Here is a 55,214-nt window from a genome sequence, read left to right as displayed (position 1 = left end):
GGAGCCAGCTACACAAGTGACGGTTACCGCCAGTCACTCCAGTCCGCACTGGACTCCGCGGGACTCTGAACGCACAGGCGCAACGGCACGTACTTCAGGGCCAAGGGACCAGCCCACCCCCCTTGCCCCGTCCACGGAGGAACCGTGACCACCACGCTCGCAGGCGGACGTGCCGCCCGCCGACAGACGATGCGCCGCATCCGCCCGCGCCGCTCCCCAGCGACCCTGCTGCTGCTCGCCGTCTGGGCGGGCGCGGTCGGGGTGCTGTGGATGTGGTGGCACAACACGCCGTCCATCGCCGACCAGAACGGCAAGATCCTCAACGCGGGCCGTATCACCGGTCTGTTGGCCGGATATCTGATGGCACTGGTCGTGCTCCAGATGGCCCGCGTGCCCGCCCTGGAGCGGCGGGTCGGCTCAGACCGGGTCGCCCGCTGGCACGCGATGAGCGGCCGCTACACGCTCTGCCTGGTCTTCGCCCACGTCTTCCTCATCATGTGGGGCTACGCCCTCCAGGCGGGCAAGACGCTGAACGACATCGTCCAGCAGACCATCGACTCGGTGAACCAGCTGCCCGACATGGGCAAGGCCGCCATCGGGACCGGCCTGTTCCTCCTCATCGGCCTCTCGTCGATCGGCGCCGTCCGCCGCAGGCTGCCGTACGACACCTGGTACCACGTACATCTGCTGACGTACGCGGCCGTGTTCCTGACGTTCTGGCACCAGATCACCACCGGCAACGACTTCGCGCTGACGCCGATCGCCAAGACCGTCTGGTACGGGCTGTACGGCACGGTGACCGCGCTGGTGGTCTGGTACCGGATCCTCACCCCGATCCGCCTCAACCTGCGGCACCGGATGTACGTCGAGGCGGTCATCGAGGAGACGCCCGGCATCGTGTCCGTGCTGATCGGCGGGCGCAAGCTGCACCGGATGGGCGCGGAGGCCGGGCAGTTCTTCCGGTGGCGGTTCCTGGCGCCGGGCATGCGGCTCAGCTCGCACCCGTACTCGCTGTCGGCTGCGCCCCGCCCGAACATGCTGCGGATCACGGTCAAGGCGATCGGCGACCACAGCGCCCAGCTGCGCGAACTGCGGCCCGGCACCAAGGTGTGGGCCGAGGGCCCGTACGGCGCGCTGACCTCGCAGCGGCGCACCCGCGGCAAGGTGCTGCTGGTCGCGGGCGGCGTCGGCATCACACCGATGCGGGCACTGTTCGAGACGCTGCCGGGAGCGGCCGGTGACATCACGCTGCTCTACCGGGCCAACACCACCCAGGACCTGGCACTGTGGGACGAGTTGGCGAAGATCGCCGACGAGCGCGGCGCCCGCCTGATGTACGCGGTCAACAGCCCCGACGGGGAACGCCCCGACATCTCGGCGGACTCCCTGCGCCGGAAGCTGCCCGACATCGACAACCACGACGTCTTCATGTGCGGGCCGCCCGGCTTCGCGCAGTCGGTCTACGAAGCACTGCGCGGCGCGGGGGTCCCCGCCCGCCGTATCCATCACGAGTCGTTCGAGATGTGAGCGACGGGAGTCAGGAGCAATGAAGAAGAGCCACCCCATCCGGCGTGTTCTGCTCGCGAGCGCCGCCACCGTGTCCGGGATCGTTCTGCTGCTCTCCCTGAAGCCGGCGACCGACTCCTCCTCGGCGTCCGCGCAGGGAGCGGCGGCCCAGCAGACCGCCGCCGCGCAGGAGTCGCCCCAGGGCGGTGCCGCGGCGGCCGGGACCTCGACGGTCACGGGCGCCGCCACCCAGACCGAGTACGGGGTCGTCCAGGTGCGCCTGACGGTCGCGAACGGGAAGATCACCAAGGCCGAGGCCGTGCAGGCGCCGCACGGCGGCACCAGCGACCAGAAGACCGCGCTGTCCGTGCCCAAGCTCAACCAGGAAGCGGTCGCCACCCAGAGCGCGGACATCACGTCCGTGTCCGGGGCGACCTACACCAGCGGCGGCTACAAGAAGTCCCTGCAGTCGGCCATCGACAAGATGAAGACCGCCGGTGCCAACACGGCGGCCCCGTCCCAGAGTTCGGCCGCCGCGGCGCCCGCCGCGCAGGCCAAGACCGTCACCGGTGATGTCGTGACGACCGAGTACGGGCCCGTCCAGGTCCGGATCACGGTCGCGGGCGGCAAGATCACCAAGGCCGAGGCGGTGCAGGCCCCGAGTGGCGGGACCAGCGACCAGAAGACGGCACTGTCGATCCCCAAGCTCAACCAGGAGGCCGTGGCGGCCGGGAGCGCGAGCATCGACTCCGTGTCGGGTGCGTCGTACACGAGCGGCGGTTACAAGAAGTCCCTTCAGTCCGCGCTGGACAAGGCCGGTGTCTGACACGGTGACCGATCCCGCGGAGGCTCCCGCCGCGTTGCGGCACGCCGAGGAGGTCATGGGGACGGTGTTCTCCTTCGACATCCGCGGCGGGGAGCCCGAGGCCGTCCGGACCGCGCTGGACCAGGCGGTGGCCCAACTGCACCGCGTGAACGAGGTGTTCAGCACCTACCGCGACGACAGTCAGGTCTCCCGGCTGGCCCGCGGCGAGCTGACCGTGGCCGAGTGCGACGCCGAGGTCGCCGAGGTGCTGGAGCTGGGCGCCGAGGCGGAGCGGGTGAGTGCCGGCTGGTTCAGCACCAAGTACGAGGGACAGCTCGACCCCACCGGGATCGTGAAGGGCTGGGCCGCCGAGCGTGCGGCCGAGCTGATCGCGGCGGCGGCCGGGGTGAGCGGGGTCAGTGTGAACGGCGGCGGCGACGTCCAGATGTTCGGTACGCCGGGAGCGCACCGCCCCTGGCGGGTCGGCGTCTCCGATCCCCTCCGCCCGGGCGGTCTCGCGGCCGTGATCTCCGCCGCGGGCGCCGACGAACTGGCCGTGGCCACCTCCGGTACGGCGGAGCGCGGGGCGCACATCGTGGACCCGTCGACCGGCAAGTCCGCGGTGACGGACCTGGTCGCCGTCACCGTGGTGGCTCCTCGTCTGACCTGGGCCGACTGCTGGGCCACGGCCGCGTTCGCGATGGGTTCGCGGGAGGGTCTGGGCTGGCTGGAGTCGCTGCCGGACGTGGAGGCGCTGCTCATCACGGCGGGCGACGAGGTCCGCTGCACGGGCGGCCTGGCGGCCAGACTCGGCTGAAGCCGAAGCCCCATGCGAGTCGGGGGTGCACCGGAATCTTCCGGTGCACCCCCGACTCGTTGTATGCGCGGGTACGGGTACGTCAGTGGTCGTTCTGCGCCAGCCGCAGCAGATGGTCCGCGAGGGCCTGCCCACCGAGCGGGTCCCGGCTGATCAGCAGCAGCGTGTCGTCGCCGGCGATGGTGCCGAGGATGTCCTGGAGCTCCGCCTGGTCGATCGCCGAGGCGAGGAACTGGGCGGCGCCCGGCGGGGTGCGCAGGACCACGAGGTTGGCGGAGGCCTCCGCGGAGATCAGCAGCTCCGCCGAGAGCCGCCGCATCCGCTCCTCCTTCGCCGACTCCCCCAGCGGCACGCGCGGGGTGCGGAAGCCGCCCTCGCTCGGTACCGCGTAGATGAGGTCGCCGTCGTTGTTGCGGATCTTCACCGCGTTCAGCTCGTCCAGGTCCCGGGAGAGCGTCGCCTGGGTGACACTCAGCCCGTCGTCGGACAGCAGCTTCGCCAACTGGCTCTGGGAACGCACCGGTTGCCGGTTGAGGATGTCCACGATCCGGCGGTGGCGGGCGGTGCGGGTCTGCGGCACGGCCGGCCCCGCGGGGTGCTCGTGCTCCTGCGCCTGACTCATCGTCGACTCATTCTCCGGATCATCCGTCCCCCTTGGCCACGTCCAGGACACCGGGCAGCGCCCGGAGGAACGCGTCCGCCTCGTCGTCGCCGAGGTTCAGCGGTGGCATCAGCCGTACGACATCGGGGGCGGGCGCGTTGACCAGGAAACCGGCGTCCTGAGCCGCCTGTTGCACCTGGGGCGCGAGCGGCTCGGTGAGCACGATACCCAGGAGGAGGCCCGCACCCCGGACATAATCGATCAACGGGTGGCCCAGCGACTCGATTCCGTCACGGATCTTCTCGCTCTGCCGCTTCACGTTCTCCAGCAGACCCTCGGCCTCGATGGTGTCGAGTACGGCGAGTCCGGCGGCGCAGGCGACCGGATTGCCGCCGAACGTCGTGCCGTGCTGGCCCGGCTGGAGCAACTCGGCAGCGCGCCCGAAGGCGACGGTGGCGCCGAGCGGCAGCCCGCCGCCGAGCCCCTTCGCGAGGGTCACGACATCGGGCAGGACACCTTCGTGGGCCTGGTACTCGAACCAGTGCCCGGTACGGCCGATCCCGGTCTGCACCTCGTCCAGGACCAGCAGCGCCCCGTGGGCCGCGGTGATCGCACGGGCGGCCTTCAGATACCCGGCAGGCGGTACGACGACCCCGTTCTCGCCCTGGATCGGCTCGATGATGACGAGCGCGGTGTCCTCGGTGACGGCGGCGGCGAGTGCCTGCGCGTCGCCGTAGGGCACATGCGTCACATCACCGGGCAGCGGCAGGAACGGTGCCTGCTTGGCGGGCTGGCCGGTGAGGGCGAGGGAGCCCATCGTCCGGCCGTGGAAGGCGCCCGTGGTGGCGACCATGTGCTGACGGCCCGTCAACCGGCCGATCTTGAAGGCGCCTTCGTTGGCCTCGGCGCCCGAGTTGCAGAAGAACACCTTGCCGTCCCGGCCGAAGCGCTCAAGGAGCCGTTCGGCGAGGGCGACGGGCGGTTCGGCGATGAACAGGTTGGAGACATGGCCGAGTTCGGCGATCTGCTTGCTGACGGCCTCGACGATCGCCGGGTGGGCGTGACCGAGCGCGTTGACCGCGATACCGCCGACGAAGTCGACGTACTCGTTGCCGTCGGCGTCCCACAGCCTGGCGCCCGCACCGCGGACGAGGGGAAGCGTCGGGGTGCCGTAGTTGTTCATGAGCGACCCCTGCCACCGCTGGGTCAGCTCCTCATTGGCGGTCATACGGCATTCCCCTGCTTCTTGCCGGACTTCTTGGCGGACTTCTTCTTTGCTGACTTCGGGTCGGGCAGCTCGTCCGGCACGACCATCGTGCCGATGCCCTCGTCGGTGAAGATCTCCAGCAGGATCGAGTGCTGGACCCGGCCGTCGATGACCCGGGCGGTGGTCACACCGTTGCGCACGGCGTGCAGACAGCCCTCCATCTTCGGCACCATTCCGGAGCTCAACTCCGGGAGCAGCTTTTCGAGTTCGGTGGCCGTGAGGCGGCTGATCACCTCGTCGCTGTGGGGCCAGTCCTCGTAGAGACCCTCGACGTCCGTGAGGACCATGAGGGTTTCGGCCCCAAGCGCCGCAGCGAGTGCCGCAGCCGCCGTATCAGCATTGACGTTGTAGACATGTCCGTCGTCCTCGCTCCTCGCGATCGACGAGACGACCGGGATACGGCCGTCGGCGAGCAGAGCCTCGATCGCGCCCGTGTCGATCGCGGTGATCTCACCCACCCGCCCGATGTCGACCAACTCCCCGTCGATCTCGGGCAGATGCTTGGTGGCGGTGATGGTGTGCGCGTCCTCGCCGGTCAACCCGACGGCGAGCGGCCCGTGTTGGTTGAGCAGCCCGACCAACTCGCGCTGCACCTGCCCGGCAAGCACCATCCGTACGACGTCCATGGCGTCCTCGGTGGTGACGCGCAGGCCGGCCTTGAACTCGCTGACGATGCCGTGCCGGTCGAGGGCGGCGCTGATCTGCGGGCCGCCGCCGTGCACGACGACGGGCTTGAGCCCCGCGTGGTGCAGGAACACGACGTCCTGGGCGAACGCGGCCTTCAGGTCCTCGTCGATCATGGCGTTGCCGCCGAACTTGATGACGACGGTCTTTCCGTTGTGCCGGGTCAGCCAGGGCAGCGCCTCGATGAGGATCTGCGCCTTGGGCAGCGCGGTGTGCTTGCGAGTAGTGCTCATGACGAGTACGCGCTGTTCTCGTGGACGTAGTCGGCGGTGAGGTCGTTGGTCCAGATCGTCGCGGTCTCGGACCCGGCGGCGAGGTCGGCGACGATGTGCACCTCGCGGTAGCGCATGTCGACCTTGTCGCGGTCCTCGCCGACACCGCCGTTCTTGCAGACCCACACACCATTGATGGCGACGTTGAGCTGGTCGGGTTCGAAGGCGGCCTGGGTCGTGCCGATCGCGGACAACACCCGGCCCCAGTTGGGGTCTTCGCCGTGGATCGCGCACTTGAGGAGGTTGTTGCGGGCGATGGAGCGACCCACCTCGACGGCGTCGTCCTCGCTCGCGGCGTTGACGACCTCGACCTTGATGTCCTTGCTGGCGCCCTCGGCGTCCCGGATCAGCTGCTGGCCGAGGTCGTCGCAGACAGCACGGACGGCCTCGGCGAACTCCTCGTACTCCGGGGTGACTTGGGAGGCGCCGGAGGCGAGCAGCAGCACGGTGTCGTTGGTGGACATGCAGCCGTCGGAGTCGACGCGGTCGAAGGTCGTGCGGGTGGCGGCCCGAAGTGCCTTGTCCAGTACGTCGCTCTCGACGTCGGCGTCGGTGGTGAGGACGACGAGCATGGTGGCGAGGCCGGGGGCGAGCATGCCCGCGCCCTTGGCCATGCCGCCGACGGTCCAGCCGTCCTTGGTGGTCACGACGGCGGTCTTGTGGACGGAGTCCGTGGTCTTGATGGCGATGGCGGCCTTCTCGCCGCCGTGTGGGGAGAGTTGACCGGCAGCGGCCTCGACTCCCGGCAGTAGCTTGTCCATCGGGAGCAACAGCCCGATGAGCCCGGTGGAGGCGACGGCCACCTCGGCGGCGTTCAGGCCCAGCGTGTCGGCGACCTTCTCGGCGGTGGCGTGGGTGTCCTGGAAGCCCTTCGGCCCCGTACAGGCGTTGGCGCCACCGGAGTTGAGGACGACGGCGGATACCTGACCGCCCTTCAGTACCTGTTCCGACCACAACACCGGTGCGGCTTTGACGCGGTTGGAGGTGAAGACGCCCGCGGCGGCGAGGCGGGGCCCGTTGTTGACCACGAGGGCCAGGTCCGGGTTGCCGTTCTCCTTGATCCCGGCCGCGATGCCCGCGGCCGTGAATCCCTGTGCTGCCGTCACACTCACGGCGCGACTCCGATCGTAGAAAGCCCGGTGGTCTCGTCGAGCCCGAGGGCGAGGTTCATGCTCTGGACGGCACCGCCCGCGGTGCCCTTGGTCAGGTTGTCGATGGCGCTGATCGCGATGATGCGGCCCGCGGCCTCGTCGTACGCGACCTGCACCTGAACGGCGTTGGAACCGTAGACGGACGCCGTCGCCGGCCACTGCCCCTCGGGGAGCAGGAACACGAAGGGTTCGTCGGCGAAGGCCTTCTCGTAGGCGGCACGCACGGACTCGCCGGTGACACCGGGCCTGGCCTTGGCGCTGCAGGTGGCGAGGATGCCGCGGGGCATCGGCGCGAGGGTGGGCGTGAAGGAGACGGTGACGGTCTCACCGGCCGCGTCACCCAGATTCTGAATGATCTCGGGGGTGTGCCGGTGGCCGCCGCCGACGCCGTACGGCGACATGGAGCCCATGACCTCGGAGCCCAGGAGGTGAGCCTTGGGCGCCTTACCGGCACCCGAGGTCCCGGAGGCGGCGACGATCACGGCCTCGTTCTCGGCGAGCCCGGCGGCGTACGCCGGGAAGAGCGCGAGGGAGGCTGCCGTCGGATAGCAACCGGGCACGGCGATGCGCTTGGACCCCTCCAACGCGGCGCGGGCACCCGGGAGTTCGGGCAGGCCGTAGGGCCAGGTGCCGGCGTGTGCGGAGCCGTAGAAGCGCTCCCAGTCGGCCGCGTCCTTCAGCCGGAAGTCGGCGCCCATGTCGACGACGAGGACGTCCGGGCCGAGCCGCTCGGCGACGGCGGCGGACTGGCCGTGGGGCAGGGCGAGGAAGACGACGTCGTGTCCGGCGAGGACCTCGGGGGTGGTTTCCTGGAGTACACGGTCGGCGAGCGGCAGCAGGTGCGGTTGCAGCGCGCCGAGCTTCTGTCCGGCGTTGGAGTTGCCGGTCAGGGCACCGATCTCGACCTCGGGGTGCGCCAGGAGCAGACGCAGCAGTTCCCCACCCGCGTATCCACTCGCTCCGGCCACTGCCGCACGTACCGCCATGGAACCCTCCTCTTCGATGGCATGACTATACGTTTCGTTGCACGTTTATGCAATCTGGGTGAGTGGGTATGCAGACGGGTCGCCGTGACTGAGACTTTTGGTTGGCGGGTGAGCGCGTCAGTTGGCGGATCTTGATCCCGTAACGCCGTGCGGGCGAAGCAGCGGCATCGCCCCGGACTTGAGGTGATGGCGTCAACGGGCCGGAAGCACGGCTTCGAGTCGCTGGAGGAGATGCGGCTGCTGGTTGCGCTGGATTTCCTGAGTGCATCGGAGGTGCTGGCCCAAGCCGTTCCGGCTGGACTTTGAGTACGAGGGCGGCCAGTCCTGGCACGTCCCGGACTTCCTGGCCGTGATCGGCGGTCAGGAGGGGCGGGTGATGACGCTCTCCGAGTTAGCGGACGCGACCAGCGTGCCTTCCGGTGGACGATCGAAGACGTCCACGGTCAGTTCGGTCGGCTCGTCCTGACGGATGACTGCGGTCGCGCGGAGACCCGCTCGTTCCGTTGGCTCATCAACCATGCTGACCTGCGGCTCCTCCCGAACAAATCTGATCCGACCGCCTCATCGACCGCATCGCGAATGTGGTATCCGCGGGTGGGCGGTTGGCCCTGGCGTTGTTCGCCGATGACGACTGTGCGGAGGTCGCCGCACGGCTGGCCGGCACTCTCATGAGGTGGGGTTGCCGGGATGCCGGCTGGGAGGTGCTGACCTCGGGTGGGATCACCCAGACCCGCCAGCGGCTGGGCGAGGAGCCGTTGCGGCCCTCCGCCACTGATCATCGACCAGCTCGCCCAGCCGATCCGAAGGTCGGGGTGCCCCTCACCCGGCCGAGGCGAGGTGAGGAGCGCCCACACGATGTGCGCCGCCCGGCTCCCTCAGGTCGAGTTCATTACCGGGCCCCGCGCCGGACATCCCCGTCACCGTCCCGTCAGCTGCGGCCGCGCGGCAGCATGAGGGCCGCGGCCGTGGTGGCTGTCAGCATCACAGCCGAGACGCACAAGGCGACCCGCAGACCCACAATGAACTCACCCCGGTCCGCGACCAGGGCTCCGAAGACGGCCACGGCGAGCGCGCCGCCCGTCTGCCGGAAGGAGTTCAGGATCCCGGCGGCCATTCCCGCCCGGTCTGCGGCGATGTCGTTCAGCAGGACGGCGGTGAGGGAAGGTACGAAGAAGCCCAGGCCGAGGCCGACCGGGATGAGCATCGCCGCGATCACTGGTCTGCTGGTGCCCTCGTCGATCCAGAGCAGGCCGAACATCGCCAGCGCGAAGATCGCTTGTCCCGTGGCGATCGGCATCCGCGGCCCAAAGCGTGCCGCAGCCCTGGCCGAGGCCAGGTTGGCTCCGGCGATCACGGCCATCATCGGTAGGAACATCAGCCCCGCGGCCACGGCGGACAGGTTCAGAACGTCCTGAAAGAACAGGCTCAGCATGAACACCAGCCCGTAGAACGCCGCATTGCCGACGAAGCCGATCGCGACCGAAACCGTCACCGTGCGCGAACGGAAGAGGTCGAGCGGGACCAACGGCGCGGCGGTACGCGCCTCGATCATGATGAACGCCGCCGTCGCCACTACGGCGAGCCCCAGGCAGCCCAGTACCACGGGCTCGCCGAAGCCGTTCTCCCCTCCGTCGATCACCGCGAAGGTGAGCGCTGCGAGCGCGACGATCGCCGTGAGCTGGCCGTACGGATCGAGCGGCGTGGCACGGCGCGGCGAGCGCTCCGCGCGGGTCAACACCGCGAGGGTGGCGATGCCGACGGGCAGGTTGACGATGAAGATCGCCCGCCAGCTCAGAGTGCTGGACAGCACCCCGCCGGCCACCGGGCCGGCCGCAACCGCGACGGCTCCGCCGGCGGTCCACAGCGCGATGGCCCGTGCCCGTTCCACTGCGTCCGGGAAGGCCTGCCGGACGAGGGCCAGCGAGGACGGCAGCATGATCGCCGCCGCGCTCCCCTGGATCAGGCGGGCTGCGATCAACTCGCCCAGCCCCGGCGCCAGTCCACAGGCCGCCGAGGCGACCGTGAAGACCGCGACGCCGGCGCCGAACGCGCGGCTCGCCCCGATACGGTCGGAGAGCGTGCCCGCGGAAAGCAGGAGCGCGGCGAACATCAGCGTGTAGGCGTCCACGATCCACTGCAGTCCCGCCGTACTGCCGCCGAAGGTCCGCCCGATCCCGGGCAGCGCCACGTTCATCGCCATGGTGTTGAGGTTGAGCAGAAAGATGCCCATGAACGTGGTCGCCAGGATCAGTTTCGGTGCGGCCGTGCGTTGCCGGGCATCCTGTGACGCGCGGGCTGGTTCAAGAGTGGTCATCCGTCCAGACTGGTGAGGTTCGCTAGGGCGAGGCAGACCGTGATCTTCCGGGGTGCGCCACAGGTGGGTGCAACAGGGCCAGGCTCCAGGCCGGCCCCCTGATCACACGCTGGCAGAATGACGACATGACTGAGTTCGGGAAGTTTCTGCGGGCTCGCCGTGGCGACGTACGCCCTGCAGACGTCGGACTGCCCGCAGGAACCGGCACGCGCCGTACGCCGGGTCTGCGCCGGGAGGAGCTGGCGGCGCTGGCCGGTGTGAGCATCGACTACTACATTCGTCTGGAACGCGGCAAGGAGACCCGTCCGAGCCCCTCCGTGGTCGAGGCGCTGGCCGACGCGCTCCGCCTCAACCCGGAGGAGAGCGGCTTCCTGCACGAGTTGGCGGCGCGGGCGGCGCGGCGTGCGCCCGAGCCCCGTCCCCTGCCGTCACGGCGGGTCCGTCCGACCGTCACACAGCTTCTGGAGACGCTCCGGCCCAACCCTGCGTACGTCGTGAGCCGCACCAACGACCTGCTGGCGGCCAATCCCGGCGGGCTGCGGCTGCTCCACGGCATCGCCGACTGGCCGGAGCGGCAGCGGAACACCGTCCGGTACACCTTCCTGCACCCAGCTGCCCGCGAACTGTGGGCGGACTGGGAACAGAAGGCCAAGGGGTGCGTCGCCCAGTTGCGGGCGATCGCCGGCACCGATCCGGATGCCCCGGATCTCGCCGCACTCGTAGGTGAGCTGATCGTCAAGAGCCCCGACTTCAACCGGCTCTGGGAGCGGTACGAGGTGCACACGATCGGCGACGGCGAGAAGACGCTCCGACACCCGGAGGTCGGCACGATGACGCTCTCGCACGAAGGGCTGTCCCTCAACCGCGCACAAGGCCAGCGCCTCGTCATCTACATGGCGCCGCCCGGCAGCCCGGACCACGACAGGATGACGCTCCTCGACCTCGCCGCCTCCGGCCCGTCCGTCGGTTCCGGCGAGACGGCGCCCGTCTCACCCTCCCGGAGACAGGGCTAGGCGCTCACGAAATCCCGATCGACGAAATGTTGTCCATCCGCAGGCGATGCCCGGTTCGGTGAACACGGCCATCGTCTCCAGGCGGAGGGTCTGGCAGTGCTGGTCGATGGTGGTCCAGGTGGCGGGGGGCCGTCGGCCGTCGGGGTTCGCTGACACCGGCGAGTAGCGGGCTGATGACCTTGTCGCGGAGGGTGGTTGGAGCCGCGATGATGCGGGCGGGTGCCAGGGTCAGGACTCCGGCCGGCTCGGCGCGGATCCGGGGCTTGTTCAGATCGATCCCGCCGACGCGGGTGGCGCCGAGTTGGGAGGACTCGGTTCAGGCAGCGGTCTTCCGGACCGAGCGGGGTCGGGCGCACAGAGCGGGCAGTCGAGCGCACTCTTCGGCGTCAGCCAGGCCCTCCCCCAGTGCCAGGAGCGAGAGGAGCTGTACCGGGCGGCCGGCGGTGGCCGCGGCGTCCAGTTTGTGGTGGCCGTCGAGGAGGAAGTGGGTCAGGCCCCAGTGCCGGGACTGGTCGTCGCCGAAGCCGCCCGCGGGCTCGCACACGTCCAGCGTCGAGACCGCCACAGCCGTCGGGACCGCGCCCCGGCCCATGAGCTCGACGTACTCCTCGACGCGCTCCCGCTCGTTCCACGTCGGGGGAACCATGGGCACGATGAACTCATAGAGGTGGGCGGACGCGTCGACCGCGGTCTCGAAGGTCCGGTAGTAGGGCGTGTGCGGGTACTCCGGGAGGCCCCAGAACTGGTCGATCCCCCACGAGTCCACCTGCTCGCCGCTGAAGTAGTCGCCCTCCCGGCCCGGGATCACCAGGCGGGGCTCCACCCGCAGCAGCACCGGAAGGTACTCGCCCTCCGGCAGCAACGCGCCGAACGCGTCGATCACACCGCCGTCGCCGGGAGCGGCCAGCGTCCCGGTGAGCCGCTCCCGTACGTCGTCCAACGACAACTTCTGCTTCGCGGTCTCCAGCCGACGGAACAGAAACGGGCACGTTCCACACCAGTGGCTGAGCTCGAAGGCGGGCTCCCCGTCGACCACGAGCAACCTGCGCCCCGGCCGACCCCCGCTCTCCCCCTGCTCCGCCTCGAAGCGCAACCTCGCCTCGGGGTCCGGGACGCCGAGCCTCTGCGGCTCACCACACTTGATCATCACGAAGGGACCGTAAACGGACTCGGCGGATCGGCACCACCGCTTAAGGACGCGACGCCCTACCCTCATCGACGTGACGGAGCCAGTGGCAGCGACGGACCCTCCCCAGCCGCCCCTCCCACACGAGAACGCGCCGGGCACGGCACGCCTGCTCGCGCTGTCCGACGGGATATACGCCATCGCAAGGACAACTACCCGGACCGGTATCCGCTGGCCGTCTGGCCGGAGCTCGGCGGTTTCCTGCCCTTCGCGAACTCCTACGACGCGGACCACCTCGGCTGGCTCACCGCGGGCCCGGACCCGGACGCCTGGCCGCTGATCGTCTGGTCCCGCCACGCCGACCAGGAGCCCGCGCCGGAGGGCGGCCTGATCGACACGCTCCTCGCCTGGCAGCGCGGCACCCTGGCCACGGAGGGGCTGGCCGCGCTCGACGAGGAGGACGACCCCGTCGAGCACGACGGTTTCGAGGCGTGGGACGACAGCGCCTACTGGTGAGACGCCCGCAGCCTCAGCCGGCGATCATCCGGTTGCCGCGTCATCCCAAGCGCTCGGTGTCGTGTTCGCGCCGCGTGACCACACCGGCGTTGCCACGCAAGCGAGTTACTCCCCGCTCTCCCCCGCTCTCCCCCGCTTGGCCGCGTACGCCCGGGCCGCCCGCACCCGGTTCCCGCACTTGGTCGTGCACCAGCGCCGGGCTCCGTGCGAGCGCAGGAACCAGCGGGTGCAGCCCTGCGCGGCGCATGCGGTGAGCTGGTCGGCCTCGGGGCCGGTGAGCAGGTCGGTGGCGTCCTCGGCGAGGAGGGAGAGGGCCGCGGCTGCCGGGTTACCGGTGTCGGGTTCGTCGGCCCGGCGCGGGCCGTCGGCGGTCCAGGCGAGTCGGGGTGTCGAAGGGGCCGCCGCCAGCGCGGAGTTGACGGTGGCGAGGCTCTCGGCAGGCGGCGGGCGGCCGTCGCCGTACGCCTCGAAGAGCGTGCGCAGGGCTTCGCGCAGGGCGAGGAGCCGACCGGACTGTCGGCCGTTCAACGCCACCCGGTCGGGCAGCAGTTCATGGCGTACGAGCCACAGGTGGGCGGCCTCGGTGTCGTCGAGCAGGTCGACCGCGCCGTGGCTGAGGGTGAAACGCGTGTTGACCAGCGCCAGGGAGGGATAGCGGTCCTCGCCGGGGACGGCGAGCTGGTACAGGTAGACAGGGGCCTCGTGATCCACAGGTCTCATGGTAATGCTTGCGATTCTCCGTGAGGAGTCCTAGCGTGCCTCACGGAGAATCGACAGTGAAACCGTGAGAGGTGAGACATCGTGGCCTTCGATGTGGACGCGCTGCGCAAGGACTTCCCGATCCTGGAACGGACGATGGACAGCGGCGCCCGTCTCGTCTACCTCGACTCCGGCGCCACCACCCAGAAACCGCTCCAAGTCCTGGACGCCGAGCGGGACTTCTACCTCACTCGCAACGCCGCCGTGCACCGCGGCGCGCACCAGCTGGCAGGCGAGGCGACGGAGGCGTACGAGAGCGCGCGGCATACCGTCGCCCGGTTCGTCGGGGCTCACGACGACGAGATCGTCTTCACCAAGAACACCACCGAGGGCATCAACCTCGTCGCCTACGCACTGGGCAACGCGGGCCGGATCGGCCCCGGCGACCGGATCGTGGTCACGGAGATGGAACACCACGCCAACCTGGTCCCCTGGCAGCAGCTCGCCGAGCGCACGGGTGCGAGCCTCGACTGGTTCGGCCTGACGGACGAGGGCCGCCTGGACCTCACCCGGATCGACGAACTGCTCGACGAGCGCACCAAGGTCCTCGCCGTCGCCCACCAGTCCAACGTCCTCGGAACCATCAATCCCGTACGGCAACTCGCCGACCGCGCACACGAGTTCGGCACCCTGGTCGTGGTCGACGGCGCCCAGTCCGTCCCCCACCGCCCGGTCGACGTACGGGAGTCGGGCGCGGACTTCCTCGCCTTCTCCGGACACAAGATGCTCGGCCCGAACGGCATCGGCGTGCTGTGGGGGAGACGCGAACTCCTTGCCGGACTACCGCCGTTCCTCACCGGCGGTTCGATGATCGAGGTCGTCGAGATGGACCGCACGACCTTCCTGCCGCCGCCGCAGCGCTTCGAGGCGGGCGTCCCGATGACCTCCCAGGCGGTGGGGCTCGCGGCGGCCGTGGAGTACCTGGAGGCGCTGGGGATGGAGGAGGTCGCGGCCCACGAGGACCGGCTCACCGCCCGTGCTCTGTCGTTGCTCCAGGAAGTCCCCGGCGTCCGCGTCGTCGGCCCCCGTGACCTCACCGACCGCGGCTCGGCCGTCTCCTTCACGGTCGACGGCATCCATCCGCACGACGTCGGGCAGATCCTTGACGAACGGGGCGTGGCCGTCCGCGTCGGCCACCACTGCGCCCGCCCGATCGTGCGCCGGTACGGCATCCCGGCGACGACCCGGGCGAGCTTCTACGTCTACAACACTCCGGCCGAGGTCGATGCCCTGGTCGAGGGCGTTCGCGCAGCTCAGGACTACTTCGAAAAGTGATTCACGAGTGATCCTCGGCTGGGCTTGACCTGGAGCGCGCTCCAGGTTTTACCGTAGTGTTCATGACCAGCGGAGAGACCAGCCGCCAGACCGGCGGACAGCCCCTGAAGTCCCGCCCGCAGGACCGGGAACGCACCCTGACCATCGCCCAGGTCGCCGAGCGCACGGGCCTCTCGCACGACACGTTGCGCTACTACGAGAAGGCCGGCCTGATCGAGCGGGTCGGCCGGAGCACCGGCAACCAACGGCGTTACCAGGCAGCGGACTTGGCCTGGCTGGAGTTCCTGCTGCGGCTGCGCGAGACCGGCATGTCGATCGCGGACATGCAGCGGTTCGCGGCGCTGCGGGCGGCGGGGAACATCACGGTCGCCGACCGGCTGGCGATGCTCCGCGAGCACCGCGCCGAACTGGCCGACCGGATCAGGGCGTTGCGCCGCAACGCGTCCGCGCTGGACGAGAAGATCGACCACTACGAAGAGCTGCTCCTCGATGAACATGAACACGAACATGGACACGAGCAAGAGCAGCCGGGATCGGATGATGAGCTGACATGAGCGCTAGCACCACCCGTGAAGAGCGTTTCGCCCACGGCCTGGAGGTCCTCAAGCGGGTCGACGGCGAGGCCGGGCAGCGGGTCGTCGACTCGCTCTCCGACATCAACCCCGAACTGGGTCACCAGGTCGTCGCCTGGGCCTTCGGCGAGATCTACGACCGTCCCGGACTCGCCCCGCGCGACCGCCAGTTGGTGACGCTGGGCATGCTCACCGCGCTCGGCGGCTGCGAGGCCCAGCTCGATGTGCACGTGAACGCGGCCCTGAACGTGGGCCTCACGCCCGAGGAGATCATCGAGGCCCTGACGCACTCCGCGGTGTACTGCGGCATCCCCAAGGCGCTCAACGCCACCTTCGCCGCGAAGAAGGTCTTCGCCGAGCGTGGGCTGCTGCCGCTGGGACAGCAGCCCACGCAAGAGGCCCCGGCTACCTCTGTCTGATCCTCAGGAACGTGACGGAGTTCGCCGGGAAGGTGTAACTGAACTTGTCGGCAACGCCCTTGAAGGTGGACACGACCGGCGCGACCGCGGTGGCCGTCTCGCTGTTCACCGCGTCGGGCGCGGCGGCGAGCGTGGTCACCTTCGCCTTGGACGCGACCTTGGCACCGCCCAGGTCGATCGCCGTACGGGCCGCCGAGGACTGGTCGTTGACGACCTTGACGATCAGGTCACCGGTCTTCGCGTCCCTGGTGACGACCTGACGGAACGGCTCGGCCGGCTTGTCGTCGGCGAAGCTGCCCCACTCCTGCCCGTCGAGGTACAGGGTGACCTGACGGCCCCTCACCTTGATGTCGACGTCGTAGGCGCGGCCTGTCTCGATGGTCCCCGGCTTGGCGATCAGCGTCGACTTGCCGCCGTCCACGGCCTGTTCGACGGCGGTCTGGGTGTTGTTCCAGCCGCCCAGGTTCCACCAGTAGTAGTTGCCGGTGTCCTTGACGCCGAACGCGACGAGGAAGCCTTCCTTCCCGGACCGTTTCGTGGCCTTCACATGCAGGTCGTAGTCGTGCCAGGCCGGGTCGCCCGCCGAGACCATGGTGTTCTCGGCGGCGGTGTCGGTCTGGACGTACTGCCCGTCCTCAAGGCTCCAACTCCCGCCTCCCGTATGGGTCCACTGCGCCGCGTCACCGGAGAAGTCGTCGGAGAGCAGCGCCGAACCGTCCGCCGCCGTCACCTTCACATCGTCGTACGCCGCGCTCGTCGCCCAGGTCGACAGGCCGACCGCGCCGGAGATCGGGGCGACAAGTGACGGTGTGCCGGTGGCTGTTGACGGCACCACGCGGCTGCCGACGTTGTTCATGAACAGCTTCTGGACCTCGTAGTTGGCGGAGCCCCAGGACGCGTGGTTGTTGAACCACACCAGGTCCGGGCGCCACTGGACGTAGTCCTCGTTCGCGAACAGCGGGGCGTAGGAGGCGAGTTTGACGACGTCCGCGTTGCGTTCCAGGCCGGTCATGTACGCCGCTTCGGCGAGGCCGTTCTTGAACGCGTTGCCGCCGGAGGCGTATTCGCCGAGGAAGACCTTCGGGCCGGTGCGGTCGTAGGAGTCGTAGCGGTCGTTGTTCTGGAGGAACCACTGCGGGCTGTTGTAGTAGTGCTCGTCGACCATGTCGACCTTGGCGTCCTTGTTGAGCTGCCAGGCCGTGTCGAAGGTCGAACCGCTGTCGTCCGGGCCCGCGTTGGAGATCACGGTCATGTACGGGTACGCGGCCTGGATCGCCGTACGGAACTGGGTGAAGCGGGCGAAGAACTCGGTGGGGAGGTTCTCCTCGTTGCCGACCTCGATGTGGGTGAGGTGGAAGGGCTTGGGGTGGCCCATCTCTGCGCGCAGCCCGCCCCACTTCGACGTCACCGGTCCGTTGGCGAACTCGATGAGATCCAGGGTGTCTTGGATGTGTCGCTTGAGCAGCGCGGGGTCGTCGACGGCCTTGTTCTGGCCGCAGCCGGTCACCAGGGCCGGTACGACGGGCAGCGGCATCGCGCCGATGTCCTCGGCGAAGCGGAAGTACTCGTAGTAGCCCAGGCCGTAACTCTGGTTGTAGCCCCAGAAGTTGGAGTTCGTGGCGCGCGTCTCGACCGGGCCGATCGTGTCCTTCCACTGGTACGAGCGCTTGCGCTGGTAGCCGGAGGCGGCGCTGTAGTCCTCCATCGAGCCGGTGTTGACCAGGCAGCCGCCGGGGAAGCGCACGAAGCCCGGGTGCAGGGCGGCGATCTTCTCGGCGAGGTCCTTGCGCAGGCCGTTCGGCTCGTGCTTGTAGGTGTCGCGGGGGAAGAGGGACACCATGTCGAGGGCGGTCGCATCGGAGGAGGCGACGGTGAGGCGGCCTGCGGTGCTGGTGCGGGTCGCGGTGAACCTCGCCCGGTACTGGGCCCAGCCGTTCTTCCTCACCTTCACCTGGTGCGCGGTCGCCAGCGTGCCGCCGGTGTCCTGGAGGGCGACGGTGAGCGTGGTGCCGTTGTCGGCGCGGGCCCACACCGAGAAGTCGTACTTCTTGCCGTCCTCGACGGCGATGCCGGTGTTGTAACCGGCGTTCGTGACGGACGAACCGGCCTCCAGGGAAAGGTAGTTGCGGTTGGTCTCGTTGAGGCGGCCGGCGTCGTTCACCACCTGGGCCGTGCCCGCGACCGTCCAGGCGGTCAGCGGGGTGTACGACTTGTTGTCGTCGGTGGAGTACTCGAAGGACCGGTTCTGCACGAGCTCGGCGTACAGGCCGCCGTCGGCCGCGCGGTTGATGTCCTCGAAGAAGACGCCGTACATCGTCTTGTCGATCTTGGCGCCCTGCGTCGACGGGTCGACGGTGATCGCGTAGTCGGTGACGTCCTCGGCGTGGGCGGGCGCGGGGACGACGGCCGTCGCCAGCAGGAAAGCGCTTGCCGCTAAGGCAAGTCTCAGGCGGGTGCGGCTGGTGCGTGACATGGATACTCCGCGGCTCGTATCGGATCGTGCGCGATGCCCGAATGTCCAGTTCGAGATATCGGACGTCGGTCAGCACTTCGAACGGCAAGATAGGCAAGGGTCGTGAGCACGTCAATGGGACCGGCGCGGGCGGGGACGTAGGGTCGAAGGCATGTCCGTGTTGTTGCCGTACCTCGTCCTGCTCGGCTTTCTGGCCGCCACGCTGGGGTTCTTCACCTGGCTGGCCCGGCGGATCCGCCGCCGTGGCACCGCCGGGGGCGGGATCGGCGGCGCGCTGGCCGCGTACGAGGAGGCCTTTCGGGCCACGAGTCACGCGTCGCACTACGAGATCCGGGCACAGGCCGAGCGCAAGGCGCCCACGGACTCGCCGGACGGGTGGCGTCGACGGCGCAGGAAGGGGTGACAGTGGACGAGTTCTGGCCGGTTCCGGATGTGCTGGCGTATCTGTCGGGGAGTTGGCGGGTGCGGCGGTCGGTGCGGGATCTGGCGAGCGGGGACGAGGGCGAGTTCTCGGGTACGACCGTCTTCAGCGCGCTCACCGAAAGGGGCCTGCTGCACGCCGAGTCGGGCACCTTCACCTGGCGGGGCGTGTCCCGTCCCGCCGAGCGGACGCTACGGTTCCTGCCGGGCGCGGCGCCCGGTACGGCCGATGTGCGCTTCGGCGACGGGCGGCCCTTCCACGAGCTGGATCTGACCTCGGGGCACCATGTCGCCGACCATCCCTGCTCGGCGGACCTGTACCGGGGCGAGTTCACGGTCCTGGACCCGGACCGGTGGCGGACCGTGTGGCGGGTGGGCGGGCCTGCGAAGGACCTGGTGCTCAGCACGGACTACGTGCGCGTGGGCTGAACTCGGGCCCCACTCCCCCGAGTTGACCGGTGGCTCACGCCGGCTAGACCCGCCTCGACTGAACCGCCGATCCGTCGAAGCGCAGGTTCCAGCGGCCCGCGCTGCCCGTGACGGTGGTTGTCGACAGGGGGCGTACGTCGATGTTCCAGTAGGTCGAGGGCGGGGCCTTGAGGGCGTAGACCAACGCGGCCCGGATGACGGAGGGTTCGGCGACGGCGACTATCCGGCCGCCGTCCTCGAAGGGCCGGGTGTCCAGCCAGCCGCCCACCCGGGAGATGAAGGCCAGCAGTGATTCGCCGCCGTGCGGGGAGGAACGCGGGTCGGCGAGCCAGGCGTCCACCAGTTGCGGCTCACGGGCCATCGCCTCGCCGAGCGTCAGACCGCGCCAGCGGCCCATGTCGCAGTCCCGCAGGGCGAGTTGCACCAGCGGGGTGTAACCGAGGCCGTCACCGGTCGTCCGGCTGCGCGGGGTCGGCGAGCAGTAGCGCAGTTCCGCCGCCGCCAGCGGCAGCAGAACCGGGGCGGCACGCTGCACCTCGTCCCAGCCTGCCTGGTCAAGCGGGCGATCGTCCTCGAAGCGCTCCGCGAGCAGCGGAGAGCTGCGCGCGGCGGCGACGAACGTGACCCGAAGTTGCATGCGGCGATCGTGATCCCGCTGAAGTGCGCAGGTCAAGGGGGACCGGATGAGAGTTACCCACGGTGGGCGAAACCTTACTTCGCGGTCAGGACCAGGCGGACAAGTCACTCGAAATACAGGGCCATCCACTGGTCGGGCCGTGCGAGTGGCTTGAAACCGAGCTTCTCGTACACCCCGTGGGCGTCGTGCGTGGCGAGCAGGATCCGGCGCAGTCCGAACGGCCGCAGCTCCTCCCGTACGGCGCCGACGAACGCCGTGCCGATGCCCTTGCCGCGCGCCGACGGCGCCACGTACACGTCGCACAGCCACGCGAACAGCGCCCCGTCGGTCACCACGCGCGCGTACGCCACCTGCTCCCCCGAAGCCGTGTCGTACACCCCGTAGTTCCGCGAGGACTCGACCGCGCGCTCGTGCTGCTCGCGGGGCCGGTCCTTCGCCCAGTACGCGTCGGTGGACAGCCAGTGGTAGGTGCGGTCGAGGTCGACGCGGGCGGGATCGGCGGAGAACTCGTAGCCGTCGGGGAGGCTCGGGATGTCGTTCATGGCGGGAGAATCGCAGTTCAGGAGTGCGGGTGTCGAGCGGTTTTGGCCGGTGGCGCGGGCGTTGTCAGTGGCGGGTGGCAGGCTTCGGAACATGACACGGATGACCACCGCCGACGACTACACCTGGCTCCAGAAGCAGCATGCCCCGCTGATGCATGCCTACTGCGTCACGCTGGTCCGGGCGATCACACCGGACCGGCTGCTCCATGAGCTGGGGGCGGAGCCAGACATACGGGTCACCGGTGTCGAGGCTCTGCACGAGCCATCATACGACTCCTGGGACGAGCACTACGGGGACCCGCTGTTCGTCGGTGTCGCCGCGGTCGGTGACTGGTCGCTGATGGTCGAGCACAACGGCTACCTGGGCGTCACCACCGCGGCCATGCTCCCCGTCTCGCGCGGGCGCACAGTGGTCTCCCACTACCGCAACGTGAACGCGGTGGACCACTTCTACTGGTTCGAGGACGGGGACATACGGCTGCACTTCGAACCCCTCTTCGCCTACGCCCGGGACGGCAGCCACGCGGACGAACCCGAACTCCTCGCCGAGATGCGGGAGTCGGGCTTCGATCTGAGGGAGGACAAAGATCGGCACTACGGCCTCCACACCGAGGCCACCTTCGCGCTCGCCCATCGCCTCACGGGCGTCCTTCTGACGCCGGAGCTGTTCGCGTCTCTGGAGTTCACCGGCGCTCTGGTGCCGGTGCCTGAGGATTAGAGCACCTCCGCGTCAGAGCACCTCCTCGCAGGCCGCCCGAAGCCGCCGTACCCCCTCCACGATCTCCCCGGTACCCGCGACCGCCGCGAAGCTCAACCGGACGTGGGCGGCCGGGGGTTCGGCGCTGAAGTAGGGGCGGCCGGGGGTGATGGAGACGCCTGCGCGGAGGGCGGCGATCGTCAGGGACTGTTCTCCCCCAGAGCCGAAAGCCTGGGAGGTGCCCCCAGCGCCCTCGGGGAGGCGGAGCCAGAGGTGGTAGCCGCCGGAGGGGATGTGCGGGAGGGAGAAGGTGGGGAGTTCGAGGCGCAGGGCGGTCGTCATCGTGTCGCGGCGGGTCTTCAACTCGGTGGAGATGGCGCGGAGATGGCGTGGCCAGGCCGGTGAGCCGACGAGTTCCAGGGCCGCTTCCTGGAGCGGGCGGGGGACGAAGAAGGTGTCGACGACCTGGATGGCGCGCAGGCGTTCCAGTACCGGTCCGTGCGCGGCGAGTGCGCTGACCCGGAAGCTGGGTGAGGTCGCCTTGGTGAGCGAGCCTACGTGGACGACGACTCCGTCGGGGTCGTCGGCGGCGAGCGGGCGCGGCAGCGGGCCCGCGTCCTCGTGCACCAGCCGTCGTACGAAGTCGTCCTCGATGACGAACGCGCCCGCGTCGCGGGCGATGCGCAGGACCTCCGGGCGGCGGGCGGGGGCGAGGACCGCGCCGGTCGGGTTCTGGAACAGGGGCTGGCAGACGAAGACGCGGGCGCCGGTCGCGTGGAACGCGTCGGCGAGCAGGGACGGACGGACACCGTCCGCGTCGACCGGTACGGGGACCGGGCGGAGGCCCGCCGCCCTGGCGATCGCCAACATGCCTGGGTAGGTGGGGGATTCGACGAGGACCGGTGCGCCGGGGGGCGCCAGGGCGCGCAATGCCGTCGTCAGCGCGGTCTGGCCGCCCGCGCTGATCAGTACGTCGGCGGCGGTGACGGCTCCGCCGATGCCCCGCGCGAACCACTCGCGCAGTTCCGGCAGACCCTCCAGCGGCGGCCGGCCCCAGGCGCCGGGGCGGCGCCCGGCCCGGGACAGGGCCGCGGCCATCGCCCGCTCGGGCTGCAGGGAGGGGTGCAGATAGCCGCCGTTGAACTCGATCACGCCGGGCGGTGGGACGGCCAGTGTGGCCATGACCGCCGAGGCGTCCACCGTGCGCGGCACGACGTCGGCGGCGCCGTCCGCGCTGAGTGCGACCTCCTGCCAGGAGGTGTCCGCCACGGCGGCGGTCGCGGGGCGGGTCTCGGCCCGGAACGCGCCGGCGCCGGGCCGGGTGACCACCAGCCCCTCGGCGGCCAGCTGCGCGAGGGCGCGCGAGACGGTCACGGGGCTCACCCGGAACCGTTCGACCAGTGCCCGACTCGACGGCAGCTTTCCGCCAACAGAGTAGCGGTTGAGCTCCTGCCGCAGTTGATTCGCCAGTTCTCCGACACTGCTACGCTCTTGCATGAGAGCACACGATAGCGCTACTGCCCCGAGCCCGATAGCGGTCAGCACCTCCCCCGCCACGACGGCCCGGGTCCCCGCCGGTACCGTCCAGGCCGCGCTCGGTGTGATCGCCTTCTCCCTCACCTTCCCCGCCACCGCCTGGGGCCTGGAGGGCTTCGACCCCTGGTCGTTGGTGGCCGTGCGCAGCGTGCTCGCCGCGGTCATCGCGGGCGGCTGTCTGCTGGCGCTGCGCGTGCCCGTGCCCGGCCGCCGGCACTGGGGCGGGCTGGCCGTCGTGGCGGGCGGAGTCGTGGTCGGCTTCCCGATGCTCACCACACTCGCGCTGGAGACGTCGACCACCGCGCACGCCGCGGTCGTCGTCGGCCTGCTGCCGCTGACGACCGCGGCCCTGTCCGCGCTGCGCACCGGCATCCGCCCCTCGCGCACCTTCTGGACGGCCGCGCTCGCGGGCGCCGGTGCGGTGCTCGCCTTCACCGTCCAGCAGAGCGGCGGCGCCCTGACCACCGCCGACCTGTATCTCCTCGCGGCGCTGCTGGTCTGCGCGGCCGGCTACACCGAGGGCGGCCGGCTGGCCCGGCTCATGCCCGGCTGGCAGGTCATCGCCTGGGCGCTGGTCCTGTGCCTGCCACTGAGCGTGCCCGCCGCCGCGGTCGCGCTGTCGTACGACACCCCGCACCTCACCGCGCACAGCGTGACCGGGCTGCTGTGGGTCGCCGCGGGGTCCCAGTTCCTCGGCCTTGTCGTCTGGTACCGCGGCATGGCGGCCATCGGCGTCCCGAAGGCCAGCCAGCTGCAGTTGGCCCAGCCCCTGCTCACGCTGGTGTGGTCGGTGTTCCTGCTGGGCGAGCGGCTGACAGTGGCCGCTCCGCTGACCGCGGCGGCCGTGCTGGTGTGCATCGCCGTCACGCAGCGGGCGCGGAGCTGAAGCACGTGCACGCCCCGGTCCCGGCCGGGCGGGCCGCCGTAGACTCGAAGGGCACGGACCGCTGCTCCCGGACTCGGTGAGGAGGCGCTTCAGATGCGTGCGACCGTGGGCGACCGGCTCGTCCAGCACGGCAGGGTGGTCGGCCGACAGGACCAGGTCTCGGAGGTCGTCGAGGTGATGGGCACGGAGGGCAGTCCGCCCTACCGCGTCCGCTTCCCCGACGGGCACGAGGCCGTGATGTCCCCCGGCCCCGACTGCGAGATCAAGCACGACGACATCAGGCACCGGGACGTCAAGTACCCGGACGCGGAACGGTAGTTCAGCGCGGGGGTTTCGCCGGCTGCTGGTAGTGGTCGGCGACCACCCGTGCCATCGCCCCGATCGGATCCACCGCGACCTCCCGGGCGGCGAAGAAGACATGCCCGCCGACCTGTGGGTAGCGGGCGGCGAGGGTGAGGTGCCGGGACAGCTCTGCCGGGTCCTGCCAGGCCGCGGGCTGCGCCGGGTCGCCCGCCTTGTACAGCGCCTCACCGGCGTAGAGCCGCGTCCTCGTGCCCCGCGCGACCTCCGCCCACCAGGGCAGCAGCTTGGCGTAGTCGGCGGCGGCGAAGCCGATATTCCAGTAGAGCTGCGGGACGACGTAGTCGATCCAGTTCTGCCGCACCCACTTGCGGGTGTCCGCGCAGAGGTCGTCGTACGTCTGCACCCCCGCCCGGGTGTCGGAACCGCGCGGGTCGGTCGCGGCGTTGCGCCACACGCCGAAGGGGCTGATCCCGAAGCGCGTGCCCGGGCGGATCGTCCTGATACGGGCCGCGGTCTCGCGGATCAGTCGGTCGATGTTGTCGCGGCGCCACGCGGCCCGGTTCGGGAAGCCGCCGCCGTACCTGTCGTAGGCCGCGTCGTCGTCGAAGGTCTGGCCCGCGACCGGATACGGGTAGAAGTAGTCGTCGAAGTGGACCGCGTCCACGGGGTACTTGCGCACCGCGTCGAGGATCGCGTTCTCGACGAAGGCACGGACCTGGGGCAGCCCCGGGTTGTAGTAGAGCTTCCCGCCGTACGCCACCACCCAGTCCGGGTGCCTGCGCGCGGGGTGCGAGGCGACGAGCCTGGTCACGTCGGTGTTGTTGGCGATGCGGTACGGGTTGAACCAGGCGTGCAGCTGCAGCCCCCGCACATGCGCCTCTTCCACGGCCGTCCCGAGCGGGTCCCAGCCAGGGTCCTGGCCCTGGGTGCCGGTCAGGTACTGCGACCAGGGCTCGTACGGCGAGAGCCACAACGCGTCGGCGGTGGGCCGTACTTGGAAGATCACCGTGTTGAGCCGGTCGCGGACCGCCGCGTCGAGGTGGGCGATCAGCTCGGTGCGCTGCTGGGCCGCGGTCAGGCCCGGGCGGGAGGGCCAGTCGCGGTTGGCCACCGTCGACAGCCACACGCCCCGCATCTCGGTGACCGCGCGCGGACGACCGGTTTCCGCCGCCGCACTCCCGGTCTCCGCCGACGCGCTGCCGGTCGTCGCCAGCGTCGACAGCGCGGCCATCGCGAACGTCCGACGTGACAATCGCCCCATCTGCACACCCCCATACGCTGTGGATCCGTGCCATCACGGATCGTCTCCGCGCCCCAGAATGCCCGACCCCGGCGATCGATCATCGATACTTGCGGGTAACGTGCACGATCGGAGCAGACTCCGGACAACGGGGTTCTACCAGAGCCCGCATGAGCAGCGAAGGGGACGATGTGACCGACATCGAGCGCGTCGGAGTGGTCGGCTGCGGCCAGATGGGCGCCGGTATCGCCGAGGTGTGCGCCCGCGCCGGCCTGGACGTGAAGGTCGCCGAGACCACCGGCGAGGCCCTGGAGATCGGCCGGACCCGGCTGTTCAACTCGCTGACGAAGGCGGCCGAGCGCGGCAAGATCTCCGCGGAGGAACTGGAGGCGACGCAGGCGCGGCTCAGCTTCACCACCGACCTCGGTGAGTTCGCCGACCGGGACCTCGTGATCGAGGCCGTCGTCGAGAACGAGCAGGTGAAGACCGAGATCTTCCAGGTGCTCGACCAGGTCGTGACCCGCCCCGACGCGATCCTGGCCTCCAACACCTCCTCGATCCCGCTGGTCAAGCTCGCGGTCGCCACCTCGCGCCCCGACCAGGTCATCGGCATCCACTTCTTCAACCCGGCCCCGGTGCAGCAACTCGTCGAGCTGATCCCGGCGTTGACCACGTCCGAGGGCACGCTCAGCCGGGCCCAGCTGTTCACCGAGAAGATCCTCGGCAAGCACGCGATCCGCGCCCAGGACCGCTCCGGGTTCGTGGTCAACGCGCTGCTGATCCCCTACCTCCTGTCCGCAATCCGGATGTTCGAGTCGGGCATCGCCAGCCGCGAGGACATCGACAACGGCATGGAGCTCGGCTGCGCCCACCCGATGGGCCCGCTGAAGCTGTCCGACCTGATCGGCCTGGACACGGTCGCCTCGGTCGCGTTCTCGATGTACGAGGAGTACAAGGAGCCGCTGTACGCCGCTCCCCCGCTGCTCCAGCGCATGGTCGACGCGGGCCGGCTGGGCCGTAAGTCCGGCTCGGGCTTCTACACCTACGGCTGAGCGCCTTTCGCGCTTTCGCGCGGCAACTCACCGTAATACTTTGGCCGTTACGGGCCCGGCGCTCTTCGGAGTGCCGGGCCCGTGGCATTCACACACCGTGTGCGCGCCTGGCACGCATATGCCGTTCGCACACTCTCCCCTCGTGTCCACCAGGCGAGTTGACTCTTCATGCGCATGCAAGGGATGTTCCGACTACGGAAAGGAGCGGACCCGTGACCGCCGACCCCGAGCATCCCGTGGTCCATGGAGAACTCGCAGAGTTACGCCGCCGCCTCGACGTCGCCTACGCGCGCGTCGAGGGAGGGCTCGCGTTACTCAGCCATCGCACCGAGGAGACGGACAAGGAGCTGGACGATCTGAGCGCGCGAATCGTTGCACTGGAGCACACGAGGTGGCCGCTGCCGGCTATTGCTGCCATGACCGCCGTGGGTGCACTTGTCGTGACTATCTGGCAGGCCCTGGGACGCTAGAGCCCGAAGGTCGGTGGGTCGGCTGCGGGTTCGTCGTGGCTGGTCGCGCCGTTCCCCGCGCCCCTAGGGGGCGCTGCCGAACCGGGCGCTGTGTCCTCCCCTAGCCTCAAGTGGTGCAACAGCAGTAACGCGGCTGCCATGTTGGCGGCCGGGACCTCCCCGCGGGCGACCATGTCGGGTACGAGTTTGAGCGGTACCCACTCCCGGCGGTCCGACTCGAAGTCGTCCACGGGGTGTCCGGTGTACTCGCCCTCGTCGGCCCAGTAGATGTGGTGCCGGGCGTCCGTGAGCCCGTTGGACGGCTCCACGCTCATCAGGTGGTGCAGGGGCCCCGGCCGCCAGCCGGTCTCTTCCTCCAGTTCCCTGGCGGCCGCGAGCGCGATGTCCTCGCCGTCCTCGACGACGCCTGCCGCGAGCTCCCACCCCCAGCTGTCGGTGATGAAGCGGTGCCGCCACAGGAGGAGTACTTCGTTCGCCTCGTTCACGACCGTCGCCACCGCCACCGGCCTCAGCCGTATGAGGAAGTGGTCGAGGTGTCGGCCGTCGGGTAGTTCGACATCCGCGAGATTGACGCTGAACCAGCGGTTTGAGTACACAGTTTGTTCGTTCTGTTTCGTCCACTGCACGGTTCTGCCACCTTCCGTCGAGTAAGTGGCAATATCGCAGCAGGGACTGTGTTGTGGTCTACGGCGCTTTCCAGGGCGCTTTCTAGAGCGGTACGCGCAGTGCCCCGTCGATGAGTTCGGCCGCCTCGGCCGTACCCGCGCAGTCGCTGCGCACCAGGTACTCGCGCACCGCGCGGAGTCTGTCGCGGAGCCGCTGGGACTCCATCCCCCTTGCCTGCTCGGCCATCTGCACCGCCGTGGCCACCGCTTTGTCGGCGTTTCCCTGGCGCAGTTCGATCTGGCTGAGCATGGCCAGCCGGTGCACCCGGCCCCGGTCGTGCGCCGGAGTGTCCACGGCCGCCGTGGCGTGCTCCCCAGCCGCCGTCAGATCGCCGAGGCTGAGAAGCGCCTCCGCCACCTGGACGTTGACCAGGCCCGGCTGGACATAGCCGGTCTCGTCGGGTTCGTATCCGCGCCGGATGCGTTCGGCGGCCTGCTCGGCACGCCGGATGCAGGACAGGGCGCTCGTGCCGTCACCGAGGTGGGCGTACGCCTTCGCCTGCATCGCGTACAGGTCGGAGGCGAGCGCCGGGGTGATCTGCCGGCCTGCGGCACGCAGCGCGGCCTCCGCGAAGGCGACGGCCTGGCGGAACTCCCGCATGAACAGTGCCTGGTTGACGAGCAGCGCGATGACGTACGCCCCAAGTCCCCTGTCGTTGCTGGCCTTTGCGAGCCGCAGCGCCTGGTGGAAGTAGCGCTGGGCGAGTCCGTGCGCGTCGGAGTCGTAGGCGCAGATGCCCGCGATGGCCACCAACCCGCCGGTGGCCCGGTGCAGTTGGCGGCCGGTGGCGTCGGTGTAGCTGCCGCGCAGCAGTGGGGCGGTCTCGGAGTTGAGGAAGCCGACGATGCGGGTGCGGGTCGCGACGCCACCGGCCTTGCGGTACATCTGCTCGTAGTGGGCGCGGGCCGCGCGCAGCATCTCGATGTCGGCCATGCTCACCCGGTGCCGGCCGCCGCGCGAGACGTCCACGTCGTCGGGCGGGTTCTCCCACTCCCACACGGGCATCACGGCGGGCGTTCCGGTGACCGCGGGTGCGCCGAGGATGTGCGGGCGCTGCTGCTCGTCGGAGCGCCACAGGGCGGTGGCCCGCTCGACGAAGCCGGAGAGGGAGGTGCCGTGCGGGGCGGAGGGTTCACCGGGTACGCCGAGGCCGATGTCGTCGAGCGTGACGGGCCGGTGCAGGCGCCCCGCGAGGACCTCGCAGATCAGGTCGGGCACCTGGCCGCGGGGGCGCTGACCCTTCAACCACCGTGCTACGGCGGTGTGTTCGTACCGGAGTGCGAGCCCTCGGGCCCGCCCGGCCTGGTTCACGTGTGCGGCCAGTCCGGCGTGCGAGATTCCCGCCTCGTCCAGGATCGCGTCGAGGAGTGTGTTGGGCTGCATGGAAGGCCCCCCGGTGACTCGGTGCGGACAGAGTAGTGCGGGTCCGTTCACACGGGGTGTGAACGGAGTACGCGAATCCGCGGCGTGTGCACACTGTCGCGGAGAGTTTCCAGCCGGTTGACTGGATTGCCTCGCAAGAGGCCGGCCGGGCCGCCGGCTCCCCCTCGTAAGTGCGGCGGCCTGGCTTTGCGGTGGGGTTCGGAGCGACTAAACGCCGTTGTGTTGTGGGTAGTTGGTCGGGTGCGGCGGCGTCGTGGCTTGTCGCGCAGTTCCCCGCGCCCCTGGGTTGGTGCACTTGGACTTGCGGTCATTGCGCACGACGAGTATCGCTACGTCGTCCGTCGGGGTGCCTCCTGTGTGGCGCAGGAGAGCCGTGAAGACCGAACCCAAGACCGACTGCGGCACCGGAAGCGAGTGTTGACCCACCACCTCTGCCAGTACATCCGCCAACGGGAAGAAGCAGCCCCGTGCGTCACGGGCGTCCTCCGCTCCGTCCGTGTACAGGAACAGGGCCTCGCCCGGGAGCAGTTGGCCGCAGCAGACGAAAGGCAGCACCGCCGGCAGGGGAAACGGGCCGAGAGGCGGAAGAGGATCTGCTCGGGCCAGCGGCTCGGCACCCGTCCCGCTCAACCGATACGGCCACGGATGACCGCAGTTGAGGGCGCGGAGTTCGCCGTCCGCGCCGATCTCCAGCAGCAGTACCGTGACGAACTCCTCGGCCACCGGGCTGTCGGGATCAAGGGCCCCCGTCGCCGGATGTTCCGCGCGGGCGCGTTCGCGCAGGTGGCGAGCGAGGGCGCGCTCCAACCGGCGCAGGACGCCCTCCAGGTCGGGCTCATCGTGGGCGGCCTCGCGGAAGCTGCCGAGGACGGCGGCGACCGTGCCGATCGCGGCGATGCCGTGGCCGCGTACGTCACCCATCACGACCCGTACGCCGTGCTCGGTGGCGATCACCTCGTACAGGTCACCGCCGACCACCGCGCCGCGCTCCGCTGACAGTTGGGCGGCGGCGATGTTCAGGCCGTCGAGGCGGGGTGGCAGCGGGCGCAGCAGCGCGTTCTGGGCGGCGCCCGCGATCTGCCGGATCTGCCTGAGTTCGCGCAGCAGCGAGCGGCGGACCTGGACGATGAGACCGGTGCCGACCGCGAAGAACACGGCGCTGGTGACGATGCGTGCGCCCAGGCTGTTCTGCTGGGCGAGCGGGCAGGTGAGTTTGTAGGTGATCGCTATGGCGCCCCAGACCGTGGGCAGCCCCAGGGCGAGCGCCCGGCGCAGCGGACGGCGGGCACGCTTCCTCGGGCGCGTCCTGCGGGGCACCCCAGCCTTGATGCGGATCATGCCTGTGGCCCCCCAAATAGGCCCCGACAGCGCAATCGGACCGACCCCGAAAGGCCGGTCCGATTCTGTCGACCGCATGCCCCGATCGGGCCAGATCACCCGAACTTCTCACCCGAACGAGTGAGGTGACATGAGACGCATGCATTTATGCAGGTAGACCCTCAAATACAGGCCCACGCGGATGCCTTGAGGGGCGCGGGGAACTGCGCGACCAGCCACGACGAGCCCGCAGCCGGCAAACAACAACAGCTCCCCACCCCTTGGCCCCGTTTTAGCCGCGAAGCACAGCCCCAACCCGCGAGCCGGCCAACGCCACCGCCGCATCCCGAGCCGCAGACGCCTCATCGACGGTCAACGTCCGATCAGCCGCCCGGAACCGCAACGCATACGCCAGCGACTTCTTGCCCTCGCCGAGCTGCGCAGCGTTCTCGTACACGTCGAACAGCCGGATGGACTCCAGCAGTTCACCCGCCCCCTCACGCAACGCCGCCTCAACACCCGCATGCGGCACAGCCACATCAACAACGAGCGCGACATCCTGCGTGGCAACCGGGAACGTGGAGATCTTCGGGCCCTTGGGAACACCCGAAGACGCCAACTCAAGGACATCCAGGTCCAGTTCCATCGCGCTGGTGCGCGCGGGCAGACCCAGGGTCTTCAGCACACCGGGGTGCAACTCACCGGCGTATCCGATGACTTGCTCAACACCCTCGACGACAACCGCGAGTTCCGCGCAGCGCCCCGGGTGCCAGGGCCCGTACTGCCCACCCCGCACGACGAGTTCGGTACCGGCCTCACGCGCAAGCACCCGCGCCGACTCGACGGCGTCGGCCCAGTCCGCCGGACGGCCCTTGCCCCACCAGCCGGCCTGCTCGCGGGCGCCCGTGAGGACGACCGCGGCATGCCGGGGCTGGACGGGAAGCGCCTCGGTGAGAGAAGCGATCTCCTCGTCGGTGGGACGCCGGTCGACAGGCAGCCGTACCGCGATCTTCAGTTCTTCACGCGGATGGAAGACCAACCCCGTCTCGAACAGCGCGAGATCATGCGAGCCACGACCGTCGTTCCGGCGCAGCGCACCGAGCAGCCCCGGCAGCAGCGTCGTACGGAGTGCGGGCTCCTCGTCGGAGAGCGGGTTGACCAGCTTGACGACCTTGCGGTTCGGGTCGTCGGCGGCCAGGCCGAACTGGTCGAAGACGTGCTCGCCGATGAACGGGTAGTTCGGCGCCTCGACGTAACCGGCACCGGCCAGCGCGCGGCCGACGCGGCGGTGGAGGCGCTGGCGGTCGGTGAGGCCCCGGCCCGCGGGGGGCTTGGGGAGCGTGGAGGGGAGGTTCTCGTAGCCCTCCAGGCGGATGACCTCTTCGGCCAGGTCGTTCGGGTCGGTGAGGTCGGGGCGCCAGGACGGGACGGTGACGATCAGTTCGTCCTGCCCGTACACGTCGCAGCCGACCTGCTGGAGACGCCGTACGACGGTCTCGCGGCCGTAGTCGACACCCGCCACCTTGTCCGGGTGGTTGGCCGGAATGGTGATGGTGTGGGGTGCCGACGGGGCGATGACCTCGGTGACGCCGGCGTCCGCCGTGCCGCCCGCGAGGAGGACCAGGAGGTCGACCGTGCGCTGCGCGGCGGCGGAGGCGGCCTGCGGGTCGACTCCGCGCTCGAAGCGCTTGGACGCCTCGGAGGCCAGCTTGTGGCGGCGGGCCGTGCGCGAGATGGAGAGCGCGTCGAAGTGGGCGGCCTCGACGACGACCTCGGTGGTGGTGCCCTCGATGTCGTCGATCTCGGTGTTGGCGCCGCCCATGACCCCGGCGAGGCCGATGGTGCCGCGGTCGTCGGTGATCACCAGGTCCTCGGCGTCCAGCGTGCGCTTGACGCCGTCGAGGGTGGTGAGCTTCTCGCCCTGCTCGGCCCGGCGCACGCCGATCGGACCCTGGACGCGGGAACGGTCGTAGGCGTGCAGGGGCTGGCCCAGCTCCAGCATCACGTAGTTGGTGATGTCGACGGCGAGCGAGATCGGGCGCATGCCCGCCTTCTGGAGACGGCGGGTCAGCCAGAGCGGGGAGCGGGCCTCGGGGTCGAGGCCGGTCACCGTGCGGGCGGTGAAGCGGTCGCAGCCCATCGGGTCGGAGACCTGGACCGGGTAGCCGAAGGCGTTCGGTCCAGGGACGTCCAGGAGGGCCGGGTCGCTCAGCGGGAGGCCGTAGGCGATGGCGGTCTCGCGGGCGACGCCGCGGATCGACAGGGCGTAGCCGCGGTCGGGCGTGACGGCGATGTCGAGGACCTCGTCGACGAGCTGGAGCAGCTCGATCGCGTCGGTGCCGACCTCGTGCTCGGGCGGCAGGACGATGATGCCCTTGGTGCCGTCGTCGCCCATGCCGAGCTCGTCGCTTGAGCAGATCATGCCGTGCGAGGTCTTGCCGTACGTCTTGCGCGCGGCGATCGCGAAGCCGCCGGGCAGCGTGGCGCCCGGGAGGACCACGACGACCTTGTCGCCGACGGCGAAGTTGCGGGCGCCGCAGACGATCTCCTGGGGCTCACCGGTGCCGTTGGCCTGGCCGACGTCCACCGTGCAGAAGCGGATGGGCTTCTTGAAGCCCTCCAGCTCCTCGATGGTGAGGACCTTGCCGACGACGAGGGGGCCCTTGAGGCCGTCGCCGAGCTGCTCGACGGTCTCGACCTCCAGGCCGACCGAAATGAGCTTGGCCTGGACGTCGCGGCCGGTCTCCGTCGCCGGCAGGTCGACGTACTCCCGCAGCCAAGAAAGCGGGACGCGCATCAGATCTCCATCCCGAACGGCCGGGTGAACCGGACGTCACCCTCGACCATGTCTCGCATGTCTTCGACGTTGTGGCGGAACATCAGCATCCGCTCGATGCCGAACCCGAAGGCGAATCCGCTGTACTTCTCCGGGTCGACGCCACAGGCGACGAGCACCCGCGGGTTGACCATGCCGCAGCCGCCCAGCTCGATCCAGCCCTCGGAGGAGCAGGTACGGCAGGGGCGGTCGGGGTTGCCGACGGACTCGCCCTTGCAGACGTAGCAGAGCATGTCCATCTCGGCGGACGGCTCGGTGAAGGGGAAGAAGTTCGGGCGCAGCCGGGTCTTCATCTCCGAGCCGAAGAGCGACTGGACCATGTGGTCCAGGGTGCCCTTGAGGTCGGCCATGGTCAGGCCCTCGTCGATGGCGAGGAGCTCGATCTGGTGGAAGACCGGGGTGTGCGTGGCGTCCAGCTCGTCCGTGCGGTACACGCGGCCGGGGCACACGATGTAGACCGGCGGCTCGCGGTCCAGCATGGCGCGGGCCTGCACGGGCGAGGTGTGCGTGCGAAGCACGACACCCGACTCGTCGCCTTCCGTCCCCTTCGGTCCCTGGACGAAGAAGGTGTCCTGCATCTGCCGGGCCGGGTGGTCCGGGGTGAAGTTCAGGGCGTCGAAGTTGAACCACTCCGCCTCGACCTCGGGGCCCTCGGCGATCTCGTATCCCATGGACACGAAGACGTCCGCGACCCGCTCCATGAACGTGGTCAGCGGGTGCCGGGCGCCGGCCGGGACGCGGTCGTACGGCAGCGTGACGTCCACCGCCTCCTCGACCAGGACGCGGGCGTCGCGGTCGGCCTCCAGCTCGGTCTGGCGGGCGGCGAGGGCCTTGTTGACGGCGCCCCGGGCCTGGCCGACGAGCTTGCCGGCCGCGGCCTTGGCCTGCGGGGGCAGCGCGCCGATCTCGCGGTTGGCGAGGGCCAGCGGAGAGGTGCCGCCGGTGTGGGCGACCTTGGCCTCCTGGAGCGCGTCGAGGTCGCCGGCGGCGGCGAAGGCGGCGAGCGCCTCGTCCCGCATGCGCTCGATCTCTTCCGGTTTCAAGGCCTCGACCTCTACAGGGTCGTACGACTTATTCGGTGCCGACATCTCTTCCCGTGCTTCCGGTTGGCTGGCGGATGGTCCCCGTCGACGACTCGGAGACGAATCGTCCACATCGATCGAGGGACGCAAAGGTGCCAGAGGCCGAGTCTAACGGGGGTGAAGTGTGGAGACGCGCCCGTGGGTCCTCGGTCGGCGCTACTGCAGATACGCCGGGGTGCCCACGGGCAACGTAAATCGGAACTCGGCGCCGCCGCCTGGGGCGCGGCCGACCGTGATGGTGCCGCCGTGGGCTTCGACGATGCCCTTGACGATGTACAGCCCGAGGCCGGTGCCGCCGCGCTTGCTGCCCCGCCAGAAGCGGGTGAAGACGCGGTTCATGGACTCCTCCGGGATGCCTGGGCCTTCGTCGCTGACCGTCACCGATGTGCCGGTTTCCTCCCCCTCGCGGGGGGACGCCGAGGCCGTGACGTCGATAGTGACGGTTCCCTCGCCGTGGCGCACCGCATTTTCCAGCAGGTTGCTGAGCACCTGGTCGACCTTGTCGGGGTCGGCCCACAGGTCGGGCAGCGGCTGTTCGACGCGGAGCATGAACCGGTCGGCGGTCTGCCCGGCGGCGACGTACGCCTGGATGTGGCGGCCGACGGCCGCGCCTATGTCGACGGGCTGGCGGCGCAGTTCGAGCCGCCCGGAGTCGATGCGGGAGATGTCGAGCAGCTCGGCGATGAGCCGGGTGACGCGGTTGGCGTCGGCGTCGACGGTCTCCAGCATCAGCCGCTTCTGGTCGTCGGTGAACCGTTCCCACTTGGCGAGCAGGGTGGCGGTGAAGCCCTTGACGGAGGTGAGCGGCGAGCGCAGTTCGTGGGCGACGGTGGCGATCAGCTCGGCGTGGCTGCGCTCGGTGCGGCGGCGGGCCTCGGTGTCACGGAGGGAGACGACGACCCGGCGGACCGGCCCGAGGGGTTCCGTACGGACGTAGCGCGCGGTGACGAGGACTTCATGCCCGCCCGGCAACAACAAATTCCGCTCGGGCTGCCGCACCCGGATGGCCAACCCGCCGTAGGGATCGGTCAGTTGCCACCAGCGGCGACCCTCCAGGTCCTCTAACGGGAGGGCCTTCTCCAGTCGCTGTCCGAGGGCGTCGGCGGCGCGGACGGCGGTGATCCGCTCGGCGGCGGTGTTGAAGCAGATGACCTGGCCGTGTTCGTCCGCGATCACCAGGCCGTCGGGCAGCTCGTCGGGGTCGATGCCGAGGCCGGCGAGATCGCCGTACCGAGGCGCGGACTGATGGGGCACATCCCGTGCTCCCGGCGCGCTGCTCGTGCCGACAGTCATCCCCGTACCCCACCTCTTCTCATACGGCGCAGGTGGCCCCCGAGCTGGTCACCCTACTAGCTGTCGGTGACGGAGCGGCACCCTCCGGAGGCGCGCTGTGCACGGGCTGACGCATACAGACATACGGCGGCGGCGGTGGCCAGGTTCAGGCTTTCGGCCTTCCCGTGGATCGGAACCCGCACGACGGCGTCCGCGAGTACGCGGGTCTCCTCCGGAAGCCCCCACGCCTCGTTCCCGAACACCCAGGCGGTGGGCCCGCCCATGGTCCCCTGGTCCAGCTCGTCGTCGAGGTCGTCGGTCCCGGCCCCGTCGGCGGCGAGAATCCGCACCCCGATCCCCTTGAGCCCGGCCACAGCCTGCTCGACGGGCACCCCGACAGCGACGGGCAGATGAAACAGAGACCCCACGGAGGCCCGTACGGCCTTCGGGTTGTACAGATCCACAGATGCATCGGTCAGCACGACGGCCTCGGCACCGGCGGCATCGGCACAGCGCAGAACGGTGCCGGCGTTCCCGGGGTCCCGCACGTTCGCCAGCACGGCGACAAGCTTGGGCCGAGCACGCAGGATCTCCTCGAAGGGAGTGTCGAGAAACCGACAGACCCCGACCAGCCCCTGCGGCGTGACGGTCGTCGAGATATCGGCAATGACCTGCTCATCGGCGAGATACACCCGGGCACCGGCGTCACGGGCCTCGCCGACGATATCGGCGTACCGCTCCGCGGCTTCAACGGTCGCGAACAACTCGACGAGCGTGTCCTTGTACCCCGCCGCCTCCCGCACGGCCTGCGGCCCCTCGGCAAGAAACAGCCGCTCCTTACTCCGAAAGTTCCGCCGAGCAAGCCGCCGAGCGGCAGAGACGCGGGGAGAGCGAGGAGAAATGAGGTCGGGGGACATGTTCTGCTTCACCTTCAAATCTCAGGCCAACCGTATTTCCCTAGGAGCGCGGGGAACTGCGCGACCAGCCACAACGAACCCGCACCCGACAACGAACCGGCCCGGGGCCAGCAGCAAAGGACCCGCAGGCTAAAAACCTGCGGGTCCTTCAACTCACGCTAAAGCCGGCGCAGCGTCACGCGGCCTTCGGCGCGTTGACGTCGCTCGGCAGCGCCTTCTGCGCAACCTCGACCAGCGCAGCAAACGCACCGGCGTCGTTGACAGCCAGCTCCGCGAGGATCTTGCGGTCGACCTCGATGTTCGCCGCGTTCAGACCCTGGATGAAGCGGTTGTAGGTGATGCCGTTGGCGCGGGCAGCGGCGTTGATGCGCTGGATCCACAGCCGACGGAAGTCGCCCTTGCGCTTCTTGCGGTCGTTGTAGTTGTAGACCAGCGAGTGGGTGACCTGCTCCTTGGCCTTGCGGTACAGGCGCGAACGCTGACCGCGGTAGCCGGAGGCGGCTTCGAGGATCGCCCGGCGCTTCTTGTGGGCGTTGACTGCCCGCTTGACGCGTGCCACTTGTTTAACTCCTTGTAGCGGGGCCGTGGTGGGACTCACACGGCCCGGAATCGATGGGGTCCCGGTCCAGACGTGCGGCGCTCAACGCGAGCGCCGCGTACGTCACTTGCCGAGAAGCTTCTTGATCTTCTTGGCGTCGCCCGGGGCCATCTCGGCGTTGCCGGTGAGGCGACGCGTCACACGGGACGACTTGTGTTCGAGCAGGTGGCGCTTGCCGGCACGCTCGCGGAGCACCTTGCCGGAGCCGGTGATCTTGAAGCGCTTGCTGGCACCGCTGTGCGACTTGTTCTTCGGCATAGCGCCGTTATCTCCTCGTCGGTGGCGCTCCGGTGCCCGGTCGTGAAACCGGGCACAGGTGGAGCGTCGCTCTTGTTTCGGTTACGTCCCTGGACTGGCGTCCGGGGATCAGGCGTCGGCGGAAGCCTCGGCCGGGGCCTCGACGGTCTCGACCTCGTCGACGTGGTCCACGTCGGCGATGTTCTCGTCGTCGAACTCGGACTCCGCGGCGTTCTGCGACTTGCCCGGGTTGGCCTTCGCTTCCGCCTTGCGGGCCGCCTGGGCCTCACGGGCCTCGGCCATCGCCTCGGTCTTCTTCTTGTGCGGACCGAGAACCATGATCATGTTTCGGCCGTCCTGCTTCGGGTTCGACTCGATGAACCCGAGGTCCTCGACGTCCGAGGCGAGCCGCTGCAGCAGTCGGTAGCCCAACTCGGGCCGGGACTGCTCGCGACCACGGAACATGATCGTGATCTTGACCTTGTCGCCCTGCTTGAGGAACCGAACGACGTGACCCTTTTTGGTGTCGTAGTCGTGCGGGTCGATCTTCGGCCGGAGCTTCATTTCCTTGATGACCGTGTGCGCCTGGTTCTTGCGCGCCTCACGGGCCTTCATGGCCGACTCGTACTTGAACTTCCCGTAGTCCATGAGCTTGCAGACCGGCGGACGTGCGTTCGCCGCCACCTCGACCAGGTCGAGGTCGTACTCCTGCGCGAGCTCAAGGGCCTTGGCAAGCGGAACAATCCCGACCTGCTCGCCGCTCGGACCGACAAGTCGCACCTCGGGAACGCGAATCCGGTCGTTGATACGGGGCTCGGTGCTGATGGATCCTCCTCGGTTAGCACCACACGGCCATCTGGCGGACGGCCGCGTTTGTCTTTGGTAGACAGACCTAACCGCGCCGGAACACGAAAAATGCCCCGGACGATCACAAGACGGGGCTCCAAAGCACTGCCGGAGCACCGCCGCGATGATCGCGGGGCGCGCTTTCGGGCGACTCCATCGTCCGTACGGAACGATGGCGACCGCCTGACCGGGGTGACCCGCCGTCCGTGAGGACAGTCAGGTGGGAGATCGGAGCCTCCACTTGTTGGCCGGGCACAACTGTGCCTGGCCGGTCATCACACAAGGTTAGCAGCTCCCCGGGGGTGGTGCGAACCGCCGTACACCGGGCCCTATCGTGTGGGGCATGAGTGACACGCCTTCCGAGTCCCCCGATGTTGACGCCCCCGACTTCGACGCCATGGCCCGCGACATCGCGGAGGTCCCGGCGGTCGAGGTGATCGTGACGGTCGCCGTCAACCTGATGAGCGCCGCCGCCGTGAAGCTCGGCCTGACCGACGAGGGCGACAAGTACAAGGACCTGGACGAGGCCCGCAAGCTGGTCACCGCCCTGGCCGGCCTCCTCGACGCGAGCACGACCGAGATCAGCTCGTTCCACGCGGCCCCGCTGCGCGACGGCCTGAAGTCGCTCCAGCTGGCGTTCCGCGAGGCGTCCCTCGTCCGCGACGAGCCGGGCCAGGGCCCGGGCGAGAAGTACACGGGCCCGATCTACGGCTAGCCGCTCACCCCATACGTACGTACAAGGGCTCGCCCGGAGGCGTCGCCCCGGCCGGCAGCAGCGCCAGGTCGAGGCCGCGCACCAGGCGGGCCCTCAGCGTCTCGTCGCCGGCGAGACGCCGGGCCACCGCGCGGGCGGCCTCGGCGGCGGGCGCGGCCGGGTCCAGCACAAGCGCGAGGGTGCCGTCGGCCTGCCCCGGTCCGAGGTGGGCGCGGAGCACTGCGGGCTCGGCGGCGACCGCGGTCCGCACCGCCTCGACGACCGCCGGGTCGGTGAGCGGATCGGTGGTCGTGCGCCCCTCCGCCACCGCGAGCAGCGCGGAACCGCTCAGTTCGTACGGCACCGGACCGGCCAGGTCCAGCACGATCGTGTCCGCCTTCTCGTGCACGGCGGCCTGCAGGGCCTGGTGCAGCGGTACGGCCACGGGGCGGGCCGCCGGGTCCCAGCGGGCCAGCGAGTCGGTGGACGTGAAGGCGGGCAGCGCGGTGCGACCGCCGGCCTTCAGGGTGGGGACGGCCATGTCGCTGGTCTTCTCGCGGCGCAGCCCGTTCTCGTCCTCCTCCACCTCGCCCAGCACGGCTACGACGGGCACGAGGAGCCGGGCCCCCTTGAGGGCCTCCAGCACGGGGCCCACGGCGGTGCGGTCCTCGGCCCAGACGGCGAGCGCCACGCTGAGCCGGGGGTCGGCGGTGCCGTCGTCGTCGGAGTACCCGGAGTCGGGAATGTTCTTGTTCGCCACGGTGACCGACCCTATCGGGGGGATGTTGCTGGGCTTGTGCGGGCCCGGAAACGCGACGGACACAGGCTTCACACCTTTCTCAGACACCGTTGACACACCTCTAACTTTCGTCTCACGGTTCGCACAGTCGACGCCCCCACCATCGCGGGCATGGAGTCTTCCAGAGCCGCCCGCCGAGCCCACCGCGCGCGTCCCTCCCGACGCCGTCCGTTCGTCTGTACCGCCCTCGCCACCGTGGCCGTCGTGGGCGCTACGGCGGCGGGAACCGTGTACGTGAAGGCACGGGCGCACTCCGGCGTCGTATCGTCGGCGACGGCACCGTCGGCATCGGCGTCGGCGTCGGCCTCGGGGAGCGGGGAGGCATCGGTGGAACCTGTGACGCAGCCGACGGTCGACTACGACGCGCTGTTGGCCGAGGCCATGAAGGCGGTGACCCCGGCCGGCGACCAGAAGGTGTCCGTCGCCGTGCTCGATGTGGACTCCGGCGAGAGCGCCACGTACGGCGGCACCGCCTTCGACACGGCGAGCATCGTCAAGGTCGACATCCTGGCGACACTGCTGCTCCAGGCGCAGGACGCGGGCCGGCAGCTGACGGCGACGGAGAAGTCGTACGCCACCACGATGATCGAGAACAGCGACAACGACTCCGCGTCGGCGCTGTGGCGGATCATCGGCAAGGCCGGCGGGCTGGACGCGGCGAACAAGACGTTCGGGCTCACGGGCACCGCGGGCGGCGACGACATGCTGTGGGGGCTGACCCAGACCACGGCCGCCGACCAACTCGCCCTGCTCCAGCAGGTCTTCGGGGACGACTCGAAGCTGAGCTCGGCCTCGAAGTCGTACATCCAGGGGCTGATGGGGCAGATAGAGGCCGACCAGCAGTGGGGGGTGTCGGCCGCGGCGGACGGTTCGAAGTGGAAGCTGAAGAACGGCTGGCTGGCACGGAGTGCGACCGGGCTGTGGGACGTCAACAGCGTCGGGCGGGTGACGGCCAATGACGGGCACGAGTACCTGGTCGCGGTGCTGTCGAAGGGCAGCACGACGCAGGGCAAGGGGATCTCGCTGATCGAGGCGGCGGCGAAGGCGGGGGTCGCGGCGTTCGCCGAGAGCGGGAACGGCTCGTCCGCATCGGCTTCCGCGTCCGCCACTGACTGAGTACCTGCCTGCTCCGGAGGTCTGCCCAGGGGTCTAGAAGCCCTCGTGCGGCTCGCGTCGGCCTCGTCGGCCGCGCCACAGGACGACCGCCGCCACGAGCAGGACTCCGCCGACGCTGCCCGCGAGGGGGCCCGCCCAGTCCGACGTGTCGCTGTCTGTCTTGGCGGCGTCCGGACCCGGGCCGAAGTACTTCTTGCCGTACGCGGCGGACTGCAGGCTCTCCGTCTTGAGACCGGCGGCCGCCTTCATCGCGGCGGCGGGGTCGATGAAGCCGAAGCCGCGGGAGTCGTCGCGGCCACCGGCCGGGGGGTTGCGGGCGGTGTCTTCGAGGAGCTTCTTGATCTGGGCCGGGGTCAGCCCCGGGTGGGCCGCCTTGATGAGCGCCACCGCGCCCGAGACGAAGGCGGACGCGGCGCTGGTCCCCCACCCTTCGTAGTACTTGTGGTCGGGGTCGGCGATGACGACGTTGACTCCGGGGGCGCTGACCGTGGCGTACCAGCGGCGGGTGGAGAAGGAGGCGCGGGTGCCGAAGCGGTCGACGGCGGTCGCGGCGATCACGCCCGGGTAGGCGGCCGGGTAGGAGACGTGGTCGCCCTTCTCGCCGCCGTTGCCGGCCGAGGCGACGACGGCGACGCCCTTCTTCAGGGCGTACTGCACGGCCTCGTCCTCGGCGGGCTCGGGGTGCGCGGAGGCGGAGTCGTCGCCGAGGGAGAGGTTGATGACGTCGGCGCCGTGGTCGGCGGCCCAACGGATGCCGTCCGCAAGGGCGTTGCCGCGGGTGGTGCGGGCCTTGGCGCGGGCGGAGTCGCCGTCTTCGAGGATCACGCGGACGGGGAGGATCTTGGCCTCCGGGGCGATACCGATGACGCCGTCGTCGTCGCCGGGACCGTGTCCGTGCCCCGCGATGATGCCGGCCATGGCGGTGCCGTGACGGGCCCAGGACCGGTCGCCCGGCTTCGCCCCGAAGCCGACCATGTCCTTGCCGGTGAGGACGTTGCCGGTGAGGTCGGGATGGTCGGCCTCCACGCCGGTGTCGAGGACGGCGACGGTGATGCCCTTGCCCTTGGTGGTCTGCCAGGCCTCCTGGGTGTGCATGGCGTCCAGAGCCCATTCCTGGGCGCGTATGCCGTCGGCGTGCGCGACGGTGGGCGGGACCAGGGCGAGAGAGGCGGCGAGCGCGACGCTCAGCAGACCGGCCCGGCGGAACGCGACGCTCATGAGGACTCCTCCGAGGTCTTCGATCTCCCCGAGGGCGAGTCGACGGTCTTGCGCAGGCTCCGCTCGACGCGGTCGGCGAGCCCCTGTGCCTCGTTGCCCAGGCCCGACTGGGCGGGGGCGGTGGTGCCACCGGAGGTGACGGCTTCACCGGCGGGCTCCGGCGTGTCGACCGTACGGCCGTCCGCCCAGCCGGAGACGGCGTACACGACGACGGGGGCGTCGGTGAGGACGGAGATGGTCCAGGAGGCCCGCTGTTTGTCGCCGAAGGCGGCGGCGAGGGTGCCCTTGGCGGCGTACGGGCGGGGCATGAGGTCGGTCCGGTTGCCGAGGTTCTCGTTCTTGAACCGGGTGGACAGGGCGGTCATCGCGGCGATGTCGGCCTTGGTGAAGAGGAGGCCGACCGTCGTGACGTAGCTCTGGGTGGCGTCGGTGTAGGTGGCGCGCAGGAGCCGCTGGCAGCCGACCGGGGCGAGGACTCCGCGCAGCAGGGGGTCGAAGGCATTGGCACAGCCGGTGTCCGGGGCCACGGCGATCCGGGTCCAGGTCCGGTCGGCGCCGCCGGGACCGGCACCCTGCCCCTGCACGGTGGGCGGGAAGAGCTGATCGACGGGCACGCTGTGCCACAACTGCCCGGCGGTCACGAAGGCACTCGCACCGCCGTCGGCCCCGTCGTCCCCCGTGAGCCAACTCCCGGTCACCGCACCGCCGATGAGCCCGAGACCGAGCACGACACAGACCGCGACGGCAGCGGTACGGGACCGTATCCGCGCCCCCAACGGCCGCGGCCGCACTCGCTCGTCGTACCCCTCGGGCTCCCCGAACGACACAACCGGCCGCCCACCACCGGGGTTCACAGGAGCACTCCAGGAAAAAGCGGGGTCGGGGCCCAAGTCGCCCCCGGGGCGCGGCAGTTCGGAGGCGGGGCGGAGAGGGGTACCGGGGGCGGCGGGTGACCAGGCGCGGGTGTCGGTGTCGTCGGGGGTGGGGTGGACTGGGCTACTGGGAGCGGTCGTTGACCAGGCGCGCGCGTCGGAGTCATCAGGGGCGGGGCGAACTGGGCTACTAGGGCCGGCCGTTGACCAGGCACCGGTGCCGGAATCATCGGGGGTGGAGCGAACACGGCTACTGGGAGCGGCCGTTGACCAAGCGCCGGTGCCCGCGTCATCGGCAGTTGGCCGAACTGGGCTACTGGGAGCGGCAGATGCCCAGGCACCAGCGTCCCCGTCAGCACCGGCAGGGCGAACCGGGGCGCTGGGAGCGGATCCCTGCGGGGCTGGAACGGAGGGGCCCAGGCCGGACGCGATAGGTCCGGCCGGAGGAGCATCGGAAGGACGGGGACCGGCAGTTGCGGCACCGGAGGAGGGATACGGCGCACCGCCGGCGGAGGGCGACCACACACCACGCGTGGGCGCACCACCGGTGGGATCCGTGAACGATTCACCCCGCCAAGGGGCATCCGGCCCCGGCCGAGCGGTGGACTCCGAGGGCGACCCGGGCGTGGAGTCGGCGGGCCGCGACGGGGGTGTTGCCGGGCTGGCGGGGGTGTGGCGCTGCCGGTCGGACGGCTGAGGGGTCGGCGCGGTCTCAGTCTCGGTCGCGGGGCGGGGCGGGTCGGCGGGGAGGGGAGGCGTCGCCGGACGGGGGGACTCCTCGCGGAGCCGGTCGGACGGCTGACGCGGGGGCTCGGTCGCGGGGCGGGACGGGACGGCGGAGCCAGAGGGCGTCGCCGAGCGGGGGGACCCGTCGCGGAGCCAGTCGGACGGCTCACGCAGGGGCTCACTCACGGGGCGCGGCGGGACGGCAGAGCCGGGAGGCGTTGCGGAGCGGACGGTGTCCTGGCGGAGCTGGTCGGACGGCTGACGCGGGGCCTCGGCCGCGGGGCGGGGCGGAGTAGCCGGGCCGGAAGACGTCGCCGGACGGCCAGAGTCCTGGCGCAACCGCTCAGGCGCTTGACGCGGGGGCTCGGTCGCAGGGCGGGGCGGGACGGCGGAGCCGGGAGGCGTTGCTGGACGGGGGGACTCCTCAGGGAGCCGGTCGGACGGCCGACGCGCAGCCTCGGCCGCGGGCCACGGCGGGACAGCAGAGCCGAGAGGCGTCGCCGAACCGCGAGAGTCCTCGCGCAGCCGCTCCGACGCCTGACGCGGGGGCTCACCCGCAGGGCGCGGCGGGACAGCGGAGCCGGAAGGCGTCGCCGGGTGGGCGGAGTCCTGGCGCGGCCGGTCGGGGGCTTCGCGTGGAGCCTCGTCTGCAGGGCGCCGTGGGGCAGCGGAACGCGGCGGGCCGGACGGGGTGTCCGAGCCTGCCGGTGCGGTCGGGCGGAGCGGGGCGCTCGTCTCCGGCCTGGCCCCCTGCGGTGCTTGGCTTCCCCCCGTCGGCGCCGTGGGTCGGTGGGGCGGCCGGGGCGGTACGGCACCCGGTGCTTCGGGGTTCGCGCGGTGCGAGTCGCTGCCGGACGCCGGCGGCGTGTCCGGGAAACGTGCCGAGGCCGGTGGAGGGGGCGGGCTCACGGGGTCGGTGACACGGGGCGAGAAAGGCCGAAGGCCGGGGAAACGCGGCCCGGGGGTGTCGGAGGAGCCAAATGCCGGTGCGGCGGCTGGGGAATCGGATCCGGACGCGGTGCGGGCGTCGGAGCCGTTGTTCTGAGACGCGCCGCGGGCGTCAGGGGTATCGGTCGGAGGCACGCCGCGGGCCTCAGCGCCGTAGCCCGGAGAGGCGGCACGTGCGTCAAAACCTTTGCCCGCAGACGCAGTTCGGGCATCGGCGCCATGGCCTGGAGAAGCGGCACGTGCGTCAAAACCGTTGCCCGCAAACGCACCGCGGGCCTCCGAGCCGTAACCCGGAGATACGGCACCCGCGTCAAACCCGTTACCCGGAGGCACAGTTCGGGCATCGGTCCCGTTACCCGAAGGCACAGTTCGAGCATCCGTCCCGTTGCCCTGAGACACCGCGCGCGCGTCCGTCCCGTTGCTCTGCGCAGCCGTGCGCCTGGCGTTGCCGCCGTCCCACCATCCCGTACCGGGCCTGTCTCCGCCCCGGGGCGCCGTACCGTTTCCGTCGCTCCCGCTCTCGGCCGACGCCGGACCGGAGCCTGCCCCGCGTGACGGCACGGCGGAATCCGTTGCCGTCGGACGTCGGCCGCTCGTGTCGGCGCCCGAAGCGGGGTGCCGGTTCTGCGAACCACCGTTCGTCGGCCCACTCTGCATGCCTGGCGCGCTCCACATGCTCGACGCACTCGACGTATCCGACCCGCCCGGTGTCCCCTGCGCTCCCTGCGTACTCGGGGCATCCTGAGTCGGACCAGGCCCCGAAGCGCCCCCCGAAGATCCTCTGTGGCCGGAATGCGGTCGGTCCAAGTCCTCGCCTGTTGCGTCTGTTGCGTCCACCGCGTCGCCGGGCGTCGGTCGCTCCGCCGGGTTCATGGGATGCGTCGCGTTCGCCGGATGGGACGGTGGCGTGGGATGCGGCGGTACGGGGGCGCGTCGCGCTTCCGTGCTCATGCACCCCCCGTTTCCTCGTACCCGGGCCACCGTTTGTTCGCACGCGGGCCGGCGTGCACCTGCCCTTGCTCGTATACGGACCGGCGTCCACCCCGCTCTCACCCGGCACGACACAAAAACAAAGTCGTCCCGAGCACGCATACCCGCAGCGGCGGACCGCCATCCCGGGCGCGGTCGAACGACCGGCGGCGATTCCTCCGTGCGTGCGCGTCACTCTACGGGTTGCCCCCGCTCGAACGGGAACCAGTCCACGCCCCCGGGGCATCTGCCCGGAACGTCCCCCTACCCTGCGGTAATCCTGTCTGGCAGGCTGCGTTCATGACTGCGCGCGCCGCCGACCGGGCCCGTTACGACCGGGCCACCGCCCACCTCGACGCCCCCGTCGCGATCGTCGACCTGGACGCTTTCGATGCCAACGCGGACGACATCGTCCGCCGGGCCGGCGGCAAGCCGGTCCGCGTCGCCAGCAAGTCCGTCCGCTGCCGAACCCTCCTCGAACGCGTCCTGGCCAGGGACGGCTTCGCGGGCCTGATGTCCTTCACCCTCGCCGAGTCCCTCTGGCTCGCCCGCTCCGGGTTCGACGACGTCCTCCTCGCCTACCCCTCCGCCGACCGTGCCGCCTTCGGTGAACTGGCCAACGACCCCAAGCTCGCCTCCGCCGTCACCGTCATGATCGACGACCCCGCACAGCTCAAACTCATCGACGACTCACGCGACGGCGGCACTGAAGTCGTGCGCGTCTGCCTGGAGTTGGACACCTCGCTACAGATGCTCGGCGGCCGGATCCGCATCGGAGCGCTCCGTTCGCCGCTGCGCTCCCCCGCCCAACTCGCCGACATCGCACGGACGGTGTCCGAACGCCCCGGCTTCAAGGTCGTAGGGATCATGGCCTACGAGGGGCACATCGCCGGTGTCGGAGACTCGGTGGCCGGGCGGCCGTTCCGCTCGCGCGCCATCCGGCTGATGCAGGCCACCGCCAAGCGTGAACTCGCCGAGCGGCGCGCGGAAGTGGTGCGTGCGGTAAGGGCAGTTGTGCCCGATCTGGAGTTCGTCAACGGCGGCGGCACCGGCAGCGTGCAGTACACCGCCGCCGAGGATTCCGTGACCGAGATCGCGGCCGGTTCCGGACTGTACGTGCCGCGTCTCTTCGACAACTACACCTCGTTCACCGGCCGTCCGGCCGCGCTCTTCGCCCAGCCCGTCGTACGGCGCCCGGGAGTCGGCGTCGTCACCGTCCTCGGCGGCGGCTACCCCGCCTCCGGCGCCCCCGGCCCCGACCGGCTCCCGGTGCCGTACCTCCCGGAGGGCCTGCGCTACGACCCCCAGGAGGGGCCCGGCGAGGTGCAGACGCCGCTGCTCGGCTCCCCCGCCGACGACCTGCTCATCGGCGACAAGGTGTGGTTCCGGCATGCCAAGGCGGGTGAACTGTGCGAGCGGTTCGACGCGTTGCACCTGGTCGAGGGCGACCGGGTGACGGCCACCGTCCCGACCTACCGGGGCGAGGGCATGACCTTCCTGTGAGCACTCACGGGGTCGACTGCCCCCGCTCCGGCGGGGGTTCACGACCTACATCGGAGTGACGTACGCCCCCGAGATGCCGCCGTCCACCAGGAAGTCCGCCGCGTTGACGAACGACGAGTCGTCGCTGGCCAGGAAGGCGACGGCGGCGGCGATCTCGGTCGCCTCGGCGAAGCGGCCGACCGGGATGTGCACCAGGCGACGCGCGGCGCGCTCGGGGTCCTTGGCGAACAGTTCTTGCAGGAGCGGGGTGTTGACCGGGCCCGGGCACAGTGCGTTGACGCGGATGCCCTCCCGGGCGAACTGCACGCCCAGTTCACGGGACATGGCGAGGACACCGCCCTTGGACGCCGTGTAGGAGATCTGCGACGTCGCCGCGCCCATCCGCGCCACGAATGACGCCGTGTTGATGATGGAGCCCTTGCCCTGGCGGCGCATGTACGGGATCGCGGCCTTGCAACACAGGTACACGGACGTGAGGTTGACGTCCTGGACCCGCTTCCACGCCTCCAGTCCCGTGTCGAGGATGGAGTCGTCGTCGGGCGGCGAGATGCCCGCGTTGTTGAAGGCGATGTCGACACTGCCGTAGGTGTCGAAGGCCGTCTTGAAGAGCGCCTCGACCTGCTCGGGGTCGGTGACGTCGACCTTCACGAACAGCCCGCCGACCTCGTCGGCCGCCGCCTTGCCGTGGGTCTCGTCGATGTCGCCGCAGACGACGTGCGCGCCCTCGGAGGCGAGCCGGCGCGCGGTGGCGAGGCCGATGCCGCTGCCGGCTCCGGTGATGACGGCCGTACGGCCGACGAGCCGGCGGCAGATGTTCTCCTGAGCAGTCACTGTGCGGGGCCCTCCGTGCTGATGAAGACGTTCTTGGTTTCGGTGAAGGCGGTGAGCGCGTCCGGGCCCAGTTCGCGGCCGATCCCCGACTGCTTGAAGCCGCCGAAGGGGGTCCAATAGCGGACGCTGGAATGGGAGTTGACGGACAGGTTGCCGGCCCGGACGGCCCCCGAGACGCGCAGGGCGCGGCCGACGTCGCGGGTCCAGATGGAGCCGGAGAGGCCGTAGTCGGTGGCGTTGGCCAGGCCGATCGCCTCCGCCTCGTCCTCGAAGGGGAGCACCACGGCGACCGGGCCGAAGACCTCCTCGACCGCCACCCGTGCGTGCGGGTCGACGCCGGTGAGGACGGTGGGCGGGAACCAGAAGCCGGGGCCTTCGGGCGCCTTGCCGCGGATGCCGCCGAGGTCGTCCGTGACGTACGAACGGACCCTCTCCAACTGGACCTTGGAGATCAGCGGGCCCATGTCCGTCGTCTCGTCGGCCGGGTCGCCGACGCGGACGGACTCGACAGCCGGGGCCAGCAGCTCCAAGAAGCGGTCGTAGACGCTGCGTTGGACGAGGATGCGGGTGCGGGCGCAGCAGTCCTGGCCGGAGTTGTCGAGGAAGGACATGGGGGCGGCAGCGGCGGCGGCTTCGATGTCCGCGTCGGCGAAGACGATGTTGGGGCTCTTGCCGCCGAGTTCGAGGGTGACGCGCTTGAGGAGCGCCGAGCCCTTCGCCAACACCTGTTTGCCTACAGCCGTTGACCCAGTGAACACGATCTTCGCGACGCCCGGGTGCTCGACGAGTGCGGTGCCCGCGACCGGGCCGTGGCCGGGCAGCACTTGGAAGAGGCTCTCGGGAAGGCCTGCCTCCAGGGCGAGTTCGGCCAGCCGGAGCGCGGTCAGCGGGGTCGTCTCGGCCGGCTTGAGGATGACCGCGTTGCCCGCCGCGAGCGCCGGTGCGGTGCCCCAGGCGGCGATCGGCATCGGGAAGTTCCAGGGCGCGATCACGCCCACCACGCCCAGCGGTTCGAGGATCGTGATGTCGAGGCCGCCCGCGACCGGGATCTGCCGTCCGGTCAGCCGTTCCACTCCCCCGGCCGCGTAGTCGAGCAGATCACGGACGTTGCCGGCCTCCCAGCGGGCGTTGCCGACCGTGTGTCCGGCCTCGCGCACCTCCAACTGGGCCAGTTCTTCGAGGTGTTCGTCGACGGCGGTCGCGAAGCGGCGCAGCAGCCGGGCCCGGTCGGCGGGCGGAAGGGCCGCCCACTTCGCCTGGGCCCGCGCGGCGCGTACGACGGCGGCGTCCACGTCGGCCGCGGTGGCGGCCGGGACGGTGGCGACGACCTCCTCGGTGGCGGGGTTCAGTACTTCCAGCGGGTGCTCGGCAGGCAAAACGGTCCTCACAGACGTTCGAAGGAGCGACGCAGCTCCCAGTCGGTGACGGCGGCGTCGAAGGCTTCGAGTTCGACGCGCGCCATGTTGCGGTAGTGCGCGACGACCTCGTCGCCGAAGGCGGCCTTGGCGATCGGGCTGTTCTCCCACAGCTCGGCGGCCTCGCGGAGATTGGTGGGGACGTGCGCGTAGTCGCCGCTGTAGGCGTTGCCCGCGCAGGCCTCCGGCAGCTCCAGCTTGTGCTCGATGCCGTAGAGCCCGGCAGCGACCAGACCCGCCACCGCCAGGTGGGGATTCACGTCCCCGCCGGGCAGCCGGTTCTCGAAGCGCATCGAGCGGCCGTGGCCGACGACCCGGAGCGCGCAGGTGCGGTTGTCGTACCCCCAGGCGACGGCGGTAGGCGCGAACGAACCCGGCTGGAACCGCTTGTACGAGTTGATGTTCGGGGCGTAGAGCAGCGAGAAGTCACGAAGCGCGGCGAGCTGCCCCGCGAGGAAGTAGCGCATGACCTCGGACATCCCACCGGGGTCGCCCTCGGCACCCGCCATGGTGTTGCCGCCGTCGCCGTCGCCGAGCGAGAGGTGGATGTGGCAGGAGTTGCCCTCGCGCTCGTTGTACTTCGCCATGAAGGTGAGCGAGACGCCTTCCTGGGAGGCGATCTCCTTGGCGCCGGTCTTGTAGACGGCGTGCTGGTCGCAGGTGACGAGGGCGTCGTCGTAGCGGAAGACGATCTCGTGCTGCCCCGGGTTGCACTCGCCCTTGGCGGACTCGACGGTCAGTCCGGCGACGGTCATGTCGTTGCGGATCCGGCGCAGCAGCGGCTCGATACGGCCGGTCCCCATCACCGAATAGTCGATGTTGTACTGGTTGGCCGGGGTGAGCCCTCGGTAGTTGGCGTCCCAGGCCTGTTCGTACGTGTCCTTGAACACGATGAACTCCAGCTCCGTACCGACCTGCGCGGTGAATCCGTGCTCGGCGAGGCGCTCCAGCTGGCGGCGCAGGATCTGGCGGGGTGCGGCGACCACCGGCGATCCGTCGTTCCAGGCGAGGTCGGCGATGAGCATGGCGGTGCCGGCGTTCCAGGGCACACGGCGGAGGGTGGACAGGTCCGGGTGCATGGCGAAGTCGCCGTAACCGCGCTCCCAGGAGGACATGGCGTAGCCGTCGACCGTGTTCATCTCGGTGTCGACGGCGAGAAGGTAGTTGCAGCCCTCGGTGCCGTGCTGGAGCACGTCGTCCAGGAAGAAGTGGGCGGCGAACCGCTTGCCCTGGAGCCGCCCTTGCATGTCGGGGAAGGCCAGGACGACAGTGTCGATCTCACCACTGGCAACGAGGCGTTGGAGTTCCTCGACGCTCAGTGGGGGTGTGCGGTCTGCCACGGGAAAGCCTCCTTCGGCTTCTACGGTCAGCCGGAAGCCATAAGGTATTGCGGAGAACCATTGCTTGGGAAGGGGGTGCCACCATATGTCGCTGGATGCGGAGAACGGGCTTGAGGACCGGTTGACCCCGGTACTGCGGCCGGTGCGGGCGGGCAACGGCTTCGAAGAAGCGCTGGAACAGATTCTGCAGGTCGTACGGCTGGGTCTGGTGCCGGGGGGCGAACGGTTGCCGGCCGAGCGGGAGCTGGCCGAGCGGCTCGGGATCAGTCGGGTGACGCTGCGCGAGGTTCTGAAGGTACTGCAGGACCAGGGACTGGTGGAGTCGCGGCGCGGACGCTACGGCGGGACGTTCGTCCTGCCGAAGTCGGACGCGGGCGGCGAGGACGAGTTGCGGCGGCGGATCAGCGCGGTCGACATCGAGGACGTGCTGCGGTTCCGGGAGGTGCTGGAGGTCGGCGCGACGGGCCTGTGCGCGACGCACGGCCTGACAGCCGAACAGGCGGGGCGCCTACGGGACGCCCTCGCCCGCACGCACGACGCCCCGCTCGCCGACTACCGCCGCCTGGACACGCTGCTCCACCTGACCCTGGCCGAGCTGTGCGGTTCGCCGACGCTGACCGCGCAGTACGCGGCGGTACGGGCCACGGTGAACGACCTTCTCGACTGCATCCCCCTCCTCGTCCGCAACCTGGAGCACTCGCAGCGGCAGCACATCGCGCTGGTGGAGGCGGTGCTGGACGGGGACGCGGACGGGGCGCGGGAGATGATGCGGGAGCACTGCGCGGGCACGGCGGCGCTGCTGCGCGGCTTCCTGGCGTGACCGCCTGGCCAACGGGGTAGTTCAATGGCTTCAATGGTTCCCTTGGAGTCCATTCAAGTCGCTTCACGGTCGGAGGGGTGCATGGCGGGCAGGCCGCTGATCGGCATCAGTACATACCTGGAGACCGGCGCCCGCTGGGGCAACTGGGAGTTGGAGGCGGCACTCCTGCCTGCCGGCTACCCACGGCTCGTACAACGCGCGGGCGGCCTCGCCGCGATGCTGCCGCCGGACGCCCCCGAGCACGCCGCGGCGACCGTGGCCCGCCTCGACGGCCTGGTGATCGCGGGCGGCCCGGACGTCGAACCGGTCCGCTACGGCGCGGAGCGCGACCCCCGCACCGGCCCGCCCGCCCTCGCCCGCGATGCCTGGGAACTCGCCCTGATCGAGGCCGCGTTGACGGCCGGCGTGCCGCTACTGGGCATCTGCCGAGGACTGCAACTGCTGAACGTCGCCCTCGGCGGCACCCTGGTCCAGCACATCGACGGGCACGCGAAGACACCGGGAGTCTTCGGACACCACCCGGTCAAGCCGGTGCCGGGAACCCTGTACGCGACCGCGGTACCGGAGGAGACATCCGTACCGACGTTCCACCACCAGGCCGTGGACCGGTTGGGTGCCGGGCTGGTGGTGTCGGCCTGGGCAGCGGACGGCACCGTGGAGGCGGTCGAACTCCCCTCCGCCGACTGGGTGGTGGGGGTCCAGTGGCATCCCGAGATGGGCGAGGACCTGCGGGTGATGCGGGCGCTGGTGGAGGCGGCGGCGAACGCCACGACGGCTCGCTAACCCCGCGTCAGCGACAGCAGTTCCCTCGCCGGGCCCGTCGGCCTGTGCCCCGTCGGCCAGACCGCTCTCAAGTCGCGGGCCAGGGTGACCCCTTCCACCGGGATCCGGACCAGCCGCCGCATCGACAGTTCCTCCCCCACCGCCAGCTCGCTCAGGACAGCGGGGCCCGCTCCGCTCACGGCCGATGCCTTGACCGCCGTAGTGGAGGACAACTCGATGAGGGGGCGGGCCAGGCCGCCCAGCGCCGCGTCCAACACCTGGCGGGTGCCCGAGCCCTTCTCCCGGAGGATCAGGGGCGTCGACGCCAACTCCTGTGCCGGGACCGGGCGTCGGCGGCGGGCCCAGGGGTGGGTCGGGGCCGTGACGACGATCAGGTGGTCGTGGGCGATCACCGTCGAGTCGAGGCCGGGCGGGACGGACAGGCCCTCCACGAAGCCCAGGTCCGCCTCGTCGGAGAGAAGGCGTTCCGCGACCGTGGTCGAGTTGCCGGCCAGCAACGAGACTGCCGTGTCGGGGCGTTGGGAGCGGAGGGCGAGGAGCCAGCCGGGGAGCAGGTACTCGGCGATGGTCATGCTGGCGGCGACGCGGAGCCGGGAGTCGCGGCGGTGCCGTAGCGCCTGGGCGCCCGCGTCGAAGGCGGCCGCCGCCTCGACGACCCGGCGGGCCCAGTCCGTGACCAGGGCCCCGGCGTCCGTCAGGCTTGAGCCGCGCGGTGACCGGTCCACCAGGGCCACGCCCAGCTGCCGTTCCATGGACCGGATACGGCTGCTGGCCGCCGGCTGGGTGATCCCCAGTTCGCGGGCCGCCCCGCCGAGACTCCCGAGCCGTGCCACCGCCAGCAACAGTTCCAGCGCCCCGAGGTCCGGCACCCGGTGCGCTATCGACCCTTCCCGCTGATCTTTCGTCTCGCTCCCGCTCATAAATCCAGTTTATGTCCCCATAGACAGATACTCCCTGGTCGCCCGTCTCGGTCGGCGAGACGGTGAGGACATGGTCACCGCCGTTCGACACCTCGGACCCAACTGGTACGCGTCCGTCATGGGCACCGCCATCGTCGCCACGGCCGGTGCCGGGCTCCCCCTGCACCTCCCGGGGCTGCGTACGGCGTGCACAGCCGTCTGGGCCCTCTCGCTCGCGATGCTCCTGGTCCTGCTCGCCGCCCGGACCCTGCACTGGACCCACCATCCCGACCAGGCCCGCGCCCACCTCCTCGACCCGGCGATGGCCCCGTTCTACGGCTGCCTCGCGATGGCCCTGCTGGCGGTGGGCGGCGGCGGACTGGTCGTCGGGCAGGACTGGATCGGGGTCCGGGCGGCGGTCGTGCTCGACGCCGTGCTGTTCGGGGCCGGTACGGTCGTCGGGCTCACGGCCGCCGTCGCCGTCCCGTACCTGATGGCCGTACGGCATCACGTGCACCCCTCACAGGCGACCCCCGTGTGGCTGCTGCCCGTCGTCGCGCCCATGGTGTCGGCCGCCCTCGGTCCACTCCTCGTGCCCCACCTGCCGGCCGGGCAGGCCCGGGAGACCCTCCTCCTCGCGTGCTTCGCGATGTTCGGGCTGAGCCTGCTGGCCACCCTCCTCATGCTGCCGCTGGTCTTCGCCCGGCTGGTCACCGGCGGGCCGCTGCCCCTCGCGCTCACCCCGACGCTGTTCCTCGTGCTGGGTCCGCTGGGTCAATCCACCACCGCCGTCGGCAAGTTCGCGGACTTCGCACCCGGGGTCGTACCTGCCACGTACGCCCAGGGCTTCAGTCTCCTCGCGGTCCTCTACGGCGTCCCGGTCATGGGCTTCGCCCTGCTCTGGTTCGGCCTCGCCACCGCGCATGTCGTGCGCGCCCGGCGCCGGGGCATGGGCTTCACGATGACCTGGTGGGCGTTCACCTTCCCGGTCGGCACCTGCGTCACCGGCGCCGAGACCCTGGCCCGGCACACCGGGCTCGCCGTCTACGACGGGCTCGCGATCCTCCTGTACGGCGTACTCGTCGCCGCCTGGGTCACCGCCGCCGTGCACACGGCACGCGGTCTGGTCAGCGGTGAGCTGCTCGCAGGGCCTCGGACAGCACCCGTGGCGCTTCGGCCAGTGACGGCCCGTACCAGGTGAGGTGCCTGCCGCCGACGAGCGCGCAGGGCAGGCCCGGGAAGGCCTCCGGGCCGTCGTCGGCCGTGAAGCGGTACGGCTCGTCGGGCAGGACGACCAAGTCCGGTGCCACCGCCCGCAGTTCCTCGACCGTGGCGCGCGGATAGCGTTCGGCGTGCGCCGCGTACGCGTTGTCCACTCCCAGGCGGGACAGCACGTCGCCCGCGAAGGTGTCCCGGCCCAGCACCATCCAGGGCCGGCGCCAGATGGGCACGACAGCAGACCTACGGCCCTCCGGTTCCGGCAGCTCCGACCACACCCGCTCCGCCTCGTCGAGCCAGCGCGGGCGGGACGGCGCTCCGCACGCGTCGAGCACCCGGGTCAGCTCACGGAAGGCCTGCGGGACGTCGCGGATCTCGGTGACCAGGACCTCGGCACCCGCCTCGCGCAAGGCGGTCAGATCCGGTTCGCGGTTCTCCTCCTCGTTGGCGATCACCAAGTCGGGGGCGAGGGCGAGGATCGGTTCGAGCTTCGGGTTCTTCGTGCCGCCCACGCGTGTCACGTCGAGGCCCGGCGGATGGCTGCACCAGTCCGTCGCGCCGACCAGAACTCCCGGCAGCGATACGGCGATTGCCTCCGTCAGCGACGGTACGAGGGAGACGACGCGCATCAGCGCGGGCGGTCCTGGACCGCCTCGATGTGCTCGGCCACCGCGACCACGACGACCCGGGTGTCCGGCACGGTCGCGCGCCAGCGGTGGCGCACCCCTCCGGTGAGGTACATCGTGTCGCCGCGTACGAGGCGGTACGCACGCCCCTCCGCCTCGATCTCGACGGCACCGTCCGCGACGTACATCAACTCGTCGTTGCGGTGCTGGAATTCACGTCCGGCGTCGTGGTCGCCGGTGAACTCCGAGGCGTGCAGCTGGTGGTGACCCCGTACCAGGGAACGCATCCGGGGTTCGGCCGACTCGGGTTCCTCGGCGCGTACGACGTCGACGCTGCACGCCGGGTCGGCGGCGGCGAGGAGTTCGACAGCCGTGGTGCGCAGGGCGTCGGCCACCTTCTCCAGGGAGCTTCTGCTGGGGCGCGCCCGGTCGTTCTCGACCTGGCTCAGGAAGGGCACCGACAGGCCGCTGCGCTCGGCCACGACGGCGAGGGTCAGAGACAGCGCGCGGCGCCG

At 70.4% G+C, this 55,214-nt stretch carries 55 protein-coding genes and 2 pseudogenes (2 of these 57 only partly in view); 24 read left to right on the top strand and 33 right to left on the bottom strand.

All coding sequences use genetic code 11. The annotated features are described in order from the left end of the window. From AB0I69_RS17075 to AB0I69_RS17060, 4 genes are all read left to right on the top strand, one after another. On the top strand, positions 1-69 hold the 3' portion of the coding sequence (locus AB0I69_RS17075) for an FMN-binding protein (protein ID WP_363096437.1). Its footprint begins 423 nt before the window's first position; 69 of the gene's 492 nt are visible here — the last part of the coding sequence; the start codon falls outside the window, past its left edge; its stop codon occupies positions 67-69. A gap of 75 nt (positions 70-144) precedes the next feature. Continuing rightward, positions 145-1,527 carry a ferredoxin reductase family protein gene (locus AB0I69_RS17070; protein ID WP_363096436.1) on the top strand — a complete coding sequence of 461 codons (1,383 nt, stop codon included), beginning with the start codon at positions 145-147 and terminating at the stop codon, positions 1,525-1,527. A gap of 19 nt (positions 1,528-1,546) precedes the next feature. Continuing rightward, positions 1,547-2,332 carry an FMN-binding protein gene (locus AB0I69_RS17065; protein ID WP_363096435.1) on the top strand — a complete coding sequence of 262 codons (786 nt, stop codon included), beginning with the start codon at positions 1,547-1,549 and terminating at the stop codon, positions 2,330-2,332. Then, a complete protein-coding gene (locus tag AB0I69_RS17060) occupies positions 2,325-3,128 on the top strand; it encodes an FAD:protein FMN transferase (RefSeq protein WP_363096434.1) in 804 nt (267 codons plus the stop codon). Before AB0I69_RS17065 ends, AB0I69_RS17060 begins: the two co-directional genes overlap by 8 nt. Positions 3,129-3,210: 82 nt before the next feature. Here AB0I69_RS17060 and AB0I69_RS17055 read toward each other — a convergent pair whose 3' ends face one another. From AB0I69_RS17055 to argC, 5 genes are read right to left on the bottom strand one after another with little or no spacing between them, the layout of a single operon-like run. Beyond that, on the bottom strand, positions 3,211-3,750 hold the full coding sequence (locus tag AB0I69_RS17055) for an arginine repressor (RefSeq protein ID WP_317885682.1): 540 nt from the start codon (positions 3,748-3,750) through the stop codon (positions 3,211-3,213). 19 nt (positions 3,751-3,769) lie between these two features. Beyond that, positions 3,770-4,957 carry an acetylornithine transaminase gene (locus AB0I69_RS17050; protein WP_363096433.1) on the bottom strand — a complete coding sequence of 396 codons (1,188 nt, stop codon included), beginning with the start codon at positions 4,955-4,957 and terminating at the stop codon, positions 3,770-3,772. Continuing rightward, positions 4,954-5,913, bottom strand: coding sequence for an acetylglutamate kinase (gene argB / locus AB0I69_RS17045; protein WP_363096432.1), 960 nt, complete (start codon positions 5,911-5,913; stop codon positions 4,954-4,956). The genes AB0I69_RS17050 and argB overlap by 4 nt, the downstream gene beginning before the upstream one ends. Continuing rightward, the gene (argJ, locus tag AB0I69_RS17040; protein ID WP_363096431.1) at positions 5,910-7,064 is read right to left on the bottom strand and encodes a bifunctional glutamate N-acetyltransferase/amino-acid acetyltransferase ArgJ; all 1,155 of its coding nucleotides are present in this window, start codon (positions 7,062-7,064) and stop codon (positions 5,910-5,912) included. The genes argB and argJ overlap by 4 nt, the downstream gene beginning before the upstream one ends. Then, positions 7,061-8,089 carry an N-acetyl-gamma-glutamyl-phosphate reductase gene (argC, locus tag AB0I69_RS17035; protein ID WP_363096430.1) on the bottom strand — a complete coding sequence of 343 codons (1,029 nt, stop codon included), beginning with the start codon at positions 8,087-8,089 and terminating at the stop codon, positions 7,061-7,063. The genes argJ and argC overlap by 4 nt, the downstream gene beginning before the upstream one ends. Positions 8,090-8,236: 147 nt before the next feature. On the opposite strand from argC, the gene AB0I69_RS17030 reads away from it, so the two are divergent. Beyond that, positions 8,237-8,395, top strand: a complete 159-nt coding sequence (locus AB0I69_RS17030) for a hypothetical protein (RefSeq protein WP_363096429.1) — start codon at positions 8,237-8,239, stop codon at positions 8,393-8,395. Positions 8,396-8,449: 54 nt separating this feature from the next. Here AB0I69_RS17030 and AB0I69_RS17025 read toward each other — a convergent pair whose 3' ends face one another. Continuing rightward, positions 8,450-8,608 carry a hypothetical protein gene (locus AB0I69_RS17025; protein WP_363096428.1) on the bottom strand — a complete coding sequence of 53 codons (159 nt, stop codon included), beginning with the start codon at positions 8,606-8,608 and terminating at the stop codon, positions 8,450-8,452. A gap of 62 nt (positions 8,609-8,670) precedes the next feature. On the opposite strand from AB0I69_RS17025, the pseudogene AB0I69_RS17020 reads away from it, so the two are divergent. Then, a pseudogene (locus AB0I69_RS17020) lies at positions 8,671-8,838 on the top strand (transposase domain-containing protein); the annotation flags it as partial. A gap of 179 nt (positions 8,839-9,017) precedes the next feature. Here the strand turns inward: AB0I69_RS17020 and AB0I69_RS17015 are convergent. After that, complete coding sequence (locus tag AB0I69_RS17015) at positions 9,018-10,403, bottom strand: MFS transporter (protein ID WP_363096427.1); 1,386 nt, start codon at positions 10,401-10,403, stop codon at positions 9,018-9,020. Between the two features lie 125 nt (positions 10,404-10,528). Between AB0I69_RS17015 and AB0I69_RS17010 the strand changes: the two genes are divergently transcribed. After that, positions 10,529-11,416, top strand: coding sequence for a helix-turn-helix domain-containing protein (locus AB0I69_RS17010; RefSeq protein WP_363096426.1), 888 nt, complete (start codon positions 10,529-10,531; stop codon positions 11,414-11,416). Between the two features lie 316 nt (positions 11,417-11,732). Here the strand turns inward: AB0I69_RS17010 and AB0I69_RS17005 are convergent, their stop codons facing one another. Then, the gene (locus AB0I69_RS17005) at positions 11,733-12,356 is read right to left on the bottom strand and encodes a hypothetical protein (protein WP_363096425.1); all 624 of its coding nucleotides are present in this window, start codon (positions 12,354-12,356) and stop codon (positions 11,733-11,735) included. Positions 12,357-12,416: 60 nt separating this feature from the next. Between AB0I69_RS17005 and AB0I69_RS17000 the strand changes: the two genes are divergently transcribed. Then, on the top strand, positions 12,417-13,058 hold the full coding sequence (locus AB0I69_RS17000; RefSeq protein ID WP_363096424.1) for a hypothetical protein: 642 nt from the start codon (positions 12,417-12,419) through the stop codon (positions 13,056-13,058). A 105-nt stretch (positions 13,059-13,163) separates the two neighbouring features. Here the strand turns inward: AB0I69_RS17000 and AB0I69_RS16995 are convergent, their stop codons facing one another. Further along, positions 13,164-13,778, bottom strand: coding sequence for an ABATE domain-containing protein (locus AB0I69_RS16995; RefSeq protein ID WP_363096423.1), 615 nt, complete (start codon positions 13,776-13,778; stop codon positions 13,164-13,166). An 81-nt stretch (positions 13,779-13,859) separates the two neighbouring features. On the opposite strand from AB0I69_RS16995, the gene AB0I69_RS16990 reads away from it, so the two are divergent. The 3 genes from AB0I69_RS16990 to AB0I69_RS16980 all read left to right on the top strand — a co-directional run bounded on the left by AB0I69_RS16990 (position 13,860) and on the right by AB0I69_RS16980 (position 16,083). Next, positions 13,860-15,092, top strand: coding sequence for a cysteine desulfurase (locus AB0I69_RS16990; RefSeq protein ID WP_363096422.1), 1,233 nt, complete (start codon positions 13,860-13,862; stop codon positions 15,090-15,092). Between the two features lie 62 nt (positions 15,093-15,154). Beyond that, a complete protein-coding gene (locus AB0I69_RS16985; protein WP_363096421.1) occupies positions 15,155-15,646 on the top strand; it encodes a MerR family transcriptional regulator in 492 nt (163 codons plus the stop codon). Then, complete coding sequence (locus AB0I69_RS16980) at positions 15,643-16,083, top strand: carboxymuconolactone decarboxylase family protein (protein ID WP_363096420.1); 441 nt, start codon at positions 15,643-15,645, stop codon at positions 16,081-16,083. Before AB0I69_RS16985 ends, AB0I69_RS16980 begins: the two co-directional genes overlap by 4 nt. On the opposite strand, the gene AB0I69_RS16975 is transcribed toward AB0I69_RS16980, so the two are convergent. After that, positions 16,070-18,556 (bottom strand): alpha-L-arabinofuranosidase C-terminal domain-containing protein, encoded by a 2,487-nt coding sequence (locus tag AB0I69_RS16975; protein ID WP_363096419.1) that lies wholly within the window; start codon positions 18,554-18,556, stop codon positions 16,070-16,072. The genes AB0I69_RS16980 and AB0I69_RS16975 overlap by 14 nt on opposite strands. Before the next feature lie 151 nt (positions 18,557-18,707). Here AB0I69_RS16975 and AB0I69_RS16970 point away from each other — a divergent pair, with 151 nt between their 5' ends. Together AB0I69_RS16970 and AB0I69_RS16965 are read left to right on the top strand one after the other, a co-directional pair. After that, on the top strand, positions 18,708-18,959 hold the full coding sequence (locus AB0I69_RS16970) for a hypothetical protein (protein ID WP_363096418.1): 252 nt from the start codon (positions 18,708-18,710) through the stop codon (positions 18,957-18,959). Positions 18,960-18,961: 2 nt separating this feature from the next. Further along, entirely contained in the window at positions 18,962-19,405 is a 444-nt protein-coding gene (locus AB0I69_RS16965) for a DUF6314 family protein (RefSeq protein ID WP_363096417.1), read from the top strand. A gap of 43 nt (positions 19,406-19,448) precedes the next feature. Here AB0I69_RS16965 and AB0I69_RS16960 read toward each other — a convergent pair whose 3' ends face one another. After that, positions 19,449-20,042, bottom strand: coding sequence for a histidine phosphatase family protein (locus tag AB0I69_RS16960; protein ID WP_363096416.1), 594 nt, complete (start codon positions 20,040-20,042; stop codon positions 19,449-19,451). Between the two features lie 104 nt (positions 20,043-20,146). Continuing rightward, positions 20,147-20,584: a GNAT family N-acetyltransferase gene (locus AB0I69_RS16955; protein WP_363096415.1), complete on the bottom strand. Its 438-nt coding sequence runs from the start codon at positions 20,582-20,584 to the stop codon at positions 20,147-20,149. 91 nt (positions 20,585-20,675) lie between these two features. On the opposite strand from AB0I69_RS16955, the gene AB0I69_RS16950 reads away from it, so the two are divergent. Further along, positions 20,676-21,302 carry a DUF6461 domain-containing protein gene (locus AB0I69_RS16950; RefSeq protein ID WP_363096414.1) on the top strand — a complete coding sequence of 209 codons (627 nt, stop codon included), beginning with the start codon at positions 20,676-20,678 and terminating at the stop codon, positions 21,300-21,302. Positions 21,303-21,314: 12 nt separating this feature from the next. Here the strand turns inward: AB0I69_RS16950 and AB0I69_RS16945 are convergent, their stop codons facing one another. Next, positions 21,315-22,778: a PLP-dependent aminotransferase family protein gene (locus AB0I69_RS16945; RefSeq protein WP_363096413.1), complete on the bottom strand. Its 1,464-nt coding sequence runs from the start codon at positions 22,776-22,778 to the stop codon at positions 21,315-21,317. Between AB0I69_RS16945 and AB0I69_RS16940 the strand changes: the two genes are divergently transcribed. Then, positions 22,777-23,703, top strand: coding sequence for a DMT family transporter (locus AB0I69_RS16940; RefSeq protein ID WP_363096412.1), 927 nt, complete (start codon positions 22,777-22,779; stop codon positions 23,701-23,703). The genes AB0I69_RS16945 and AB0I69_RS16940 overlap by 2 nt on opposite strands. Positions 23,704-23,796: 93 nt before the next feature. Next, positions 23,797-24,021: a DUF1918 domain-containing protein gene (locus AB0I69_RS16935; protein WP_363096411.1), complete on the top strand. Its 225-nt coding sequence runs from the start codon at positions 23,797-23,799 to the stop codon at positions 24,019-24,021. 1 nt (position 24,022) lies between these two features. On the opposite strand, the gene AB0I69_RS16930 is transcribed toward AB0I69_RS16935, so the two are convergent. Further along, positions 24,023-25,267, bottom strand: coding sequence for a family 10 glycosylhydrolase (locus AB0I69_RS16930; RefSeq protein WP_363096410.1), 1,245 nt, complete (start codon positions 25,265-25,267; stop codon positions 24,023-24,025). Between the two features lie 149 nt (positions 25,268-25,416). On the opposite strand from AB0I69_RS16930, the gene AB0I69_RS16925 reads away from it, so the two are divergent. After that, positions 25,417-26,298, top strand: a complete 882-nt coding sequence (locus tag AB0I69_RS16925; protein ID WP_363096409.1) for a 3-hydroxybutyryl-CoA dehydrogenase — start codon at positions 25,417-25,419, stop codon at positions 26,296-26,298. A gap of 212 nt (positions 26,299-26,510) precedes the next feature. Beyond that, positions 26,511-26,768 (top strand): hypothetical protein, encoded by a 258-nt coding sequence (locus AB0I69_RS16920; protein WP_033282181.1) that lies wholly within the window; start codon positions 26,511-26,513, stop codon positions 26,766-26,768. Positions 26,769-26,851: 83 nt separating this feature from the next. On the opposite strand, the pseudogene AB0I69_RS16915 reads toward AB0I69_RS16920, so the two are convergent. From AB0I69_RS16915 to infC, 10 genes and pseudogenes are all read right to left on the bottom strand, one after another. Beyond that, a pseudogene (locus AB0I69_RS16915) lies at positions 26,852-27,394 on the bottom strand (NUDIX hydrolase); the annotation flags it as partial. Between the two features lie 82 nt (positions 27,395-27,476). Then, complete coding sequence (locus AB0I69_RS16910) at positions 27,477-28,817, bottom strand: transcriptional regulator (protein WP_363096408.1); 1,341 nt, start codon at positions 28,815-28,817, stop codon at positions 27,477-27,479. A gap of 207 nt (positions 28,818-29,024) precedes the next feature. After that, a complete protein-coding gene (locus AB0I69_RS16905) occupies positions 29,025-30,155 on the bottom strand; it encodes a PP2C family protein-serine/threonine phosphatase (RefSeq protein ID WP_363096407.1) in 1,131 nt (376 codons plus the stop codon). Between the two features lie 271 nt (positions 30,156-30,426). Beyond that, positions 30,427-32,931 (bottom strand): phenylalanine--tRNA ligase subunit beta, encoded by a 2,505-nt coding sequence (pheT, locus tag AB0I69_RS16900; RefSeq protein WP_363096406.1) that lies wholly within the window; start codon positions 32,929-32,931, stop codon positions 30,427-30,429. Next, on the bottom strand, positions 32,931-34,058 hold the full coding sequence (gene pheS, locus AB0I69_RS16895; RefSeq protein ID WP_363096405.1) for a phenylalanine--tRNA ligase subunit alpha: 1,128 nt from the start codon (positions 34,056-34,058) through the stop codon (positions 32,931-32,933). Before pheS ends, pheT begins: the two co-directional genes overlap by 1 nt. Before the next feature lie 150 nt (positions 34,059-34,208). Next, positions 34,209-35,345, bottom strand: a complete 1,137-nt coding sequence (locus tag AB0I69_RS16890) for an ATP-binding protein (protein ID WP_363096404.1) — start codon at positions 35,343-35,345, stop codon at positions 34,209-34,211. A 56-nt stretch (positions 35,346-35,401) separates the two neighbouring features. Next, on the bottom strand, positions 35,402-36,241 hold the full coding sequence (locus AB0I69_RS16885; protein ID WP_363096657.1) for an RNA methyltransferase: 840 nt from the start codon (positions 36,239-36,241) through the stop codon (positions 35,402-35,404). A gap of 175 nt (positions 36,242-36,416) precedes the next feature. Beyond that, on the bottom strand, positions 36,417-36,800 hold the full coding sequence (rplT, locus tag AB0I69_RS16880; protein ID WP_019066261.1) for a 50S ribosomal protein L20: 384 nt from the start codon (positions 36,798-36,800) through the stop codon (positions 36,417-36,419). A 102-nt stretch (positions 36,801-36,902) separates the two neighbouring features. Next, positions 36,903-37,097 (bottom strand): 50S ribosomal protein L35, encoded by a 195-nt coding sequence (gene rpmI, locus AB0I69_RS16875; RefSeq protein WP_019065473.1) that lies wholly within the window; start codon positions 37,095-37,097, stop codon positions 36,903-36,905. A gap of 108 nt (positions 37,098-37,205) precedes the next feature. Continuing rightward, positions 37,206-37,901 carry a translation initiation factor IF-3 gene (gene infC / locus AB0I69_RS16870; protein WP_363096656.1) on the bottom strand — a complete coding sequence of 232 codons (696 nt, stop codon included), beginning with the start codon at positions 37,899-37,901 and terminating at the stop codon, positions 37,206-37,208. Between the two features lie 364 nt (positions 37,902-38,265). Here infC and AB0I69_RS16865 point away from each other — a divergent pair, with 364 nt between their 5' ends. After that, positions 38,266-38,637, top strand: a complete 372-nt coding sequence (locus tag AB0I69_RS16865; RefSeq protein ID WP_363096403.1) for a DUF1844 domain-containing protein — start codon at positions 38,266-38,268, stop codon at positions 38,635-38,637. Between the two features lie 4 nt (positions 38,638-38,641). Here the strand turns inward: AB0I69_RS16865 and AB0I69_RS16860 are convergent, their stop codons facing one another. After that, positions 38,642-39,376, bottom strand: a complete 735-nt coding sequence (locus tag AB0I69_RS16860; protein WP_363096402.1) for an SseB family protein — start codon at positions 39,374-39,376, stop codon at positions 38,642-38,644. A gap of 150 nt (positions 39,377-39,526) precedes the next feature. Here AB0I69_RS16860 and AB0I69_RS16855 point away from each other — a divergent pair, with 150 nt between their 5' ends. Further along, positions 39,527-40,531 (top strand): serine hydrolase, encoded by a 1,005-nt coding sequence (locus AB0I69_RS16855; RefSeq protein WP_363096401.1) that lies wholly within the window; start codon positions 39,527-39,529, stop codon positions 40,529-40,531. Positions 40,532-40,564: 33 nt separating this feature from the next. On the opposite strand, the gene mycP is transcribed toward AB0I69_RS16855, so the two are convergent. Next, positions 40,565-41,749: a type VII secretion-associated serine protease mycosin gene (mycP, locus tag AB0I69_RS16850; RefSeq protein ID WP_363096400.1), complete on the bottom strand. Its 1,185-nt coding sequence runs from the start codon at positions 41,747-41,749 to the stop codon at positions 40,565-40,567. After that, on the bottom strand, positions 41,746-42,576 hold the full coding sequence (locus tag AB0I69_RS16845; RefSeq protein ID WP_363096399.1) for a hypothetical protein: 831 nt from the start codon (positions 42,574-42,576) through the stop codon (positions 41,746-41,748). Before AB0I69_RS16845 ends, mycP begins: the two co-directional genes overlap by 4 nt. A gap of 2,988 nt (positions 42,577-45,564) precedes the next feature. Between AB0I69_RS16845 and AB0I69_RS16840 the strand changes: the two genes are divergently transcribed. Beyond that, on the top strand, positions 45,565-46,767 hold the full coding sequence (locus tag AB0I69_RS16840) for an amino acid deaminase/aldolase (RefSeq protein WP_363096398.1): 1,203 nt from the start codon (positions 45,565-45,567) through the stop codon (positions 46,765-46,767). Between the two features lie 45 nt (positions 46,768-46,812). Here the strand turns inward: AB0I69_RS16840 and AB0I69_RS16835 are convergent, their stop codons facing one another. From AB0I69_RS16835 to AB0I69_RS16825, 3 genes are read right to left on the bottom strand one after another with little or no spacing between them, the layout of a single operon-like run. Then, positions 46,813-47,598 carry a 3-oxoacyl-ACP reductase gene (locus tag AB0I69_RS16835; protein WP_363096397.1) on the bottom strand — a complete coding sequence of 262 codons (786 nt, stop codon included), beginning with the start codon at positions 47,596-47,598 and terminating at the stop codon, positions 46,813-46,815. Further along, complete coding sequence (locus AB0I69_RS16830) at positions 47,595-48,974, bottom strand: aldehyde dehydrogenase family protein (protein ID WP_363096396.1); 1,380 nt, start codon at positions 48,972-48,974, stop codon at positions 47,595-47,597. The genes AB0I69_RS16835 and AB0I69_RS16830 overlap by 4 nt, the downstream gene beginning before the upstream one ends. 8 nt (positions 48,975-48,982) lie before the next feature. Next, on the bottom strand, positions 48,983-50,353 hold the full coding sequence (locus AB0I69_RS16825; protein ID WP_363096395.1) for a glutamine synthetase family protein: 1,371 nt from the start codon (positions 50,351-50,353) through the stop codon (positions 48,983-48,985). An 85-nt stretch (positions 50,354-50,438) separates the two neighbouring features. On the opposite strand from AB0I69_RS16825, the gene AB0I69_RS16820 reads away from it, so the two are divergent. Beyond that, the gene (locus AB0I69_RS16820) at positions 50,439-51,173 is read left to right on the top strand and encodes an FCD domain-containing protein (RefSeq protein WP_363096394.1); all 735 of its coding nucleotides are present in this window, start codon (positions 50,439-50,441) and stop codon (positions 51,171-51,173) included. An 81-nt stretch (positions 51,174-51,254) separates the two neighbouring features. After that, positions 51,255-51,956 carry a gamma-glutamyl-gamma-aminobutyrate hydrolase family protein gene (locus tag AB0I69_RS16815; RefSeq protein WP_363096393.1) on the top strand — a complete coding sequence of 234 codons (702 nt, stop codon included), beginning with the start codon at positions 51,255-51,257 and terminating at the stop codon, positions 51,954-51,956. On the opposite strand, the gene AB0I69_RS16810 is transcribed toward AB0I69_RS16815, so the two are convergent. Then, a complete protein-coding gene (locus AB0I69_RS16810) occupies positions 51,953-52,876 on the bottom strand; it encodes a LysR family transcriptional regulator (RefSeq protein ID WP_363096392.1) in 924 nt (307 codons plus the stop codon). The two genes, AB0I69_RS16815 and AB0I69_RS16810, sit on opposite strands and share 4 nt — an antisense overlap. 70 nt (positions 52,877-52,946) lie before the next feature. Here AB0I69_RS16810 and AB0I69_RS16805 point away from each other — a divergent pair, with 70 nt between their 5' ends. Next, on the top strand, positions 52,947-54,056 hold the full coding sequence (locus tag AB0I69_RS16805; protein WP_363096391.1) for a TDT family transporter: 1,110 nt from the start codon (positions 52,947-52,949) through the stop codon (positions 54,054-54,056). Here AB0I69_RS16805 and AB0I69_RS16800 read toward each other — a convergent pair. Together AB0I69_RS16800 and AB0I69_RS16795 are read right to left on the bottom strand one after the other, a co-directional pair. Next, positions 53,983-54,702, bottom strand: a complete 720-nt coding sequence (locus tag AB0I69_RS16800) for a helical backbone metal receptor (protein ID WP_363096390.1) — start codon at positions 54,700-54,702, stop codon at positions 53,983-53,985. The genes AB0I69_RS16805 and AB0I69_RS16800 overlap by 74 nt on opposite strands. Next, positions 54,702-55,214, bottom strand: the 3' portion of a protein-coding gene (locus AB0I69_RS16795) for an XRE family transcriptional regulator (protein WP_363096389.1). It continues 51 nt past the right edge of the window; only the last 513 of its 564 coding nucleotides appear in the window; the start codon falls outside the window, past its right edge — the gene reads right to left on this strand; the stop codon is at positions 54,702-54,704. The genes AB0I69_RS16800 and AB0I69_RS16795 overlap by 1 nt, the downstream gene beginning before the upstream one ends.

Source organism: Streptomyces sp. NPDC050508 (genome assembly GCF_040655155.1).
Taxonomy (GTDB): domain Bacteria; phylum Actinomycetota; class Actinomycetes; order Streptomycetales; family Streptomycetaceae; genus Streptomyces.
Note: the sequence above shows the minus strand (reverse complement) of the source record. Positions and strands in the feature narration are given on the sequence as shown.

Bases quoted from the DNA above. Each gene is read 5' to 3' on its own strand.
- AB0I69_RS16980 (WP_363096420.1), top strand. From the start codon at position 15,643: ATGAGCGCTAGCACCACCCGTGAAGAGCGTTTCGCCCACGGCCTGGAG.
- argC (WP_363096430.1), bottom strand. From the start codon at position 8,089: ATGGCGGTACGTGCGGCAGTGGCCGGAGCGAGTGGATACGCGGGTGGG.
- AB0I69_RS17050 (WP_363096433.1), bottom strand. From the start codon at position 4,957: ATGACCGCCAATGAGGAGCTGACCCAGCGGTGGCAGGGGTCGCTCATG.
- AB0I69_RS16935 (WP_363096411.1), top strand. From the start codon at position 23,797: ATGCGTGCGACCGTGGGCGACCGGCTCGTCCAGCACGGCAGGGTGGTC.
- AB0I69_RS16950 (WP_363096414.1), top strand. From the start codon at position 20,676: ATGACACGGATGACCACCGCCGACGACTACACCTGGCTCCAGAAGCAG.
- AB0I69_RS16985 (WP_363096421.1), top strand. From the start codon at position 15,155: ATGACCAGCGGAGAGACCAGCCGCCAGACCGGCGGACAGCCCCTGAAG.
- AB0I69_RS16840 (WP_363096398.1), top strand. From the start codon at position 45,565: ATGACTGCGCGCGCCGCCGACCGGGCCCGTTACGACCGGGCCACCGCC.
- AB0I69_RS16815 (WP_363096393.1), top strand. From the start codon at position 51,255: ATGGCGGGCAGGCCGCTGATCGGCATCAGTACATACCTGGAGACCGGC.
- AB0I69_RS16955 (WP_363096415.1), bottom strand. From the start codon at position 20,584: ATGAACGACATCCCGAGCCTCCCCGACGGCTACGAGTTCTCCGCCGAT.
- AB0I69_RS16925 (WP_363096409.1), top strand. From the start codon at position 25,417: ATGAGCAGCGAAGGGGACGATGTGACCGACATCGAGCGCGTCGGAGTG.
- mycP (WP_363096400.1), bottom strand. From the start codon at position 41,749: ATGAGCGTCGCGTTCCGCCGGGCCGGTCTGCTGAGCGTCGCGCTCGCC.
- AB0I69_RS16820 (WP_363096394.1), top strand. From the start codon at position 50,439: ATGTCGCTGGATGCGGAGAACGGGCTTGAGGACCGGTTGACCCCGGTA.
- pheT (WP_363096406.1), bottom strand. From the start codon at position 32,931: ATGCGCGTCCCGCTTTCTTGGCTGCGGGAGTACGTCGACCTGCCGGCG.
- AB0I69_RS16930 (WP_363096410.1), bottom strand. From the start codon at position 25,267: ATGGGGCGATTGTCACGTCGGACGTTCGCGATGGCCGCGCTGTCGACG.
- AB0I69_RS16910 (WP_363096408.1), bottom strand. From the start codon at position 28,817: ATGCAGCCCAACACACTCCTCGACGCGATCCTGGACGAGGCGGGAATC.
- rpmI (WP_019065473.1), bottom strand. From the start codon at position 37,097: ATGCCGAAGAACAAGTCGCACAGCGGTGCCAGCAAGCGCTTCAAGATC.
- AB0I69_RS16810 (WP_363096392.1), bottom strand. From the start codon at position 52,876: ATGAGCGGGAGCGAGACGAAAGATCAGCGGGAAGGGTCGATAGCGCAC.
- pheS (WP_363096405.1), bottom strand. From the start codon at position 34,058: ATGTCGGCACCGAATAAGTCGTACGACCCTGTAGAGGTCGAGGCCTTG.
- AB0I69_RS16885 (WP_363096657.1), bottom strand. From the start codon at position 36,241: ATGTCCCCCGACCTCATTTCTCCTCGCTCTCCCCGCGTCTCTGCCGCT.
- AB0I69_RS17065 (WP_363096435.1), top strand. From the start codon at position 1,547: ATGAAGAAGAGCCACCCCATCCGGCGTGTTCTGCTCGCGAGCGCCGCC.
- AB0I69_RS16995 (WP_363096423.1), bottom strand. From the start codon at position 13,778: ATGAGACCTGTGGATCACGAGGCCCCTGTCTACCTGTACCAGCTCGCC.
- AB0I69_RS16800 (WP_363096390.1), bottom strand. From the start codon at position 54,702: ATGCGCGTCGTCTCCCTCGTACCGTCGCTGACGGAGGCAATCGCCGTA.
- AB0I69_RS17010 (WP_363096426.1), top strand. From the start codon at position 10,529: ATGACTGAGTTCGGGAAGTTTCTGCGGGCTCGCCGTGGCGACGTACGC.
- AB0I69_RS16805 (WP_363096391.1), top strand. From the start codon at position 52,947: ATGGTCACCGCCGTTCGACACCTCGGACCCAACTGGTACGCGTCCGTC.
- AB0I69_RS16970 (WP_363096418.1), top strand. From the start codon at position 18,708: ATGTCCGTGTTGTTGCCGTACCTCGTCCTGCTCGGCTTTCTGGCCGCC.
- AB0I69_RS17025 (WP_363096428.1), bottom strand. From the start codon at position 8,608: ATGGTTGATGAGCCAACGGAACGAGCGGGTCTCCGCGCGACCGCAGTC.
- AB0I69_RS16905 (WP_363096407.1), bottom strand. From the start codon at position 30,155: ATGATCCGCATCAAGGCTGGGGTGCCCCGCAGGACGCGCCCGAGGAAG.
- AB0I69_RS16960 (WP_363096416.1), bottom strand. From the start codon at position 20,042: ATGCAACTTCGGGTCACGTTCGTCGCCGCCGCGCGCAGCTCTCCGCTG.
- AB0I69_RS17055 (WP_317885682.1), bottom strand. From the start codon at position 3,750: ATGAGTCAGGCGCAGGAGCACGAGCACCCCGCGGGGCCGGCCGTGCCG.
- AB0I69_RS16865 (WP_363096403.1), top strand. From the start codon at position 38,266: ATGAGTGACACGCCTTCCGAGTCCCCCGATGTTGACGCCCCCGACTTC.
- AB0I69_RS16855 (WP_363096401.1), top strand. From the start codon at position 39,527: ATGGAGTCTTCCAGAGCCGCCCGCCGAGCCCACCGCGCGCGTCCCTCC.
- AB0I69_RS16975 (WP_363096419.1), bottom strand. From the start codon at position 18,556: ATGTCACGCACCAGCCGCACCCGCCTGAGACTTGCCTTAGCGGCAAGC.
- AB0I69_RS16940 (WP_363096412.1), top strand. From the start codon at position 22,777: ATGAGAGCACACGATAGCGCTACTGCCCCGAGCCCGATAGCGGTCAGC.
- AB0I69_RS16945 (WP_363096413.1), bottom strand. From the start codon at position 22,778: ATGCAAGAGCGTAGCAGTGTCGGAGAACTGGCGAATCAACTGCGGCAG.
- AB0I69_RS16890 (WP_363096404.1), bottom strand. From the start codon at position 35,345: ATGACTGTCGGCACGAGCAGCGCGCCGGGAGCACGGGATGTGCCCCAT.
- argB (WP_363096432.1), bottom strand. From the start codon at position 5,913: ATGAGCACTACTCGCAAGCACACCGCGCTGCCCAAGGCGCAGATCCTC.
- AB0I69_RS17015 (WP_363096427.1), bottom strand. From the start codon at position 10,403: ATGACCACTCTTGAACCAGCCCGCGCGTCACAGGATGCCCGGCAACGC.